Genomic DNA, 57,671 nt, shown 5'->3' with positions numbered 1-57,671 from the left:
TGTAGGAAGCTCATTACAAGCCCTCGGATATATATTACAAATCATTGCGAGCAAGTATGATGATGGGGAAGAAAAAAGAGAAAATCAAAATATAGGCTTAGAGAATCAAAGTAAATTACTTGATCAGATAGGAATTGAGTTATTAGCATTAGGCAATATATCAAATGTAATAGGAACATATTTTAATATAAATGAACAATTGAAAGAAAATGATTATCTTATCATTACAGGGAACAGTTTACAATCGATCGGTGCTTTTTTAGGAGTAGAAGCAGCTTTGGTGGATATAAATGTATTACAGAAAATTATTATACTGGGTAACTCCATGCAAAGTTTAGGGGCTGGATTACAAGCGTATCAAGGTGTTTTAAATGTATTGAAAGATGAGAAAGAAAATAAAGATAATATTTTTGATAAGAAGGATGAGAGAATCATTGCACTCATTGGTATTTGGATACAAGCGATAGGAACGTTAATTTCCGCAATTGGAATAACTGCAATAGAGGAAGAAAATAGGCTAGAAAACAATGAAAAGTCTGAAATACTTATATAAATAGAAGGAGATACATTGATTTTAGAGGCAGGTTAAGATTAAAATGGTAGTAGGTTTTTTTGCGTATATTTTGAAAAGTGATATATAAAATACAAAATAAGGAGTTTTCAAGGGATGATGTATTTATTAGCAATTTTTCTTCCACCTGTTGCTGTATTGTTTTGTGGAAAACCATTTCAGGCAATAATAAATTTCATATTAACATTAATATTTTGGGTTCCAGGAGTTATACATGCAATTCTTGTAGTGCATGATAAAAAAGCTGATCGGCGTTTGAAAAAACAAATTCAAGCATATGATGAAATTAATAAGAGGAACCGAAGATAATTCATCTGTAAAATGTTTTTAAAAGAAAGGAGGATTCACCTCCTTTCTTTTTTAGTGGGTGTTAAGTTTAAATTTTTGTGTGGCGGAAAGAATTTTTAATGTAAGTATTATGATAATAACTTTTAGATTGTGCATGTAATAGGCCAGTATAAATGCTTTCTGGTACATTAAAGAAATCATACATACCATGCTTTAATTGGATTCGCAAAATCATAGAAAAAGGATTATAACCAACAGCAACTATATTTTTTGAGGTAACCGGAGATAGCTTCATTATTATGCAACTCCTTATTTTTCATTTTTAATAATTCTTTGTAGGTAACGGTATTGTGGTGTTGAAATCTTTATAATTAAAGAGGTATTATACCTATATTCAATATATTTAATATTGGTTATACGTAATTATAAGTAAGTTCACACGAAGTTCATATTGATATGCTATTTTTATTTCACCTTTGATTTATTAATAAGAAAATATTGACCATTTGAAAAAAAGGTATATTATTTATACGAGGTAATAAAAATTCACTTCTTTCATTATTATGCTAAAAGGGGCAGCATTATTAGAAAATTAGAAGTGAAAATAGTATGTATAAGAGCCATTTTAAAATTTGTAATCTGTGAATTGGGAAAATATTGAATGCTCCAGGTCAATACACTTTCTTGCCTAAACGTATTTACGAAAGTGACCTCAATATTTTTAATTAAATCAACGGGAGAATTGAAAGGCAGGAGAAAGTAACATGTCAGAAAATTATCGTTCTCACGAGGAGCGACGACAAGTTAAAAAGAAAAAACAACCAGCTTCTAAAACACAAAAACCAAAAGGTAAAACATCATTTTTCCGCAAGTTTTTAATTACTTGTTTATTACTTGGTATTGTAGGTTTAGTGGCGGGGGTTGCTACCTTTTTCGTAATGATTAAGGACGCACCAAAACTGGAAAAAGCAAAACTTGTTAATCCGTTATCCTCAAAAATTTATGATAAAAACGGGGATTTGGTATATGAATATGGAAAAGAAAAAAGGACGAATGTTACGTATGATCAAATACCTAAATTAGTAGAAAATGCATTTTTAGCGACAGAAGATTCACGTTTTTATGAGCATAGCGGAGTAGACTTTAAAGGTACTGCCCGTGCTGTTTTAGTGAGTCTTAAAGGAGATTATGGCTCTCAAGGTGGAAGTACGATAACGCAGCAAGTTATTAAAAACTACTTCTTATCTATGGATAAAACACCAAAGCGTAAGGCGCAAGAAATATATTTAGCTTATAAGCTAGAACAACAGTATTCAAAACATGAAATATTAGAGATGTACTTAAATAAAATTAACTTAGGTAATCGTTCATATGGTATCGCAACAGCAGCACAAAACTACTATGGTAAAGAATTGAAGGACTTAACATTACCAGAAGTTGCGATGCTTGCAGGTTTACCGAAAGCACCGAATAACTATGATCCAACGAAAAAAGAAAATGTTCAAAAAGCAACAGAAAGAAGAAATGTTGTTCTAAGTTTAATGAACCGACATGGATATATAACAAAACAGGAAATGGAAGAAGCATCAAAAGTTGACGTAGAAAAGGGGCTTAAGCCTGCAGCTCAACTACAAACAATGCCATACCCTGCATTTATGGATGCAGTTGTGAAAGAAGTAGAAAAAGAATTGCCAGATGCTAATATTGGTTCTGACGGTTTAGAAATTTATACAACGTTAGATCCGAAAGCACAGAAACTTGCTGATAATATTTTAAATAATAATATCATTGATTATCCAAACGATAAATTCCAAGGTGCATTCACATTTATGGATACGAAAACAGGAGAAGTTCGTGCTATAGGTAGTGGCCGTGGAGAAAATAAAGCTGTATTTAAAGGGCATAATATGGCAATTGAATTAGATCGTGCAGCTGGTTCAACGATGAAGCCGATTTTCGACTATGCTCCTGCAATTGAATATTTAAAATGGGCTACGTATCATCAAATCGATGACTCTCCATTTAAGTATTCAACGGGTCAAGAAGTTCGAAATGCAGATAGAAGTTATATGGGTCCAATTACAATGCGTGAAGCATTAAAAATGTCGCGTAATATTCCTGCAATTAAAACTGCAAAAGAAGTAGGGATTAGTAAATCAAAAGAATTCTCTGAGAAACTAGGTATTACATTTAATACAGCACCGACAGAATCGACAGCTATTGGTACAAATGAAGTATCGCCAACTGAAATAGCGGGTGCTTATGCGGCATTTGGTAATGAAGGTAAATATACGAAACCGCATTTTGTTAAGAAAGTTGTTTATCCAGACGGTAAGTCACAAAGTTTTGGACAAAAACCAAAACAAGTTATGACAGATTCTACCGCATACATGATTACTGATATGCTTCGTTCTGTAGTTACATCGGGTACTGGTACATCGGCAAATGTAGGCTCTTTAGATGTAGCTGGTAAAACGGGTACGACAAACTATTCATCAAAGCAATTAGCTCAATATAAAATTCCAGAAAGTGCAACTCGTGATAGTTGGTTTGCTGGATATACACCGCAATATACGATGGCAGTATGGACTGGGTATATGAAAGATGGTAAAGACGAGTATATTAGTAGTAAAAACACGAAAATTGCACAGTTAATCTTTAAAGAAATGATGAGCGAAATGGCTACAGATAAATCACGCTTTAAAATGCCAAGTAGCGTTATTCAAGAAGGTAGTGAGCTACGTATAAAAGGTGAAAAACGTGATTCATCGCCAAATACTAGCGTACCGGATACAACGGAGCAACCAAAACAAGATCAACAGCAAAAAACTGAAGAAGAGAAAAAGCAAGAAGAATTAAAGAAACAAGAAGAACTGAAAAAACAAGAAGAACAAAAGAAACAAGAGGAACTTAAGAAGCAAGAAGAACAAAAGAAACTAGAAGAGCAAAAGAAACAAGATGAGCAAAATAATGGAAATGGCCAAGGAACGACACCTCCAGCAAATAATGGAGGAGGTCAAGGAAATACGACACCTCCAGCAAATAACGGAGGAGGTCAAGGAAATACGACACCTCCAGCAAATAATGGAGGAGGTCAAGGAAATACAACACCTCCAGCAAATAACGGAGGAGGTCAAGGAAATACGACACCTCCAGCAAATAACGGAGGAGGTCAAGGAAATACAACTCCACCAGCGACCACACAACCAGAGACCGGTGGTAATGCAGGAGAGGCACCTGCTAATAATGGGCAATAAGAAAAATTTATAAAAAATATTAAAAAGCACTTAAGATTTGTGAAATTTACAATCTTAAGTGCTTTTTTCGTTTAAATGTAGTAGCTATGAAAGGATCTGTTTTAAATGTTAAACGTACCATAAAAATTTTGAAAATAAATTGATGGGAAATGATAAAAGACTTGAGTCGGAGGTAGTGGAGGATAACTATGGCTATGAATGGGAGTACTACTGGGGTGTGTACCATGATGCCAAAATGATGGGGTAACTTGACCGGGAATTTGATATTGCTGCCAAGTTGCGGGAAGTTCAATTCCTACATCGGAGCTAGCTGTATGAACTGCAGGAACATGTATCCCAGGAGTCGAAGGAACTACGGCAGTTACTCTTAATAATACCCACATGAAATATTCACTCCTAAGTTGAGTTAATAAATTAGTATATTCTTTTCACACATATAAAGGTACATATTATATAGGACTTTTGTTTAAAACATGCGTACAAAGTCTTAAGACTAATGTAAGCTGATGGTGGACTATTTAATATGAAAAGATACGTCTATTTGCGGAGGGAAAAGAGATAAAAAAAATATACAATGAAGGTGTTAATCGTAATATTTTACGAGTGTATGGAGGTATTTTTATGGAACGATTATGGACGAAATCATTTATTCAAATGACTTTCGCAATGTTATTTTTATTTACAGGATTTTATTTACTTGTTCCAACGCTCCCGCTCTTTATTAAAGAGATAGGTGGCAATGAATCGCAAGTTGGACTTATGATGGGGATGTTTACAATAGCTGCTGTTGTAATACGACCGATTATTGGAGGAATGTTAGATCAATATGGTAGAAGATCCTTTATTATTTTCGGACTCATCTTTTTTGGCTTAACGATGTATTCCTATAATATAGCATCGACTATTGTCCTTTTAGCTGTTTTACGTGTTATTCACGGAGTAACATGGGCTGTTTCTACAACAGCTGTTGGAACAGCAATAACGGATATTATTCCAGATTCACGCCGCGGTGAAGGTATGGGTTGGTACGGGATGGCGATGACAATTGCAATGGCGATCGGACCTATGATTGGACTATGGGTTGTGCAAAATTATTCATTTGATGGTCTATTTTTATTAGCGACGTTGTTATCTTTTATGGCAGTCGTATTATCATTAATAACGAAGATGCCATTTACACCACAAAAAGAAAAAGGGAAGATGCAGCTATTTGAGAAATCTGTATTAACAATCACGATTGTAGTATTCTTTTTATCGTTTGCATATGGAGGAATAACAACCTTTTTACCGTTATTTGCATCATCAATTCATGTGAATCCGGGAACTTTCTTTCTTGTATATGCAATTGCATTAACAATTGTAAGACCAATTTCAGGGAAACTATTAGATAAGTATGGAGAAGTATTCATCATACTTCCAGCATTATGTATTACTATTTTAGCTATAGTTGTTTTAACTATTTCAAATGGTTTGATAGGTGTAATTATCGCAGCAACATTATACGGTATTGGATTTGGTTCAGCGCAGCCAGCTTTGCAAGCGGCAATGCTTACAATTGTCGATCCGAGTAAAAGAGGAGTTGCAAATGCTTCATTTTTTACAGCGTTTGATTTAGGAATCGGGTTAGGCGCTATTTTACTTGGAGTTGTTTCACAAATGTTTGGTTATCGTATTTTATTTTCAGGGAGTGCAATTTCAGCATTGATAGCCTTAATTATTTTCGTCTTTTTTGTAAAACAACGATTAGGAAAAAAAGAGTTTGCATAAACTGGAGGAATAAAGATGAGAATTTCAATTGATCGTAAAGCTCTGCAATGGTTCCAGGAAGAATTACGTATAAAGCACGGTGAATCTGTACGTTTTACTGTAAGGTACGGAGGGGATAGTTCAATTCAGCCCGGATATTCTTTAGGGGTTGTTGCTGAGAGACCCGATGGCGAAATAGTGTCAGTTGAGAAGGAAGGTATTATATTTTTTGTAGATTGTGATGATCTTTGGTATTTTCAAAACTATGATTTATTTGTAAGTTATCATGAGGAAATGGAAGAAATTCAATTTAATTATGTAAAATAATAACTTTATTAAAAATGAATAAGTTTTATATAAAAATTATATTTAAGAGATAGTGAAATAAATATCATATAGTAACGAGCTGTATTTATGTACAGCTCGTTTTTTCTATTTCTCAAATAAAATTAGAATAATTGTATATTTGGCGGTGTTATATGAAAAATCTTTATATTTTGTTTTTGAAAATACGCAAAGAAGTCTATCCTTTCTTTATAAAATATAAGAATTATTTTCAAAAAATTGTATTGTTACAGTAAGAAAAGTGTAGGAAACTTATCATTATAAAATAAATTGAAATCTTCTAAAAACTCTGATACATTGAAATAGAAATGTAGTTTCACAATATTGTAAAGGCTTACAGTTATGTGCACGAAGATCTATTAGGATTGGAGGAAATAATGATGAAAGCTGAAGAGAAATTTTCCCCGGGATTAGATGGTATAGTGGCAGCGGAGACGAAAATCTCGTTTCTTGACACAGTAAAAGGTGAAATTGTAATTCAAGGGTATGACTTAATCGAACTCTCAAAAACAAAAGAGTATTTAGACATTGTGCACCTTTTATTGGAGGAACATCTACCGAATGAAGATGAAAAAGCAACACTTGAAAAGAAATTAAAAGAAGAATATGCAGTACCAGAAGGTGTATTCAACGTACTAAAGGCATTGCCTAAAGAGACGCATCCCATGGATGGATTACGTACAGGTGTGTCAGCGTTAGCTGGTTACGATAATGATATCGAAAACCGCTCGTTAGAAGTGAATAAAAGCCGAGGGTACAAGCTGTTAAGTAAAGTGCCAAACATTGTAGCAAATAGCTATCATATTTTAAATAATGAGGAGCCAATTGAACCTCTTAAAGAATTATCTTATAGTGCGAATTTCTTCTATATGTTAACTGGTAAAAAACCAACTGAACTTGAGGAAAAGATCTTTGATCGTTCCCTTGTTTTATATAGTGAGCATGAAATGCCAAACTCTACATTTACAGCTCGCGTTATTGCATCAACACAATCAGATTTATACGGCGCTCTAACAGGTGCAGTTGCATCTTTAAAAGGAAGTTTACATGGCGGTGCAAATGAAGCGGTTATGTACATGCTTTTAGAAGCTGGTAATGTTGAGAAATTTGAAGAGTTATTACAGAAGAAACTATATAACAAAGAAAAAATTATGGGCTTTGGACACCGTGTTTATATGAAGAAGATGGATCCAAGAGCACTTATGATGAAGGAAGCTTTAAAACAGTTATGTGATGTAAAAGGTGATTATACACTATATGAAATGTGTGAAGCTGGAGAAAAGATTATGGAAAAAGAAAAAGGAATTTATCCAAATCTTGATTATTATGCAGCTCCAGTATATTGGATGCTAGGTATTCCAATTCAACTTTACACACCAATCTTCTTTAGCTCTAGAACAGTGGGGTTATGTGCGCACGTTATTGAGCAACATGCAAATAATCGTTTGTTCCGTCCACGTGTAAATTATATTGGCGAGCGACATGTACTTAGTAAATAAGAACAACTGGGGAGTTGTTAGCGCCGCCCGCCAGATGGGTGTTTGACCGACACCCATCATTAATAATAACGAATTTTCGACAGAAAGGAAAGAATAGCATGATTAAAACAAATGAAATTAAGCAAAAAGATGCATTATTAGAAGAGATTACCGATTATGTATTAAATAAAGAGGTTACTAGTGCAGAAGCATTCAGTACAGCTCGTTACGTATTACTTGATACACTTGGATGTGGAATTTTAGCACTGCAATATCCAGAATGTACGAAATTACTAGGACCAGTTGTGCCAGGAACAATCGTGCCAAATGGTACACGTGTACCAGGTACGTCTTATGTACTAGATCCAGTAAAAGGTGCATTTAATATCGGATGTATGATCCGTTGGTTAGACTATAACGATACTTGGCTTGCAGCAGAGTGGGGACATCCATCTGATAACCTAGGCGGAATTTTAGCAGTTGCAGATTATATTAGCCGTGTTCGTATTTCAGAAGGAAAAGAAGCTTTAAAAGTACGTGAAGTATTAGAAATGATGATTAAAGCACATGAAATTCAAGGCGTGCTTGCTTTAGAAAACAGCTTAAACAGAGTTGGTCTTGACCATGTATTATATGTAAAAGTAGCAACAACTGCAGTAGTTGCGAAAATGCTTGGCGGAACACGTGAAGAAATCTTTAATGCATTATCACATGCGTGGATTGATAATTCTAGTCTTCGTACATATCGTCATGCTCCAAATACGGGCTCACGTAAATCATGGGCTGCAGGTGACGCAACGAGCCGCGGTGTTCATCTTGCAATGACTGCTCTAAAAGGTGAAATGGGTTATCCAACAGCATTATCTGCGCCAGGATGGGGATTCCAAGATGTATTATTCAATAAACAAGAATTAAAATTAGCAAGACCACTAGAGTCATATGTAATGGAAAATGTATTATTTAAAGTGTCATATCCAGCAGAATTCCATGCACAAACGGCTGCAGAATGTGCAGTGAAGTTGCATCCGGAAATTAAAGAGAGATTAGATGAAATTGACCGTATTACAATTACAACTCATGAATCAGCAATTCGTATTATTGATAAAGAAGGTCCATTAAATAACCCAGCTGATCGTGATCATTGCTTACAATACATTACGGCAATTGGTTTATTAAAAGGAGATATCGTTGCAGACGATTATGAAGATGCAGTAGCAAACGATCCACGTGTAGATGAATTACGTAATAAGATGGTTGTTGTTGAAAACAAACAGTACAGTTTAGATTACCTTGACCCGAACAAGCGCTCAATCGCCAACGCTGTTCAAGTTCACTTTAAAGATGGCACAGTAACAGAAAATGTGGAATGTGAATATCCACTTGGTCACCGCTTCCGTAGAGACGAAGCAATTCCAAAAGTTGTTCAAAAATTCACTGCAAATATGGCAGGTCATTATTCTAGTAAGCAACAAGAACAAATTCATGAAGTTTGTTTAAATGAAGAAAAACTAGAAAATATGAATGTAAACGAATTTGTAGATCTATTCTTAATTTAATAATAGGGGGAATTTAGAATGGCTTGGGTTGTGAAAAAGCAGTCAACACAAGAGGAGCTTGCGAATCGATTCCGAGCTTTAGTAGAAGCAAATGAAATTTTGCAAATTCCAGGTGCTCATGACGCAATGGCGGCTTTAGTTGCAAAAAATACAGGTTTTTCAGCTCTTTATTTATCAGGAGCTGCTTATACTGCAAGTAAAGGCTTACCAGATTTAGGTATCGTGACGTCTACTGAAGTGGCTGAGAGAGCAAGAGATTTAGTAAGAGCTACAGACTTACCTGTTCTTGTTGACATTGATACAGGATTTGGTGGTGTACTAAATGTGGCGAGAACAGCTGTAGAAGTGGTGGAAGCGAAAGTAGCAGCTGTCCAAATTGAAGATCAGCAATTACCAAAAAAATGTGGACATTTAAATGGTAAGAAACTTGTTACTACAGAAGAATTGGTTCAAAAAATTAAAGCGATTAAAGAAGTTGCACCGAGCTTATACATTGTAGCACGTACTGATGCTCGCGGCGTTGAAGGATTAGATGAAGCAATTGAAAGAGCAAATGCATATGTAAAAGCAGGTGCAGATGCAATTTTCCCTGAAGCGCTTCAATCAGAGGAAGAATTCCGTCTATTTAATAGTAAGGTAAATGCACCTTTGCTTGCGAATATGACTGAATTTGGAAAAACTCCATATTATAGTGCAGAGGAATTTGCGAATATGGGCTTCCAAATGGTTATTTATCCTGTAACTTCACTTCGCGTTGCAGCGAAAGCGTATGAAAATGTGTTTACTTTAATTAAAGAAACAGGCTCTCAAAAAGATGCACTTTCTAATATGCAAACGAGAAGTGAATTATACGAAACAATTTCATATCATGACTTTGAAGAGTTAGATACTGGTATTGCAAAAACAGTATTATCAGAAGATCAATAGATAAAGCAGCGAAGGCGATGAAAATACATCTTTGGCAAAATAAAATGCTTGATGTGAAAAATCATCGCCTTCTATTTTCAAAAAAGATATTCCACTCATCGTAGACGAGCATAAGCAAAAAGCTATGAAAGCCGAATGATAGGGGGATACATATGGAGAAAACGAAGTTACCATGGGATGAATTTTTTTCACTTAATAAAGATATAAATCATACTTACTTTACACCAGAAGATTTTTCAGGTGATGAAGATTTAATCGCAAAAACGACAGAACAATTCGTTAAACAAGAAATTGTTCCACAAATGGAGAATATTGAACAACATAACTATAAAGTTTCTCGTCAATTATTTGAGAAAGCTGGGGAACTTGGATTATTAGGCATTGAGGTACCAGAAGATTATGGCGGGTTCGAGTTAGGAAAGGCTGTCTCAGGTCTTGTAGCAGAGAAAATGGGGTACGCTGGTGCGTTTAGCGTTTCTTTTAATATACACGCTGGTGTCGGTACATTGCCTTACATATATTATGGAACGAAAGAGCAAAAAGAAAAATATTTACCGAAAATCGCATCGGGAGAATGGATTGGGGCTTATGCTTTAACGGAGCCAAATGCTGGTTCGGATGCATTAAGTGCAAAAACAAGCGCCGTATTGAATGAAGAGGGAACAGCTTGGAAGTTAAATGGTGAGAAGCAATGGATTACAAATGCTCATATGGCAGATGTATACGTTGTTTTTGCGAAGACAAATAAAGGAATGACAGCGTTTATTGTCGAAAGAACATGTGAAGGTGTATCTATTGGATTAGAAGAAAAGAAAATGGGGATTAAAGGTTCTTCAACAGCGACTCTTATTTTAGAAGATGTTGTCATCCCTGCTGAAAATGTTTTAGGGGAAGTTGGGAAAGGGCATCACGTAGCCCTTAATATTCTTAACTTTGCTAGACTTAAACTTGCTTTTGGAAATATTGGAACAGCAAAACAAGCAATTGGTTTGTCGGTTCAATATGGAAAAGAGCGAAAACAGTTCCAAACGGAATTAGTAGACTTTACGATGATTCAAGAGAAAATTGCAAATATGATTATTGCTACATATGGAGCCGAAAGTGCAGCTTATCGTACAGCAGGTGTAATCGATGAAGCAATTCATGAGAGCGATGAAGATCTTATGAAGAAAATGTCCCAATTTGCAATTGAATGTGCACTGAATAAAGTAAATGCTTCTGAAACACTTGCTTATATCGTAGATGAAGCTGTACAAATTCATGGTGGTTACGGTTATATGCAAGAGTATGAGGTAGAACGATTATATCGTGATGCAAGAATTAGTCGTATTTTTGAAGGAACGAACGAAATTAATAGATTAACAGTTGCTAAAATGTTAATGAAGCAAATCGAACAATTAGAAGACACTGAAGTAGAAAGTAATGTAGCAAATGTAGAAAGAAACCATCGTTACATTTTATTAGCGAAAAAATTGTTGAAACAATCTTTGAAAACGCTCTCTAAAACTCCAGGTCTAAAAATTGACCAAGAACAAGAATATTCACGTGTAATATCAAATATGTTGACGGACGTGTACATCATGGAATCAGCGTTTTTACGTACGAGAAAAGCAGTACGTAAAAATGGAGAGGAAAAAGAACGTACGAAGCAACTCATAACGGATGTTATTTGTGAAGAAGGATACCGTAAAGTAGAAGAAGCGGCGATTTCTGTACTTTCAGCAGCTGTCACAAAAGAACAAGATAGACATGTGATTTTAGCTGAAATCCGTCAATTATTAGTGCCTTTATACACGAACGTATTTACGAAGAAGAGAGAAATTGCGAAAGCTATTATAAATCGCGGGAAATATATTGTGTAAATAGGAGGAAAGCGATATGAAAAAGATTGGTTTTATCGGTTTAGGTAACATGGGCCTTCCAATGTCAAAAAATCTAGTTAAATCAGGTTACACAGTATATGGCGTGGACTTAAATAAAGAGGCGGAAGCGTCCTTTGAAAAAGAAGGCGGAATTATCGGTCTATCAATCTCAAAACTAGCAGAAACATGTGATGTAGTTTTTACAAGTTTACCTTCACCTCGCGCTGTTGAAGCGGTATATTTTGGAGCAGAAGGATTATTTGAAAATGGTCACTCGAATGTAGTTTTCATTGATACAAGTACGGTATCGCCGCAGTTAAACAAACAGTTAGAGGAAGCTGCAAAGGAAAAGAAAGTAGACTTTTTAGCAGCACCTGTGAGCGGTGGTGTAATCGGAGCCGAAAACCGTACATTAACGTTTATGGTTGGTGGATCAAAAGAGGTATATGAGAAAACGGAATCTATCATGGGCGTACTAGGCGCGAACATTTTCCACGTTAGTGAGCAGATTGATAGTGGTACAACTGTTAAGTTAATTAATAACTTATTAATTGGTTTTTATACAGCTGGTGTGAGTGAAGCTTTAACATTAGCGAAAAAGAACAATATGGATTTAGATAAAATGTTTGATATTTTAAATGTAAGTTACGGTCAAAGTAGAATTTATGAACGTAATTATAAAAGTTTTATAGCGCCTGAAAACTACGAGCCAGGATTTACTGTGAACTTATTGAAAAAAGATTTAGGATTTGCAGTTGACTTAGCTAAGGAAAGCGAACTCCATTTACCGGTAAGCGAAATGTTATTAAACGTATATGACGAAGCGAGTCAAGCTGGATATGGTGAAAACGATATGGCTGCTTTATATAAGAAAGTTAGCGAGCAATTAATTTCTAATCAAAAATAAATTATACAAAGGAGAGAATACAATGATTACAACTGAAATTAAACGAGTAAAAAATCACATTAACGGTGAGTGGGTTGAATCGACAGGTACGGAAGTAGAAGCAGTTCCAAATCCAGCGACTGGAAAAATTATCGCTTACGTTCCACTATCTCCAAAAGAAGATGTTGAAAAAGCTGTTGAAGCGGCAAAAGCAGCATTCGAAACATGGTCTAAAGTACCAGTTCCAAATCGTTCAAGAAATTTATATAAATATTTACAGCTATTACAAGAAAATAAAGATGAGCTTGCAAAAATCATTACGCTAGAAAATGGTAAGACGCTAACGGATGCAACAGGTGAAGTGCAACGTGGTATTGAAGCGGTAGAACTTGCAACATCTACGCCAAATTTAATGATGGGTCAAGCACTTCCGAATATCGCTAGCGGAATTGATGGATCGATTTGGCGCTACCCAATCGGAGTTGTTGCTGGTATTACGCCATTTAACTTCCCGATGATGATTCCGTTATGGATGTTCCCACTTGCAATTGCTTGCGGTAATACATTCGTATTAAAAACATCTGAAAGAACGCCACTTTTAGCGGAGCGACTTGTAGAATTATTCTATGAAGCAGGTTTCCCAAAAGGCGTATTAAATTTAGTACAAGGCGGAAAAGATGTTGTAAATAGCATTTTAGAAAATAAAGATATTCAGGCTGTTTCGTTCGTTGGCTCTGAGCCGGTAGCTCGTTACGTATATGAAACAGGTACGAAACACGGAAAACGTGTACAAGCGTTAGCAGGTGCGAAAAACCATGCGATTGTAATGCCAGATTGCAATCTTGAGAAAACAGTACAAGGTGTAATTGGATCTGCATTTGCAAGTAGTGGAGAGCGCTGCATGGCATGCTCAGTAGTAGCAGTAGTGGATGAAATTGCTGATGAATTCATTGATGTATTAGTAGCAGAAACGAAAAAATTAAAAGTAGGCGATGGCTTTAACGAAGAGAACTATGTTGGACCATTAATCCGTGAATCTCATAAAGAGCGCGTTTTAGGCTACATTAATAGCGGTGTAGCAGATGGGGCAACTTTATTAGTAGATGGCCGTAAAATTAATGAAGAAGTTGGAGAAGGTTACTTTGTAGGTGCGACAATCTTTGATGGCGTGAATCAAGAAATGAAAATTTGGCAAGATGAGATTTTTGCTCCAGTATTAAGCATTGTACGAGTTAAAGATTTAGAAGAAGGTATTAAACTAACAAATCAATCTAAATTTGCAAATGGTGCAGTTATTTATACATCAAACGGTAAACATGCACAAACGTTCCGTGATAATATCGATGCTGGTATGATCGGTGTAAACGTAAATGTTCCAGCACCAATGGCATTCTTCGCATTTGCAGGAAATAAAGCGTCATTCTTTGGTGATTTAGGTACAAATGGCACAGATGGCGTTCAATTCTATACACGTAAAAAAGTTGTAACTGAGCGCTGGTTTTAATATAAAATAAACAGCCAAATTAGTTATTAAATGAAAACCACCACTATTAATAGTGGTGGTTTTCATCTTGTTAATTACTTTTTTTAAAAGCAAGTTTAATACCAAAACCAATTAAGAAGACTCCTGTTAGCCCTTGAATATAACGTTGCGTCTTCGGTTTTTTCATAAAAGCACTAATTTTATCAATTAAAAATATATAAAAAGCGAACCAAATGGCTGTTAAAACGAGGTAAGTAAGGCCCATTACGAGTAGTTGGATAAACGTATTATGATTTGGATTTAAAAATTGCGGTAAAAACGTTAAAAAGAATACTGCAACTTTAGGGTTTAATAAATTCGTAAGAAACCCTTGTCGAAAGCAAGAGGTGTGTTCATCTTCATTATTCAAAGATATATCGTTCGTATCAATGCCTTCTTTATTTCTTACTGCTAAAAGGGCTTTAATACCAATATAAATTAAATATAGAGCCCCAACGTACTTGAAAATAGAAAATAAAAGAGCTGACTTTACAATAAGTGCAGAAAGACCAATTACAGCAGCTAAAGTATGAATTAATAGTGCAATACATGTACCAAACACTGTTTTCACTCCACCGACTTTACCAGCAACCAATGTATTTTTCGTAGCCATTGCTGTATCTGGACCAGGTAAAATGATAAGGCAAATAGACATAATGATGAAAAGAAGATAATTTTCTATCATAGCCGCCCCTCCTTTTTATTTTTAGAATATTTGATTAAAATCAGTGTAGCACAAAAATGGATTTAATAAAATTAAATTTTGTTAAAAATAATTAAATAAAAAAGGCTATATAGTAGCTGTAATTACACTACTATATAGCTTCGATTTTATACCGCTATTTGCGGGTAGTAAGATTTTCACCGCACAAGATTTAGCTGAAGCAAAGAAGTTAGGTAGGGGATGAACAAAACATCCCCTCATGACAATTTCATTTTATGCATTAAGTAAGTTAAAGAAACGATTCACATCTTCTTCTGAAACGTCACTTAACTGTTTATATTTATAATTCGGATTTTGATCTTTATCAACGACAACGGAGCGTACTCCCTCAAAGAAATCTTCATGTCTCATGAAATTTTTAGCAAGTATAAGGTCCGTAGCGAAACATTCTTCAACGGATTTATCTTTTCCATCAATAAACTGTTTTAATGTTACTTTTAGTGAAATAGGGGATTTTGATAACAGTGTTTCTTTCGTTTTTAGAGCAAAGGAACTTTCATCTTTCTCCAATGAATGGATGATTTCTTCCATTGTATCGAAAGCAAAATGTGAATTGATTACTTCTAATGAAGGAGCAAGCTCGCTTTCTAAGTTTGGAGCAGTTGCAAATGTACGAATAACTTCTTTTAAATTAGTATGTACATCATCTTCTTTATGCCAATTTACACTTTCAAGTTCAGTAAGAAACTCTGGTAATGAATCAGATGTCATAAAGTAATCAGCAGCATTAATAAATAATACGTCAGAAGCTTTTAAAATAGATGCTGTTAAAGCAACGAATCGTCCTGTATATCCAGGCGCTTTATTTAAGAAATGTGCAGCTCCGACGTCTGGGAAGAAGCCAATATTCATCTCTGGCATTGCCCATTTCGTACGCTCAGTTACAATGCGATACTTCGCACCATTTGTAAGACCGACACCACCGCCCATTACAATTCCATCTAAACAAGCAATAATCGGTTTTGTATATTGATAAATATATGTATCAATTTCATACTCTTCTTCAAAAAAACGTTCTGCATGTTGCAATGCCACTTCATTGGAACGCGCTTCATAAAGAGTTTTAATGTCGCCGCCTGCACAAAAACCTTTTGTGCCAGCTCCTTTTAACACGATAAGTGCAATACGCTCATCGTGTTCCCACTCTTTAAGTTTTTGTCCGATAGGTTGTAACATGTCATAAGATAAAGAATTAAGTGCTTTTGGACGGTTTAAAGTAATTGTCGCAACGCCGTTTTCACTAACAGAAAATAAAACTTGTTCAGTCATAATGCATCCTCCCTTACATATCTTCTTATTCTTAATTCTTGATATGTACTGAAATGTCCTTTATAAATTTTGTCAAAAGTTGACGGTAAATATTAATTTGGTCACTGCATATTTTGACGAGTTATCTTTGCAGGATTTCAGAGACTGAGGGGGAATATTACAACATTACTGTAAGTGTAATTATTTGAAGTTATAATGATAAAAGCGCTATTATATAGGTGTGAAATGTTCATTATCAATTCTAAAAGTGTGTTTGAAGAAAAAATAAATCGTACAATTGTAATAAAAAATTTTACACTGAATTAGAAATAGAGAAAGGAGAAATCGGAATGCCAGGACCTTTACTATTGTCGGTTATTATTTTGTCTTTTTTAATGATAGGAATAACGCAGTATTTTCATCATACAGATACGACAGAAGAAGTGAAGGATAAAGTACGTCTCGTATTTCCGATTTTTATAATATCTATTTCATTCTGTATTTTATTAAATAAAGATGGCTACATTGTCGCAGTGTTCTCATTTTTCGTCGCAATCGTTTTAATTACCGTTTTATATTATGTAATGAAAGACTTTATACAAAAATAAAGGTGTCATAATAGGCATTTTTATTTTGGAGAAAATATAAAATTTCACATACCGTATTTTATATAAAATACATGAAGTATATAACAATAGAAAAGTGTGTACTTTGCTGTGTATGTACTTGTCAATCTTGCATAGCCACTATACTATTAAAATGTAGAGATTATAAAAAGGGGTTGTATCTATCATGAAATTTGAGATGCACACAAAAATTATTTCAAATGAAAAAGAAGTAAGATTACATATTGAAGAAAATATATTTCAATTAATATTGGATGGTTATCACTTATTTACAGTTCAAGAAATATTGCCTTTATATAAATCAAATGAAGAAAGAATTGGAAGTGCAACGATATTGAAGCTAGAGTGGGAGAACGGAAAAACTACAATAAACTATCAACTCGTTTCACTAAAATCAGTAAATTAAAAGGAGTAGAAAAATATGAAGTTATTTCATACAGCGGATTGGCATTTAGGTAAGCTTGTTCATGGCGTGTATATGACTGAAGACCAAAAGATTGTATTAGATCAGTTTGTACAGGCTGTTGAAGAAGAAAAACCAGATGCTGTAATTATTGCAGGGGATTTATATGACCGAGCAATTCCACCTACAGAAGCAGTAGACTTATTAAATGATGTGCTGCAAAAAATAGTTATTGATTTACAAACACCAGTTATTGCGGTAGCTGGTAATCATGATAGTCCGGATCGTATCCATTTTGGAAGTAGTTTAATGAAAAAACAAGGATTACATATTGCAGGTCAATTTCAATTCCCGTATGAACCTGTCGTACTAAATGATGAATATGGAGAGGTTCACTTCCATCTAATACCGTATGCAGACCCAAGCATAGTAAGGCACGTGTTGAAAAATGAAGACGTACGTTCTCATGATGATGCGATGCGCATTTTTATGAATGAGCTCTCTGAAACGATGGATAAAGAAGCTAGACATGTATTTGTTGGACATGCATTTGTAACTTCTTCAGGAGAAGCGGAGGAGAATACAAGTGATGCAGAAAGACCACTTTCAATTGGTGGTGCTGAATATGTAAATAGTCATTATTTTGATAAGTTTCATTACACAGCGCTTGGACATTTACATCAAGCGCATTTCGTACGTAATGAGACGATTCGATATTCAGGTTCACCACTTGCCTATTCAATTTCTGAAGAGAAACATAAAAAAGGTTATTACATTGTAGAACTGAATGAAACTGGTGAAGTAGCAATTGAAAAAAGGTTACTTTCACCACGTCGTAAAATGCGAACAGTAGAAGCAAAAATAGATGAATTATTACAGCACCCAGCAAGTGAAGATTACGTATTTGTAAAATTATTAGACGAAAACCCTGTCTTACAGCCAATGGAGAAAATACGATCTGTATATCCAAATGCAATGCACGTTGAAAGAGCGATGCAAAGACGAGAACTCACAGATACAAATGAAGTAACTGTTTCAAGACATAAAACGGATGATTTATCTCTTTTAAAGGCTTTCTATAAAGAAATGAAGGGGTTAGATTTATCAGAAGAGAAAGAACGCCTATTTATAGATGTATTACAAACAGTGCAAGAATGGGAAGGTGAACGAGGATGAGACCGATTCAGCTTATTATGACAGCATTCGGGCCATATAAACAGAAAGAAATAATCGATTTTGAAGATCTTGGAGAACATCGTATTTTCGCTATTTCTGGGAATACAGGAGCTGGAAAAACAACGATTTTTGATGCGATTTGTTATGTGTTATATGGTGAGGCTAGTGGAGAAGAACGTAGTGATACGAGCATGCTTCGAAGTCAATTTGCTGATGATAATGTTTATACAAGTGTTGAATTAACCTTTCAGTTAAAAGGGAAACGCTATGAAATAAAACGACAACTTGGACATAAAAAACAAGGGAATAAGACTATTACAGGACATGCAGTAGAATTATATGAAGTTATTGATGGAGAAAACGTTCCAGCCGTCGATCGTTTTCATGTAACAGACGTAAACAAAAAAGTGGAAGATTTAATTGGGTTAAGTAAACATCAATTTAGCCAAATTGTTATGTTACCCCAAGGGGAATTCCGAAAACTATTAACATCTGAGACGGAAAACAAAGAAGAGATTTTACGTCGTATTTTTAAAACGGATCGTTATAAATTAATGCGTGAGTTACTTGATCAAAAGAGAAAACAATGGAAAGACGTCTTACAAGAAAAACAAAAAGAGAGAGAGCTCTATTTCCGTAATGTTTTTAAATTACCAATCCGTGATGGAGCATTATTAGAGACATTAGTGGCACAAGAACATGTAAATACGCATCAAGTAGTAGAAGCGTTAGAACAAGAAACAACCGTGTATAAGGCAGAGGTTGAGCAATTACAAGTAGAACAAGATGTTCAAACGAAGCAATTAAAGGATGCAGAAACACGTTTTCATGCAGCAAAATCTGTAAATGAGAAATTTATAGATTTACAACAAAAGAATGAGAAATATAACACTTTACAAGAGAACCGTGCAGCAATTGAAAGGAAAGAAAAATTCTTTAAACGTGCGGAACAAGCAAAGCGCTTATTACCATTTGAACAATGGTATGAAGAAGCGATGGAAAATGAGCAGAAAGCTGAAAGTTTGTTAAAACAGATAATCGTCAAACAAGAACAGATAATGAATAGCTTTGAACTTGCTCAGGAGAAGTATGAAGTAGTAAAGAATAAAGAAGCTGAACGAGAAGAGGCTAAAAAACTTGTTCAAAGATTAGAAGAGTTACAAGCGATCATTGAATCATTAGCTGAGAGAAAGCTGAATTTACAAAATGCCGAAATTCAAATAGGGAAATTAAAAGAAAGTATGCAAAAGTTAGATCAACAACTAGAAGAGCATACAAACCAAAAACAGAGAATGTCTGATGAATTGCAGCAATTAGAACAAGCACTTGAGCAATATGTAGCTAAAGTGGAAGAACTAACGAATATGCGAGAAGATGCAAAAGTTTTAAAACAAGCATATGATGTTTGGCAAGAAAAACAAAAATTCGAGCAAGAAAAAGAAGCGGTAAATAATAAAATGCAAGTGGCAGTTCGTGCATATGAAAACATGGAGCGCCGCTGGTTAAGTGAACAAGCTGGTATATTAGCTCTTCATTTACATGACGGTGAATCTTGTCCGGTATGTGGTAGTACGAATCATCCACAAAAAGCTACAGAGCAAAGTAATGCGATCGATGAAAAAGAGTTAAACGATTTAAGAGATAAGAAGAACATTGCTGAAAAATTACATGTGCAAGTAGAGGAGAAATGGAATTTCTATCAACTACAATATGAACAAGTGATAGAAGAAGTTGTGAAGCGCGGCTACAACTCCGAAAAATTAGTTGAAACATATAGTGCACTTGTTCAAAAAGGAAAACAATTAGCAGCAGACGTTAATACGTTAAAAGCAAGTGAAGAAACACGTAAGCAGATTGCTGCGAACATGAAAAGCGTAGAAGAAAAAATAGAAGAACTTCAGAAACAAAAACGAGAAGTGGAAACAATGCAGCACCGTACAGAAATGGAGTGTATGCAACTTCGTACGTCATATGAACATGATAAACGAAATATTCCAGAAAGCTTACAAACAGTACAAGCTTGGGAAGCGCAGTTTAATCAAGCTATGCAGGAACTTAGGTTAATGGAGGACGAATGGAAGAAAGTGCAGGAAGCGTATCAGCATTGGCAAAATGAAAATATACGTATTCAAGCTGAACAAAAAGGTGCTTCTAATCAATTTGAAAGTGCAAAATTAAAGAAAGAAGAGACTTTTGCACGCTTTATGAAAGAGCTAGAACAAAGTGGGTTTACAGATCAATTCACGTATAAAGAAGCCAAATTAAGCGATGCCGAGATGGAGATGTTACAAAAAGAAATTCAAGGTTATTATTCATCGCTTGAAGTACTTGCAAAACAAATTGAAGAGTTAAACGCAGAATTAAAAGATAAAGAGTATATGGATATTACATCTTTAGGTGAACACATAAAAGATCTAGAAATTAATCTTGATATAATTAAAGAAAAACGTCAACGTGCGCAAAATGCGGTAACATATATTTCTGATTTACATGAAAACATTAGACGTATTGACGAACAAATTCACGAGGAAGAAAAAGCCTTCCAAGAACTTGTTGATTTATATGAAGTAATGAAAGGTGATAACGAAAGTCGTATATCATTTGAACGTTACATCTTAATTGAGTATTTAGAACAAATTGTTCAAATCGCAAACGAACGACTACGTAAATTATCAAATGGACAATTTTATTTAAAACGAAGTGAGCGAGTTGAAAAAAGAAACCGTCAAAGTGGATTAGGTTTAGATGTGTACGATGCATACACTGGCCAAACACGCGATGTAAAAACACTATCCGGTGGAGAGAAATTTAACGCATCACTTTGCCTAGCGCTAGGAATGGCAGATGTCATTCAAGCATATGAAGGTGGTATTACTATCGAAACGATGTTCATCGATGAAGGGTTCGGTTCATTAGATGAAGAATCATTAACGAAAGCAGTAGATGCCTTAATTGACTTACAAAAATCAGGCCGATTTATCGGTGTCATCTCACACGTTCAAGAGCTGAAAAACGCAATGCCAGCTGTATTAGAAGTAACGAAGCAAAAGGATGGGTGTAGTCAGACTAGGTTTGTGGTGAAGTAAGCTTAGAAAATGGAGTAGGGAATCTACCGATACTTTTAGTGTCATATGTATGAATAATAAAACGTCGTCTCTTCATATTGGAGGCGACGTTTTATTTTATAAAATATCTATGAATTATCTGTAGAAGGCGGCGTATTCTCCAAACGATTATAAGTTTTAAAGGCTGAAATTGCTGAGATAACCCCGCCTACTAAAAATAAAGCGGATCCTCCAACTAAGATGATACGACTGACATATGTTTCCCGTGCTTCTTCGACTTCTTCTTGTAACGCTGTAGGCATATGAATCCCCCCTTTATAAAAGTTGTTTTATAAATAGTATATACAAACGCCTAAAATGTGTTAAAATAACTGATGATTTTATGCAGTGGGTAATTAGATGAGTAGGATGCGAGTGGCTAAGTAAATCTTCATCATAAATTTATGTGAACTTCACATAGAGCACATATTAACATTGTATTATGTATATGTACCAAATAAATAAATAAAGTGAATGTAAGTTCTGTTTTCAAAAATTTAAAATCCTTTTATTTCTATATGAAAGTTTTAATCAAGGGTTTTAAAAAATTTGGAAATAGATCTTATGAATATGGAATTCATATAAAAGGGGAATGTCTTATGACAACATATACGAGTGAAATGAGAAAAACTTTAGTTTCAGAAGAAGATGTAGATATTTTAAAAATTATGGCGCATCCAATCCGACTGCAAATTGTAAATGAATTAAGTACGAGAAAAACTTGTAATGTAACACAATTAACAGAGTTACTGAATATTCCGCAATCTACTGTTTCACAACATTTATCAAAAATGAAGGGTAAAGTGTTACGAGCAGAGAGAAGAGGTTTAGAAATTTATTATCATATTAACAATTTAAAAGCGAGTAAGATTGTTAATGTTTTAGGGTATATAAACTAGTGAAATATTTTTATATAAAATAGCCCCTGCTGTTGAGCAGGGGCTATTTTGTGTTGTTTTATGTATTTGTATTTAAAACTTTATAGTTTTTATGATTTACAATTGTTCGATCAAATTCAAAAGTACCACCGCTTACATTTGTAATTTCAACTAAGACCGATTCAGTATAAAGTTTTAATACAGATCCTGTAATCTTTAAATTATTTCGTTGAAAAAGTATAGTATCCCCTACGTTTGCTTTCATAGTACCTCCTCATTAAAGACAGAAATATTTTTTTATTATATATATTAAACCACGGATAGATATATTAGTGAATATTTAGTTTTATTTATTGGAAAAAAATTTGTGATTTTATAAAAAATAAGGTGGATTGAAGTATAAAAAATTTTTCTATTGTATTTAATCAGTAGTTTTTTGTATTTCATCCTTCGTTTTTTGTAACTGATTCCATGTTTTTGACGCTCTATCTTGTAAGTGCTTACATAAACAAAAACATCTTATACAATGAAGGTGTCAAATCAAAAGAGGTGACCAAAATGAACATAAAAAAAGTAAATTTAGCGAATAGCATTGAAATAGAAAGAGGAGGCGGAAAGGTATGAAAAAATCAACTGTTAATCCATGGCTTGTTGTCCTTGGCACAGTTATAGTACAAATGGGGCTTGGGACGATATATACATGGAGTTTATTCAATCAGCCTTTAGTTAGTAAATATGGTTGGAGTCTTAACGCTGTTGCGATAACTTTCTCAATTACTAGTCTTTCTTTAGCATTTTCAACTTTATTTGCGAGTAAATTGCAAGAAAAATGGGGACTTCGTAAACTTATTATGATAGCTGGATTAGCATTAGGACTAGGATTAATACTTAGTTCACAAGCATCCTCACTAATATTACTTTATGTACTAGCGGGAGTTGTTGTAGGTTATGCAGATGGTACAGCATATATCACTTCACTATCAAATTTAATAAAGTGGTTTCCAGAGCGTAAAGGTTTAATTGCTGGTATTTCTGTCTCTGCATATGGTTCAGGTAGCTTAATCTTTAAATACGTTAACGCACAGTTGATTGAATCAGTTGGTGTATCCCAAGCATTTATATACTGGGGTTTAATTGTTACAGCTATGATTGTAATTGGTGCTTGTTTAATCCATCAAGCTGCAGATCAAGGAGCAGTTCATGAAACAAAAACTGAGGAATACACAACGAAAGAAATGTTAGGCACAAAACAAGTATACTTATTATTTATCATGTTATTTACATCATGTATGAGTGGCTTATACTTAATTGGTATGGTAAAAGACATTGGTGTTCAACTTGTAGGACTTAGCGCAGCAACAGCAGCTAATGCGGTGGCTATGGTTGCAATCTTCAATACGTTAGGTCGTATCATTTTAGGACCGTTATCGGATAAAATTGGGCGTTTAAAAATCGTTACTGGTACTTTTGTTGTTATGGCGAGTTCAGTCTTAGTTCTAAGTTTTGTAGATTTAAATTATGGTATTTACTTCGTATGTGTAGCAAGTGTAGCGTTTTGCTTTGGTGGAAATATCACTATTTTCCCAGCTATTGTTGGTGATTTCTTCGGTATGAAAAACCATAGTAAGAACTACGGAATTGTGTATCAAGGATTTGGATTTGGGGCGCTTGCAGGTTCCTTTATCGGTGCACTTCTAGGTGGATTCAAACCAACGTTCATGGTAATAGGTGTATTATGTGTCGTGTCATTCATTATCGCAATTTTAATTCAAGCACCTAAGCAGAAAAAAGAAAAAGAAGAAGAGTATCGCAGCGTAGCATAAGTATATAAATCTTCTATAACAATATGATTACGAAAAAGCATCCTATTCTATTAATTAGGATGCTTTTTTTATGAGTTATTTTAACAAGGTTAAATTACTTTTATGATTTTCATAGATGTAAAAGTGAGTGAAATGCCTATTTGGATTATATTGAAATACAATAAATTGATACATCGTATTCGAAATATATATTAAATCTTAAATGACAAAAAAGACATTCATTAGTATTTGTAAGATATATTTTCAGAAAAATATTGAGAAAATATATACTTGAGTTTTTCATAAAGCATTGTAAATGAACGTATCTCTAGTTTAGTTTCTTCAATTTTAAAAAGAGGACTTTGAATTTTATTTATAATATAAGTACTTTTAATGCGTTTACATATGATTTTATTAAGAAGCATTAAAATGGTTTATCTGAAAAATAAAAAAAGATTGACAAGTTTATTGAGAAACATTATCATTTCGGTGTAAGATGGTAAATGAAAAACATTATCAATAAAATGGATTTTAAAGTAATGCGCACTTGACCAATTAGTTTAGTAAGTGTATTATTTTTTACAACACAACTGATAATGAAAATCAATATCATCGGTGTTACTTAATGAAATTAATGTTTATGTGAAAGGATAGAGAAAATGAACTTAGGGGAATTTGATGGGAAAACAGTTTTAGTAACAGGTGCAGCACAAGGCATAGGCAGTGTCGTTGCCAAAATGTTTTTAGAAAGAGGAGCCACAGTTATTGCGGTTGATCAAAATGAAGAGGGGTTAAATGTACTCTTAAATCAAAATGAATTAAACAATACACGTATGAAAACGTTTCGTTTAGATGTGAGTGATAGCGCCGCTGCTGAAGACATGGTAAATCATATTGCAAATGAAATAGCGCCAATAGATATTTTAATAAATGTTGCAGGGGTTTTACGTATGGGACCAATTCATTCGTTAAGTGATGAAGATTGGAATAAAACATTCTCTGTAAATACGACAGGGGTTTTCAATATGTCCCGAGCGGTAAGTAAAAATATGATGTTAAGAAAATCGGGGGCAATTGTTACAGTCGGTTCAAATGCGGCAAATACGCCAAGAATGGAGATGGCTGCGTATGCTGCGTCAAAGGCCGCAACGACGATGTTTATGAAATGTTTAGGACTAGAGCTTGCGGCATACAATATACGCTGCAACTTAGTTTCTCCAGGTTCTACTGAAACTGAGATGCAAAGATTACTATGGGCTGATGAGAATGGAGCTAAAAATATAATTGCTGGTTCTCAAAATACATATAGACTCGGAATTCCATTACAAAAAATTGCACAACCTTCAGAAGTTGCTGAAGCAGTGTTATTTTTAGCCTCAGATAGAGCAAGTCATATTACAATGCACAATTTATGTGTTGATGGCGGTGCTACGTTAGGAGTTTAATAAAAATTCAGGAGGTTATTATATTATGAATGAACATATAGCTGTAAAGGAATTGTCAGAAAAACTTTTAGAAGATTATAAGACTGAATCTTCATTCTTTTTCGCTTCACCAACTCGAACGATATTAGCAGAAGGAGAGTTTACTACAGTAAAGCATCGTGAAATTGAAAGTTTCCCAGAGCTTGTTCAAGCGAAATTAAGTAATGCGAAACAAGCTGGAAATCCAAATCCTATCGTTGTGGGTGCTTTGCCATTTGATCGTAGAAAAGAAGTCCAACTCATCGTACCAGAATATAGCAGAATTTCTGAGCGTTTACAATTGGATACAACAAATCAGCTTGAAACAAATGAGAATGTAACATTTGAAATGACACCAGTGCCAGACCCTGAAGTATATATGAATGGTGTGAAGCAAGGAATTGAAAAAATACAGGACGGTGATTTAAAGAAAATCGTTCTATCCAGATCGTTAGATGTTAAATCTTCCGAAAAGATTGATAAGCAAAAACTTCTGCGAGAATTAGCAGAGCATAATAAGCATGGTTATACATTTTCTGTAAATTTACCGAAAGATGAAAAAGAGAACAGTAAGACGCTAATTGGAGCAAGCCCTGAATTACTTGTTTCACGTAATGGTATGCAAGTTATTTCTAACCCGTTAGCTGGTTCAAGGCCACGTAGTGAGGACCCAGTAGAAGATAAAAGAAGAGCAGAGGAATTACTTTCTTCGCCAAAAGATTTACATGAACATGCGGTAGTAGTTGAAGCGGTTGCCGCTGCACTTCGTCCGTATTGTCATACATTACATGTTCCAGAAAAGCCATCAGTTATTCATAGTGAAGCGATGTGGCATTTGTCTACAGAAGTGAAAGGTGAACTTAAGGATCCAAATACTTCTTCTTTACAATTAGCAATTGCCCTTCATCCTACGCCAGCAGTTTGCGGAACTCCGATGGAAAAAGCAAGAGAAGCTATACAGCATATTGAGCCATTTGATCGCGAGTTCTTTACAGGAATGCTAGGATGGAGCGATTTAAATGGAGATGGAGAATGGATTGTTACAATTCGTTGTGCTGAAGTACAAGAAAATACACTTCGTTTATATGCAGGAGCTGGAGTTGTTGCTGAGTCAAAACCAGAAGATGAGTTAGCAGAAACATCAGCTAAGTTCCAAACAATGCTAAAAGCTTTAGGGTTAAGAGATAGTTCACTTAATGAAAAATAGGGGGAAGAAAGAATGCTAGTAGGTTATACAGAATGGCCAAAAGAATTTGCCGATCGTTACCGAGAAGCAGGATGTTGGCTTGGTGAAACATTTGGAGGAGTGTTAAGAGAGCGGGCTGAGAAATATGGAGATCGAATCGCGGTTGTAAGTGGTAAGAAGCATATAACATATAGTGAACTTAATAAAAAGGTAGATCGTTTAGCAGCAGGTTTACTGAATTTAGGAATAAAGAAAGAGGACAGAGTTGTAATCCAGTTACCTAACATTATCGAGTTTTTCGAAATATGTTTTGCACTATTTCGAATTGGAGCGCTTCCTGTCTTTGCACTACCTTCACATCGAAGCAGTGAAATTAGTTATTTTTGTGAGTTTGGCGAGGCGAGCGCTTACGTTATTTCAGATAAGGCTCTCGGTTTTGATTATCGAAAATTAGCAAGAGAAGTGAAAGAGAAAGTGCCAACTTTACAACATGTAATTGTAGTGGGAGAAGAAGAAGAGTTTGTGAACATAAATGATCTGTATATGGATCCCGTCTCATTACCAGAAGTTCAGCCAAGTGATGTTGCATTTCTCCAATTATCAGGAGGCACAACAGGTCTTTCTAAATTAATTCCTAGAACACATGATGACTATATTTATAGTTTACGTGTTAGCGCTGAAATTTGTAATTTGAATGCAGAAAGCGTCTATATGGCAGTTCTTCCAGTAGCACACAATTACCCAATGAGTTCTCCAGGGACATTTGGAACTTTCTATGCGGGTGGAAAAGTGGTATTGGCAACTGGTGGTAGTCCAGATGAGGCCTTTGCTCTTATCGAAAAAGAAAAAGTTACAATTACAGCGCTCGTTCCGCCATTAGCAATGATTTGGCTTGATGCTGCATCTTCTCGTAATGCCGATTTATCAAGCCTAGAGATTATTCAAGTAGGTGGTGCTAAGTTTAGCGCTGAGGTTGCAAAACGTATACGTCCTACATTTGGATGTACGTTACAGCAAGTGTTCGGTATGGCGGAAGGATTAGTGAACTATACAAGATTAGATGATCCGGAAGAATTTATTATTTATACACAAGGTAGACCAATGTCTGCACTCGATGAAGTACGAGTTGTTGATGAAAATGACAACGATGTACAACCTGGCGAAGTAGGTAGTTTATTAACAAGAGGTCCATATACAATTCGTGGTTACTATAAAGCCGAAGAGCATAATGCACGATCATTTACAAAGGATGGATTTTATCGCACAGGTGATCTTGTAAAAGTAAATGAACAAGGATACATCATTGTAGAAGGAAGAGATAAAGATCAAATTAACCGCGGTGGTGAGAAAGTTGCTGCGGAAGAAGTTGAAAATCATCTATTAGCACACGATGCGGTCCATGACGTAGCAATTGTATCTATGCCTGACGATTATTTAGGTGAACGCACCTGTGCTTTTGTTATAGCTCGCGGACAAGTTCCAGCAGTAAGTGAATTAAAAATGTTTTTAAGAGAACGTGGTATAGCGGCTTATAAAATTCCAGATCGAATTGAATTTATTGAAGCATTCCCGCAAACAGGAGTCGGAAAAGTCAGCAAAAAAGAACTACGTAAAGTCATTGCTGAAAAGCTTATTACAGTAAAACAATAATAAAAACCGGAAGGAAGTGATTAGATGGCTATCCCATCTATTTCAGTATATAAAATGCCAATTGAATCAGAACTACCAAAAAATAAAGTGAATTGGACGCCAGATCCGAAACGTGCAGTACTTTTAATTCATGACATGCAAGAATATTTTCTTGATGCATATAGCGATAAAGAATCACCAAAAGTAGAACTTATTTCAAATATAAAAATGATAAGAGAAAAATGTAAGGAACTTGGTATACCAGTTGTTTATACAGCACAACCTGGTGGGCAAACGTTAGAACAACGAGGTTTATTACAAGACTTTTGGGGTGACGGTATACCTGCTGGACCAGATAAAAAGAAAATTGTTGATGAACTTACTCCTGATGAGGATGATATATTCCTCACAAAATGGAGATATAGTGCATTTAAAAAGACAAATCTATTAGAAATTTTAAATGAACAAGGAAAAGATCAACTCATTATTTGCGGTATTTATGCGCATATTGGCTGTCTTTTAACAGCTTGTGAAGCATTTATGGATGGTATAGAGCCGTTCTTTGTAGCAGATGCAGTTGCTGATTTTTCACTAGAGCATCATAAACAAGCATTGGAGTATGCATCTAATAGATGTGCAGTAACGACATCAACAAACCTACTGTTAAACGATTTACAAAGTGTAAAAGATGATGAGAGTGAAGGAATCACTATACAGGAAGTGCATGAACTAGTTGCACAACTACTTCGTGAGCCAGTAGAGAGTATTGATATTGATGAGGACTTATTAAATAGAGGGCTTGATTCGGTCAGAATTATGAGTTTAGTAGAGAAGTGGCGTCGTGAAGGGAAAGAAATCACTTTTGCACATTTAGCAGAACGTCCAACTGTTGCAGGTTGGTACAGTTTACTATCTTCACAAACAGCACAGGTGCTGTAACAAATAGACTACATAATAAAGGGGTAGTAAAGAATGCCTAACAGTCAAAAGATTCGTCATTCGTTATCATCTGCGCAGTCTGGTATGTGGTTTGCGCAACAATTAGATCCGCTTAATCCAATTTACAATACTGGGGAATATGTAGAAATAAACGGAAATATTCATCAAGAAATTTTCGAATTAGCTGTACGTAAAGTTGTAATGGAAGCAGAAGCACTTCATGTTCGCTTCGAGGAGGATGAAATTGGCGCATGGCAAGTTATTGAAGAATCACAGTTTCATATGCATTTTATTGACGTTCGTAAAGAAGAAAATCCTGAAGAAGCTGCTAAAGTATGGATGAAAAATGATTTATCTATGCCAGTCGATTTGAAAAAAGATACATTATTTACTGAAGCACTTATTCAAGTTGAAAATAATCGTTTCTTTTGGTATCAGCGCATCCATCACATTGTGATGGATGGCTATGGATTTTCACTTCTTAGCCAAAAAGTGGCGAATGAGTATACATCACTTATAGAAGAAACAAACAAGAATGAAAAGCCGTTTGGTTCTCTTACAAAAGTCGTGCAAGAAGATATTGAGTATCGTGAGTCTAAAAAATTTCAGGAAGATCGTACTTTTTGGTTAGAAAAATTTGCGGATGAACCAGAAGTTGTAAGCTTGGCAGAGCGAGCACCGAGAACATCAAATGGATTTTCACGAGAAACAGCTTATTTATCTAGTTCTAGCACGAAAACTTTATTAGAAGATATCAATATTTCGTTAACAAGTTGGCCGGAATTCATTGTCGCTGTAACAAGTATTTATATGCATAAGTTAACAGGTGCAAATGATATTGTTTTAGGTTTACCGATGATGGGACGTCTAGGTTCGGTATCTATTCATACACCAAGTATGGTAATGAATTTAGTGCCACTTCGTATTACAGTAACTCCAAATATAACTCTTGCGGAATTATTGCAGCAAGTTTCTAAAGAAATCCGAGATGTACGTCGCCATTATAAATACCGTCATGAGGAATTAAGAAGAGACTTAAAGTTACTAGGTGAAAATCAAAGGTTGTTTGGACCGTTAGTGAATGTTATACCTTTTGATTACGGGCTAAATTTTGCTGGGAATCGTGGTATTACGCATAATTTATCAGCAGGACCTGTCGATGATTTATCAATAAATGTATATAAACGTTTTGATCAAAATGAGCTAATGATTCATTTTGATGCAAATCCTGAAGTATATAATGGCGCGGAGCTAGCATTGCATAAAGAAAGATTTATGAGTCTATTTGAATTAGTAGTAAATAATTATGAGAAAAACGAGTCGATTGGAAAAATAAACATTACTCTGCCTGAAGAAAATCATAAAGTTTTATTGGAATGGAATGAAACGAAGGAAGACGATGAGTTAATCAGTCTGCCTATATCATTTGAAAAACAAGTGCAAAAAAATCCCAATAAACTAGCCATTACTTGTGACGGTGTAAACCTTACGTATAAAGAGCTAAATGAACGAGCGAATGAACTAGCACATTATTTAGTAGAAGAAGGAATACGACCAAACCAATTTGTAGCTTTAGTATTCCCTAGATCAATAGAAATGGTAGTTAGTATGCTAGCAGTCTTAAAGGCTGGTGCAGCGTATTTACCAATAGATCCAGAATACCCAGCAGAAAGAATTAATTATATAGTAAATGATGCAAAACCAGTTTGTATCATAACATATTCATCTGTTTCATCTAAGTTAGTTATAGAAAATGATATGAAAAAAATTGTATTAGATGAAGAAGAAACGAAACTAGCGTTACATACATATTCTCGTATGAATATAGCATGTAAGAATGATGTATCACTTTTAAACCCAGCCTATACAATATATACTTCAGGCTCAACAGGAAACCCAAAAGGTGTAATTGTTCCTATGAGAGGTTTAAGTAACTTTTTAATGGCTATGCAACAAAAGTTTTCATTAAATGAAAATGATCATTTATTAGCAGTTACAACGTTTGCGTTTGATATTTCTGCTCTAGAAATTTATTTACCTCTTATTAGTGGTGCAAGTTTAACAATTGCGCAAAAAGAAGACATACAAGAGCCATCAGCATTAACGACACTTTTACAAGAAGAAAGAGTGACCATTATGCAGGCTACACCGACGCTTTGGCAGGCGTTAGTAACTGATTATCCAGAGAAGCTACAAGGGCTAAATATACTAGTTGGTGGTGAAGCTCTTCCAGCGCATTTAGCAAATAAATTAAAAGAATTAGGTTGCTCAATAACTAATTTATATGGACCAACTGAAACGACGATTTGGTCTACTTTTATGAACATTGATGAAGGTGAAAAGGGTATACCTCCTATTGGAAAGCCAATTTGCAATACAGAAGTGTATGTATTGGATGCAGGGTTACAACCAGTTCCACCTGGAGTTATTGGGGAATTATATATTGCAGGGGAGGGACTTGCAAGCGGATATTTAGGAAAACCTGAGTTAACAGCTGAACGGTTTATTGCAAATCCTTATGGAGAATCAGGGAAGCGCATGTACCGTACAGGAGATCTTGTGAAATGGCGTAGTGATGGTGCGTTAGAGTACATTAGTCGCGCAGATCATCAAATTAAAATTCGTGGATTCCGAATTGAATTAGCTGAAATTGAAACGGTATTACAACGACATGAAAATATTCAACAAGCGGTAGTAATGGTACGAGAAGATCGTCCAAATGATAAACGCATCATTGCGTATATCGTTGCAGAAGAAAAGGAACCGATTAATCTTTCAGAAATTCGTTCTTATGTTTCAGAAAGTTTAGCGAATTATATGATACCATCGGCATTTGTTGTGCTAGAAGAATTACCATTAACGCCAAATGGTAAGGTTGACAGAAAGAAATTACCTGCTCCTGATTTTAATGGAATGCACAATGAGAGAGTTGCTAGAAATCCGAAAGAAGAAATATTATGTGATTTATTTGCAGAAGTACTTGGTGTTTCTCGAATTAGCATTGATGATAATTTCTTTGAAATGGGTGGACATTCACTTCTCGCATCTCGTTTAATGGCAAGGATTCGTGAAACGTTAAGTGTGGAATTAGGAATCGGGAAACTATTTGAATCACCAACTGTTGCCGAACTGGCGAAACAATTAAACGATGCAAAAAGTGCAAGACCAGCTATTCAGAAAGCAAGTAGGCCAAATGAAGTTCCACTTTCATTTGCACAGCGCAGGTTATGGTTCTTAAATTGTTTAGAAGGTCCAAGTCCTACTTATAATATTCCGCTAGTCATTCGTATGAATGGAATATTGAATCGGGAAGCATTACAAGGTGCTTTTTATGATGTAGTTGAGAAACATGAAACACTTAGAACAATTTTCCCTAACGTATTAGGTAGTTCCTATCAGAGAATTTTAGATATGGAAAACTTAAATCTAGAAATGGTTATAACTAATACATGTAAAGATGAATTAGAAAGTGTACTTTCAGAGGCGGTAAGATATAGCTTTAACCTCGATTTTGAGCCGGCAGTTCGTTTACAACTTTTTACAGTGAGTGAAAACGAACATGTATTATTAATTTTATTACATCATATTGTAGGTGATGGCTGGTCATTACAGCCGTTAACGAGAGACTTTGCAGCGTCGTATAAAGCGCGATGTCAAGGTGACAGAGTTCAGCTGGAGACACTACCAGTTCAATACGCAGATTATGCACTTTGGCAACAGCAATTGCTAGGTGATGAAACGACACCAGAGAGTCTTATTTCAACACAATTAGATTTTTGGAAAGAAGAACTTAAAGGTTTACCAGACCAAATGGAGTTACCTACAGATTTCCAGCGTCCAATTGAGACGAGTTACCGCGGGGAAACAATTCATTTTCATATAGATGAAGGTATGCATAGTAGGTTAGTAGAGCTTGCACGTAAAAATGGAGTTAGTTTGTTTATGGTATTGCAAGCAGGGCTTAGTGCACTATTTACAAGATTAGGTGCAGGCACTGATATACCAATTGGAAGTCCGATTGCTGGAAGAAATGATGATGTACTTTCAGATATTGTTGGTTTATTTGTAAATACATTAGTGTTACGTACAAATACGTCAGGAGATCCAAGTTTTAAAGAATTATTAAATAGAGTGAAGCAGGTAAATCTTGCAGCTTATGAAAATCAAGATGTTCCATTTGAAAGGCTTGTTGAAGTGTTAAATCCAGTACGTACTCGAAACAGCCACCCGTTGTTTCAAGTTATGTTAGCTTTTCAAAATACACCAGAAGCAACGTTTCATGTACCAGGTTTAGAAGCGAGCCTTGAAATTCAAAGCGTCGGTTCTGCAAAATTTGATTTAACATTTGAAATTAGTGAGAGTAACGGGGTTGATGGTACTCCGAACGGTTTACATGGATTACTAGAGTTTAGTACCGATTTATATAAACGTGAAACGGTTCAAAAACTAATAGAACGATTCATTTTGTTATTAGATGATGCAGCTACAAATCCGGATCAATCAATTGGCAGATTAGAAATATTAACTGTAGCAGAGAAAAATACAGTGTTAGAAAAGTGGAATGGTGGTTTTCAAATTGCACCAGAAATGACATTGCCACAATTGTTTGAAAAGCAGGTTCATATAAATCCAAATTCTATTGCTGTTGTCTTTGAAGATAAGAAATTAACTTATAAAGAGTTAAATAGAAAAGCAAATAAAATAGCTCGATTCCTAATAGCAAAAGGGATTGGTCCTGATCAACTCGTTGCTTTAGCGATGCCAAGATCATTAAACATGGTTGTAAGCTTATTAGCTGTTCTTAAAGCTGGTGCTGGATACCTTCCGTTAGATCCAGATTACCCAGCAGACCGCATTTCATTTATGCTACACGATGCGAAACCAACATGTGTTTTAACGAATTCAGAAGTGGAATTTGAATGTGATGAGGCACTAAAAGTTTTAGTTGATGATGTAAAAGTAATAGCAGAAGTTGAGAAATATAGTGAAGAAAATATTGATGAAGTAGAACGCATTAAGCCATTATCTCCATCACATATTGCTTACGTTATTTATACGTCAGGCTCAACGGGTAGACCGAAAGGCGTTATGATACCTCATCAAAATGTAGTAAGACTTTTAGGAGCAACTGATCATTGGTTCCAGTTTGACGGAAACGATGTTTGGACGATGTTCCATTCATACGCTTTTGATTTCTCTGTTTGGGAAATTTGGGGACCTTTATTATACGGAGGGCGTTTAGTTGTAGTGCCACATACTGTAAGTCGCTCACCGAAAGAATTTTTACAGCTTCTTGTTAAAGAAAAGGTTACGGTTTTAAACCAAACTCCATCAGCGTTCTATCAATTGATGCAAGCAGATCGTGAAAATGAAGAGATTGGCCAAAAATTATCTTTACGATATGTTGTTTTTGGAGGAGAAGCACTTGAGCTAAGTCGCTTAGAAGATTGGTATAGTCGACATCCTCATAACGCACCAAAGCTTATTAATATGTACGGTATTACGGAGACGACAGTACATGTTAGTTATATTGAATTAGATGAAACTATCGTCTCTTTACGAGCAAATAGTTTAATTGGGTGCAGTATACCTGACCTTAAAGTGTATGTGTTAGACAACTATTTACAACCAGTGCCACCTGGAGTAGTTGGAGAAATGTATGTTGCAGGTGCAGGGCTTGCGCGTGGATATTTAGGAAGAGCAGGATTAACGGCTGAACGCTTTATCGCAGATCCATTTGGCAAGCCAGGTACAAGAATGTATCGTACAGGAGACTTAGCTCGCTGGCGTAAAGATGGGACGCTAGATTATATAGGACGTGCAGATCATCAAATCAAAATTCGTGGGTTCCGAATTGAATTAGGAGAAATAGAAGCAGTCATAATGAAGCACCCTAAAGTTGAGCAAGTAGCCGTTATTGTACGGGAAGATCAACCAGGGGATAAACGGTTAGTTTCTTATATCGTTGCATCAAATAATGAAGCGATTGATACGAATGAAATGCGTCAGTTTGCTAGTGGTAGTTTACCAGATTATATGGTTCCATACGCTTTTGTAGTAGTAAATGAGTTACCTTTAACTCCAAACGGTAAATTAGATAGAAAGGTATTGCCAGCTCCAGAATTTATCGCATCATCTTCTAGTCGTGGTCCAAGAACACCGCAAGAAGAAATGTTATGTGACTTGTTTACAGAAGTGCTAAGTGTACCTCAAATTGGAATTGATGACGGATTCTTTGATCTTGGTGGCCATTCACTCCTTGCAGTGCAGCTTATGAGCCGCATGAAAGAGGCGCTTGGAGTGGAACTAAATATTGGCACTTTATTTGCAGCACCGACTGTTGCAGGGTTAGCTGAAAGACTTGAGATGGGGAATGGTCAAAGTGCACTTGATGTGTTGCTTCCATTACGAGCAAGCGGGGATCAATTACCACTATTTTGTGTACATCCAGCAGGTGGATTAAGTTGGTGCTATGCAGGACTTATGAAATCTTTAGGAACAGATTATCCAATCTATGGTGTACAAGCACGTGGTATCGCTAAAAATGAAGAACTTCCAAAAAGTTTAGAGGAGATGGCGGCGGATTACTTGAAACACGTTCGTGAAGTACAGCCTCATGGACCATATCGTTTATTAGGTTGGTCGCTTGGAGGAAATGTTGTGCATGCAATGGCAGCGCAATTACAAAATGAAGGGGAAGAAGTAGAATTACTCGTTATGCTTGATTCTTATCCTGGACACTTCTTACCGAATACGGAAGCGCCTACTGAAGAGGAAGCGTTAATCGCATTACTTGCTTTAGGCGGATATGACCCAGATAACATGGATGGTAAACCACTTACAATGGAAAGTGCAGTTGAAATCCTTCGTAAAGATGGAAGTGCATTAGCAAGTCTTGAAGAAGAGACTATATTGAACTTGAAAGAAACATATGTAAATTCAGTAGGGTTGTTAGGGAAATATGTACCGAAAGTTTATAACGGAGATATCTTATTCTTTAGATCTACTGTTATACCAGACTGGTTTGATCCTATTTCTCCAAATACGTGGTTAAATTATTTAGATGGGCAAATTGTGCAGCACGATGTTGATTGTAGACATAAAGATCTATGTCAGCCAGGTCCACTTACGGAAATTGGACAAGTATTAGCGAAATATTTGCAGAATAAGAAAGGGGTAAGTAGAGTATGACGAATCCATTTGAAAATGATAATTACACATATAAAGTATTAATAAATGAGGAGGGCCAGTATTCTCTCTGGCCTGCTTTTCTCGATGTACCTATTGGCTGGAATGTCGTATATGAAGAAGCTAGTAGGCAGAGTTGCTTAGAATATGTTGAATATAACTGGAAAGATTTGAATCCACAAGGTAATCAAGTTCGCGAAAAAACATTAGTAGGAAAACGATAATGAAAGAAAAACTAAATCCAAAAGTAGTTGTAAGTATCGTTTATATAACTGCGATGTTTATGGCTGCGATGGACGCAACGATTGTAAATGTAGCACTGCAAACGATAAGTAGAGAACTACAAGTACCTCCATCTGCAATGGGGACGGTGAATGTTGGGTATTTAGTTAGTTTAGCTGTTTTCCTTCCGATTTCTGGTTGGTTAGGAGATCGTTTTGGTACGAAAAGAGTATTTTTAATTGCTCTTTTCGTATTTACAATTGCATCTGCTTTATGCGGAATGGCTAACGATATTACTTCATTGAATATTTTCCGTATTATTCAAGGTGCTGGCGGAGGGCTTTTAACACCGGTTGGAATGGCGATGTTATTTCGAACATTTTCACCCGAGGAAAGACCGAAGATTTCCCGGTTCATTATACTTCCAATTGCTGTAGCACCAGCAATTGGTCCTATCATCGGTGGTTTCTTTGTAGATCAAATGTCTTGGCGTTGGGCATTTTATATTAATCTACCGTTTGGAATCGTTGCATTGCTATTTGGACTTCTATTTTTAGCAGAACATGTTGAAAAATCAGCTGGTCGCTTTGATTCGCTCGGCTTTATTTTATCAGCACCAGGATTTGCGATGCTCATATATGCACTCAGTCAGGGACCATCAAAAGGGTGGATTTCTCCAGAAATTATGAGTACTGGGATAGCTGGGGTTGTATTCATTACATTGTTTATAATTGTAGAACTGAAAGTAAAGCAACCGATGTTAGATTTACGCTTATTAAAAGAACCAGTCTTTAGAAAGATGAGCATTATATCATTATTTTCATCAGCTGGTTTATTAGGAATGTTATTTGTTTTTCCTCTTATGTATCAAAATGTGATAGGAGTTTCTGCACTGGAATCAGGACTTACGACATTTCCAGAGGCGATTGGATTAATGATTTCTTCACAAATTGTACCATGGTCATATAAGAAATTAGGAGCTCGAAAGGTAATTTCTATTGGATTAATATGTACGGCGGTTATATTTGTTTTATTGAGTTTTGTAAATCACGATACGAATCCGTGGCAAATCCGGGCATTATTGTTTGGTATCGGTATTTTCTTAGGTCAATCTGTCGGTGCGGTTCAATTTTCTGCCTTTAACAATATCACGCCGCCTTCTATGGGGAGAGCGACTACTATATTCAATGTGCAAAATCGACTAGGTTCAGCAATAGGAGTAGCGTTTTTAGCTAGTATACTAGCTGTTTTTGGAGGTAATAACGTTCAATCCGATTTTTTACCATATCAAGCAGCATTAATTGGGTCAGCAATATTTTTGCTCATAGCACTACTATTTTCTTTACGTATTTCCGATAAAGAGGTAATGTCAAAGAAGAAAGAAAAAACATTATCTGTATCAGAAAAAGAGAAAGTACTTGTCAATGAATAACAATATACGTATGCTTTTTTATGAAAATTGATATTCGTTGAATAAAGGAGAGTTTACATGATAGAAAGTAAAGTTGTAGATTCTATTCCAACTTTGAATGAGAATGATTGTCAAATATGGTGGGCAAGAATTTCGGATTTACAATCATGGCATTACAATTTACTAAATGATATAGAGCGAGAGAAAGCAAATTCGTATCATCATTCGGCAGATCGAGCTCGTTTTATAATAGGTTGCGTAATAAGTAGATTAGTTCTCGGCAAGATACTTTCTATGTCACCAGTCCAAGTACCAATTGATCGAATGTGCTCAGTATGTAAATTGCAGCATGGAAGACCACAATTACCAGAAGGTATGCCGCAATTATCCGTTTCGCATTCAGGTGAGTGGGTTGTCGTTGCATTTACAAAATCTGCACCTGTTGGCATAGATGTAGAACAAATGAATCCAAGTATAGATGTTATGAAAATGGCAGAAGGTGTATTAACAGACATTGAAATAGCGCAAGTTATGAAACTGCCAAATGAACAGAAAATAGAAGGTTTTTTAACATATTGGACTCGAAAAGAAGCGGTGCTGAAAGCGACAGGTGAAGGACTAATGATTCCACCAGTACATATTACAGTATCAGCTCCAAATGATCCTCCAAACTTGTTGGTTTTTAAGGATAGACAAGAGTTAGCAAGTAATACAATGATGGAAGATGTAAGGCCTAGTTTAGATTATAGGGCTTCTGTTGCAATATTCAGTAAGGAAGTGACTGAAATTACGCAATTAGACGCGGCAGCACTTTTAAATCTTAAATAAAAAAATTACAGAAGAGGTGTTCCTCATGTTAGTAGCGGAAAATAGAAAGAATGAATTCACTTATAATGTACAAGCAATTAAAAATATTTTATTTTCTGGAGATACATCATCCATTCATGCTTTAGAAAAGCTTTTAAATGATACAGTTCAGTTTGATGTTCTTGAACAAGAGGCACTTGGTAGACAGTACATTCCGAAAGAAGCAAAGAATTTTTTTGATAAAGATGGAACATTTCTTTACCGTGTATCTAATGTTAGTTATAAAGGAAAGGTGTTATCTGAAAATCTAATTTTTGCAGACACTTCGTTTTTACCGGACGCAATAAAGAGTGAATTAGAGAGTGGAAATATTCCTGTTGAAAAGCTTATAGAAAAGATGGAAGTAAGAAGAAACGTATTATATGAAGGATATCAGCCATCTGGAAATATTATTGAATTGTTTGATGGATGTTCTGTTACAGCGAATGTGTATCCAACTAGAAAGTATCAAATTGTAAGTAACTGCAAATGTGTATTTTATATTTGTGAAGTGTATCATGCAGAGAATATAAAGCAATTACTTAAATAAAAACAAGAAACCAGCCTATAAAATGGCTGGTTTCTTGTTTTTATTTAACAGCTTCTTTTAATTCTTTACCTGCTTTAAATGCAGGAACTTTACCAGCGGCGATTTGAATTTCTTCGCCAGTTTGCGGATTACGTCCTGTACGAGCAGATCTTTCGCGTACTTCAAAAGTTCCAAACCCGATTAGTTGAACTTTATCTCCAGATTGTAATGCATTAGCAATTGTGTCAAATACGGATTGTACAGCTGCAGAAGCGTCCTTTTGAGAAATATCAGCTGATTGAGCTACGTTTTTAATTAATTCTGTTTTGTTCATGTTTTCACCTCATAAAAAAATTTTTGGAATGAATGTTTTAGTATAATAGATAGTAAAGATAAAGCTATCACTATGATTAGAAAGAATACTATATAATTATGTTAATTTCGTTGCAAGAGACTGAATCCCTTCTATTATTTAGGGATTAATTAAGAATCGATGCATATAAAAAGCTTTAATATGAGGATGAGGGGGAGTATACGAATGATTTTTCGTGAAAAAAATGAGAAGGAAAGTATTTTAATTCGTCAACATGATCATGGTTTTTTAGCTGGAGAGATTGCAAAGCATATAAAAGAAGACTTTTTTGAAGATAAAACATATTTAAAAGAAACAGTTGATGCAATATATGAGCATGACAGAGGATGGATAGAGCTTGATAAAGTACCAATTTTGAATGATGCTAAAAATATTCCATATACATTTATGGATTGTCCAAGCCCATTACGTTTTGCTTTTTATACGATTGGATTGAATGAAATTGAAAATTCTAATCCATACGGGGCATTGCTTTGTAGTAAACATTTTTTATCATTTCCACTAAACGAGGAAGATGAAGAGATGATGTCATTTTATAAACATGAATTAGAACGACAAAAAAGAATTTTGAAAACGTTAACAAAGGAACAGTTTGCGATGTTCGATAAGCATTATAGATTATTAAAGTTTTGTGATGAACTTTCTTTATACGTATGTATGAATAAGCCTGGTGTCAAAAAGAAAGATGAAATTGACTTATTTAAAGATGGTTTTGAAGGAACAGAAATGTTTAATAGTAAAGAGGAGAAACTTATTCAAGCTCAATGGGTGGACGAGGAAACAATTCGGATTACACCATTTCCATTTCAAACGGAATTTTATACGTATGTAAAATATAAAACGATAAATAAGCATGAAATGAAAGAAAAAGGGATTGCAAAGGCTGATAGAGAATCAGAAATGAAGAAACAAACCATTCGTTTCATACAATAAGGAGGTAATATAAATTGAAAGAGTATATATTAAAACAGTGTGATTATCATGCTTGGGCTAATACTAGATTATTCAATCGATTAAAAGAGTTACCAAACTATGAGACAATTTTTAATGAGCAGATACAGAGTGTATTCCCATCCATTAAGGATACTTTTGTGCATATTTATATTACAGATCAAGTGTGGTTACATATATTGCATGGTAAAAGTATGAATGAAGCAATACAAGACCGAGAAGATTTACGAAAACAAATTGAAACTAAATCGTTACATGAATTAGAAAAAATGTTTGAAAACATGGCAAATCAATATAAAGAGTTTTTAATTACAATACAAGATGTGAATGCTGTATTTGTTATTGAGAATCCATACGTAGGGAAATTAGAAACTTCGATTTTAGAATTAGTGCAACATGTCGTAAATCATGGTACATATCATAGAGGAAATATAACAGCGATGATTCGTCAACTTGGTCATTCATCGACAATGATGGATTTTGTACTGTATTTACATATGGTTAAAAAGCAGGGAGAGTAATATAGTTTGTAAGAAGGAGAGGCTTTAATTATAGAAGTCTCTCCTTCTATTTTATTCTGCATTCATGGTAGATCGACTGATTAAAGTTTTCTTAAGAAGCTTTATTTTCTTGTAATTGCTTAGCGTATTGTACAGCCTTATATGCATTGACTCTACCGTTTTTCCAGTACGTACCTGTACCACTAATTTTATCAGTAGTAGACTCAATAATTTGGCGGATTTGTGTATTGCTATATCCTTGATTTGCTAAAAGAGCTGCGACTCCTGCAACATGAGGTGTTGCCATAGATGTACCACTTAATGATTGATACGTGCTTCCTTTATATGTTGAATATATATTTGAACCTGGTGCTGCAACATCTACCCAGCTACCATAAGTAGAGAATGAAGATTTTCTATCTGATTGATCTGTAGAAGCAACTGCAATTACTTCGCTGTAATAAGCAGGGTAATTAGCTTTTGTATTTCCAGCATTTCCAGCAGCTGCAACTATAACAGAGCCTTTATTCCATGCATATTGAACGGCTTGTTGTAATGCAGTACCACCATTTGGAGCTCCTAAACTTAAACTAATTACTTTTGCACCCGAATCAGCAGCTTCTCGAATACCTTGCGCTACAGCATCAAGAGTACCACTTCCTTGATTATCTAATACGCGGACAGCATAAATTGAAGTTTGTGGGGCAACACCAGCAATTCCGACGCTGTTATTCGTAAGTGCTCCAGTAATTCCAGCGCAATGTGTACCATGACCATTACCATCATCAGATGTATTGTCGTTATCAACATAATCATGCCCGTAAATTACTTTCGAAGCCAGATCAGGGTGTGAGCCTTGAACTCCTGTATCAATAATAGCTACTTTTACACCAGGATCACTTCGTTGGCTATCCCAAGCTTGTGGAGCTTGAATCTTTTGTAACCCGTATTGATTATTAAAATATGGGTCGTTTGGAGTCCAAAAGGCGTGAACGTAATAATTCGGTTCTGCATATTCCACATCTGGATTATTTTTATAGCTCTTTATTTTTTCTTTTACAGTACCTTTTGAAAATTGTACGACTTCAAAACCTAACTTATCATCTTTAGATAAGACATTAGCTCCGACAGATTTATGAAAAGATTGCACATTACTTAAAGATGCATTTTGTTTGAACTTAACGATTAATTGGTTAGGAACGTAATCAGTAGATGATGTTTCAGCGCTTGAAGTATTCGTGTTAAAGAAGAAACCACCAATAATAAATGACAAAACAGATAGGAAAACGATGATTTTGTTTTTCAAAAGATTTTTCCTCCCTTTTCTTGGATGAGTTTTTCAGTGACACCTTAATGTCGCATTCCTTTTCAACTATATAGTTAAACCATACGATTTATGACATTTATGTGAAAAACTTTTGAAGGAATAAAAAGGAGTAAATATTGATATAAATATATTTTTAATGATAGTAATTAAGTAAAAGAGGGGATGAAAAAAGGAACGCTCATCATGTATGAGTCATTCCTTTTTTCATAGATTAACTTGCCTGTTTTTTATTATTTTCTTTCAATTTCTCTGCTTGTAAAAAGCGATTCGTTTCAGCAACAACAATACTACTTAATCCAATTAGACCAATCAAGTTTGGAATTGCCATAAGTCCATTTGCAATATCAGCAAATGTCCATACGATTCCTAGCTTTAAATTAGCACCAATTGCAATCATAACAATAAAGATTGCTTTATAATATTTAACTGCACTTTCTCCGAATAAATAAGCTACACATTTTTCTCCATAATACGACCAGCCTAAAATAGTAGAGTAGGCAAATAAAATAATTGCGATACCGAGAATCATACTACCAGCAGTACCAAATACAGATTGGAATGCAAGTGTTGTAGCTTCAACGCCAGTTTTACCAGATCTCCAAGCACCTGTAGTAATTAATACTAGTCCTGTAATTGTACATACAATAAACGTATCTAGAAAAGTACCAGTCATTGAAACTAAAGCTTGCTTTGCAGGCGAATCAGTTTTTGCCGCCGCCGCGGCAATAGGGGCACTCCCTAAACCAGCTTCGTTCGCAAATACACCACGCGCCATTCCGATTTGAATAGCTGATGCAACTGTTGCCCCAATAAAACCACCAGCAGCTGCTGTACCATTAAATGCACCAAAAAAAATAAGTGAAAATGCTTCTGGAATTTGGTCGTAGTGATAGAAAATAATTATAAGACCAGCAATTATATAAAAGAAAGCTTTAATAGGAACGACATATCCCGTCACTTTCCCAATTTTTTTTACACCGCCTAAAATAACAATTGCGATTAAAAATGACATTACTATACCAGTTAAAGCAGGAGGGAAAGAGAAATTAATTCGCATTGCCTCTGCAACTGAGTTAGATTGCACCATATTACCAATACCGAAAGAAGCAGTTGAGCCGAATATAGCGAATAATACTGCCAGCCATTTCTTACCTAAACCACGCTCTAAATAATACATTGGTCCACCTGAATATTCACCATTTTCATTACTAACACGGTATTTTACTGCAAGTATTGCCTCGGCATACTTTGTTGCCATACCGAATAAAGCGGTAATCCACATCCAAAATATTGCACCAGGACCACCAATTGTAACCGCTGTTGCAACACCGGCTATATTTCCCATACCAATCGTTGCGGCCATAGCTGTCATAAGTGCTTGGAAGTGACTAATATCTCCAGAAGAAGAGGTATCTTCTGATTTTTTAAATGCTAGTTTGTGAGCGTATAATAGTTTACTAAACTGTAAACCTTTTAAACGCACTGTGAGAATGATACCTGTTCCAACGAGTAGCAACAAAGTTGGTAATCCCCACACGTATTGATTCATTTGTTCTAATACTTTACTTACTGTCTCCATCTTTATTCTCCTTTATTTAGAAAAAATAAAAACCACTTCAAGTAAATGAAATGGTCTCTGGAGAAACAAGGGATAGAAAAATAAACCGATACAAATCGGCATTTTCTTTCGCTTGTCTCTGTCCTTTTACCTGAGAGATTATCCGCTATAGTAGCGGATTTGCTCCTTCGGTGCTCGTTTTCCTCCGCGCTCTATGAAAGCGAGAGGGAGTCTCTCCAGAGATTCGTCCCCATGCAGTTCTACTTGTAACCAAGACCTGAGAGTTTCAAAGCTGGTATAACAACTTTTTGCCCCGTCGGTAGATCAATAGACCTTCTCCTGAATGGTTCATCCGAATTATAAAATTTATAAACACATTGATTGTAAATCAATAAAAATATTATAGACATACAAATTGTGAATTGCAATCATTTTTTATTTTAAAATAGTAAATAGTTTTATTTTTTTGTAAGTCCTAATTTATCTTCAACTTCATTTAAAGTAGATAAAGCGATGACAATATGTTGATCCGCAAGTCCTAAAGCTTGTTTTGTTTTTTCAATAGTTTCATCGGTTGGAGTAGAGTTATTTGCTCCGTCTATAATTAAATTTGCTGCATTTTTCATGAAATTTGATGCGGATTTAAACTGAGTTGTGAACTGAAGTAGTTGTTTTTGTATATCTATATCTGTTATGTTTTCTTCAATTTTAAGCGTGTCTATTTCGTTCATAATTGTTTCGTACTGCTTGGAAACAGCACTCATTGTAACTAATAGTTTATTTCGATCTACTGAATCTCCATTCGTGTTAATCTCTTCCCAGGCAGGTAACCAATCTTTTTCGATGATGTCATTATAATGAGTAGTCAATTCATTAATTTTAGGTTGTAATTTAGTTTTGAAAGTTTTTGTCTCCGCTGTTTCTACAGTTGCTTTTTCGTGGTTATTTTTAACATTAGTAACGTAGAAAATTGTACCAAAAATGATGAAAATAGAAATAACAACTGTCCATTTAGTAAAAAGTAATTTCTGCAATATGTAACGCCTCCAAAATTTAAAAACTTATAATTATAATATATAATAATAATGTTGTTTTAAGTAGAGAAAATAGGTTAGAAATAATTAAAATTATTTCTTCTCTATACATAAATAATTAAAGTTAGTAAAATGATGAAAGTTATATGTGAGAAAAGAGGGTTTTTAGTGAAAATGAATAGAAGAAAACTAGTTTCAAGTATTTCAATGGCTATGTTATTAGTTGGTGTAATTGCATTCATATTTATGAATAAAGAATCTAAAATTAAAGGTTTTCCAGTACCAATGTCAGCAATTCATATTAACGATGATAAGGAAGAGGACTATCAATATATAAGTGTAATGCCGATTACAAAGGCGAGTGGATGGGAGAACTTAGGGGAAAACGGGCATACTGTTAGTTTTAAAAAAGGGGAGCGGAAGGTAACAGTAGTACATTATCCAGGAGACATTACGTATTATTTATTTGAGAAAAAGATGAATAAGGGAGATTAGCTAAAGATGTAATTCATTAAGAGTTACATCTTTTTTTATTCTGAATCATTTGAAATTAAATTCGATAGATGTTTTGATAGATGTAGTGATAAATATGATTAGTTCTATATGTCTATAAAGAGTATTAGGGTGATTATAAAAATATTATGTGAACTAATTATTGTGAGAAGAAGATAAATTATATGCTAAAGGGGGAATTAAAAATGCTACTAAAAACAATCTACTGTAAGGTGGAAGAAGAGAAAAAGGAATTGTTTTCAAATGCGCAAGGAAAATGGCGTGATATACGGCACCTAGATGGGTTTCATGGACAATTTGGTGGATGGTATGAAGATGAGGCATGTGTATTTACTTTATGGGAAGATAGAAGTGCATATCAATCATTTATGAATGGTGCTCACGATACAATTTATTTAAATAGTAATCAAGAGGATACGTTTCTTTCATGTGAAATTGAATTATTTCAAACGTTGTATGATATAACTGATACGCATTTGAAAGACGTTGTTACAGAAGGATCATTCGTAAGAGTTGCTATATGTGATGTAAAGATGGAAAAGGAAAATCATTTTTTACATAAGCAAGAAACAATTTGGAATAAAGGAATGGAAAAAGCAAAAGGAATGTTAGGTGGAGTAGTTGGGAAGTCTTTAAAAAATAAAAATCGTTACATAGTGTTAACGTATTGGAAAGATGAAAAGACGCATCAACATTATGTGGAAGAGATTTTCCCAGGTTTATATAAATTAGCTAATATTCATGAAGAGATAGAAGAGATAAAAGGAAAACAAGCTGTATGTAAGGAAGAATGGCTTGTATATTAAACGCTGAAAAAGTGCATAAATGAATGTATAATAAAGATATTTTCTTATAAACAAGTAATTAATAGAAGACGTTATATACCCTTTCATGTTAATATATTTAAGTTATAATAGGAGGCTTACCCTTTTGTATTGTACGGTAGAAGCAGTGTGAGCTTGAAATTTTTTTAGAAAAGGATGTGCCTAATTTGCGTATCAATAAATTTATTAGTGAAGCTGGAAAAGCGTCTCGACGTGGAGCGGATAAACTAATTAATGAGAGAAGAGTAATTATTAACGGTAAGGTTGCAAAAATTGGTGACCAAGTGAACCCAGGTGATGATGTACGAGTAAATGGAGAGCAGCTTCGAATTGCTCGAGATCACGTATATATCGCTTTAAATAAACCAGTAGGTATTACATGTACGAGTGAAAAATCAGTAAAAGGTAATATTATTGATTTAGTGAATCATCCTTTACGAATTAGTCACATTGGACGTCTTGATAAAGACTCTGACGGTTTAATTTTGTTAACGAATGATGGCGATATTGTTAATGAGATTTTACGTGCTGAAAACAAACATGAGAAAGAATATATCGTTTCAGTAGATAAGCCAATTACACCTGATTTCTTAGAGAAAATGGCAGCGGGTGTTAAAATTTTAGGAACAAAAACGCTTCCTTGTGAGATTACACAGTTATCAAAATATGAGTTCCAAATTATTTTAACACAAGGGCTAAATCGTCAAATTCGCCGTATGTGTGAAGCTTTAGGTTATCAAGTATACACGTTAAAACGTACGAGAATTATGAATATTGAATTGAATAATTTACCAGTTGGGCAGTGGAGAGATTTAACGAAGAAAGAGAAAAGACGTCTATTTGCAGACTTAAATTACGAACCACAAGATTGGTAAAATTGTGAAGTGAAACCAAAAAAATTTGGTTTCACTTTTTTAAATTAAATAAATAATTTTTTTAAACACTTGCAAAAATAAAATGAATAAGATATATTAAATAACAATAAATGGATGTTTTATAAAAAGCAAAGAAAAGGACACGAGTTATTTTACCCGGTTATACAGAGAAGGAAGGAAAGCTGAGAACTTCCTAACGCAGAAAAATAACTTACCACCTTAGAGCTGCACTAGGGAAATTAAGTATCTAGTGCCGTGTATGCGACGTTATCGCAAAAGAAGCCATTATGTTTTTTTGTGATGGGAATCTGGGTGGAACCACGGATATAAGCATATTCGTCCCTATATTTAGGGATGAATATGCTTTTTTGCATTCAATTTCATAATAAGCGAAGAAAAGGACACGAGTTATTTTACCCGGTTATACAGAGAAGGAAGGAAAGCTGAGAACTTCCTAACGCAGAAAAATAACTTACCACCTTAGAGCTGCACTGGGGAAATTAAGTATCTAGTGCCGTATAAACGACGTTACCGTAAAAGAAGCCATTGTTTGTTTACAATGGGAATCTGGGTGGAACCACGGGTAAAAGCACGCTCGTCCCTATTTTAGGGATGAGTGTGCTTTTTATTATGAAATGGAGAGATGAAAAATGAAAGAACAAATGATTGAAATTAAATTTCCAGATGGTAGCGTTAAAGAATTTGTAAATGGAGTTACTTTAGAAGAAATTGCTGGATCCATTAGCAGTAGTTTGAAAAAGAAAGCAGTTGCGGGGAAAGTAAATGATGGATTATATGATTTACGCCGAAATATTGAAGAAAATGCGGAAGTGGAAATCATTACTATAGATTCAAATGAAGGGGTAGAAATTGCAAGACACTCCGCGGCACATATTTTAGCGCAAGCTGTAAAAAGATTGTATGGTGATATAAATCTTGGAGTAGGACCTGTTATTGAAAATGGATTTTATTATGATATGGATCTTCCAAGTAGTGTAAACATAGAAGATTTACGAAAAATCGAAAAAGAAATGAAAAAGATCATAAATGAAAATATAAAGATAGAACGAGTTGAGGTTTCTCGAGAAGAAGCAGCTAAACTGTTTCAAGAAATGAACGACCGCTTGAAATTAGAACTTTTAGAAGCAATTCCTAGTGGGGAAAGTGTAACACTATATAAACAAGGTGAATTTGTAGATTTATGTAGAGGACCACATTTACCATCTACAGGTTATTTGAAAGCATTTCAATTAACTCACGTTTCCGGTGCATATTGGCGAGGTGATAGTAATAACCAAGTGCTTCAGCGCATATATGGTGTTGCATTCTCTTCTCAAAAAGAATTAGAAGAGTATTTACATTTCGTTGAAGAAGCAGCAAAAAGAAATCATCGTAAGTTAGGCAGTGAGCTTGAGTTATTTATGTTTTCTGAAGAGGCTCCGGGAATGCCGTTTTATTTACCGAAAGGACAAATGATTCGTAACGAATTGGAAGCATTTTTAAGAGAAATTCAAAAAGAGTATAAGTATCAAGAAGTACGCACTCCGTTCATGATGAACCAAGAAGTATGGGAGAGATCAGGGCACTGGGGACATTATAAAGATAATATGTATTTCTCTGAAGTAGATAATAAAAGTTTTGCATTAAAACCGATGAACTGCCCAGGGCACATGCTTATGTTTAAAAATAAATTGCATTCTTATCGTGAATTACCGATTCGTATGTGTGAATTTGGTCAAGTACATCGTCATGAATTTAGCGGTGCGTTAAACGGATTATTAAGAGTACGTACTTTCTGCCAAGATGATGCACATTTATTTGTAACTCCAAAACAAATTGAAGATGAAATTAAATCAGTAATGGCGCAAATTGATTACGTATATAAAACTTTTGGATTCGAATATGAAGTAGAGCTTTCTACTCGTCCAGAAGATTCAATGGGTGATGATAAATTATGGGAGCAAGCAGAAGCGGCATTAGAAAATGTATTACAATCGCTAAATTATAAATATAGACTAAATGAAGGTGACGGTGCATTTTACGGGCCGAAAATTGATTTTCATATTAAAGATGCTTTAAATAGAAGCCACCAGTGCGGAACAATCCAGCTTGATTTCCAAATGCCAGAGAAATTTGATTTAAATTATATAGATGAAAATAATGAAAAGAAAAGACCAGTTGTTATTCACAGGGCAGTTTTAGGGTCATTAGATCGCTTCTTAGCAATATTAATTGAGCACTTTGGAGGTGCGTTCCCAGCATGGGTGGCACCAGTTCAAGTGAAAGTAATTCCAGTTTCAAATGCAGTACATGAACAATATGCCAATGAGATTGCACATAAATTAGCACAAGCTGGAGTTCGTGTTGAACAAGATGCACGAGATGAAAAATTAGGATATAAAATAAGAGAAGCACAAATGCAAAAAGTACCGTATGTTCTTGTTATTGGTGATAAGGAAATGGAAAACGGAGCTGTAAATGTACGTAAATATGGGGAAGAGAAGTCAGAAGTTATTGCGCTAGATGTATTTGTGGCAACTATTGAAGAGGAAATAAAGAATAGAAAATATTGATTGTAAAGAAAACACACTATTAGCAATTAGTGTGTTTTCTTTTTTATCTTACAAAAATGTAAGGTAAATGTAAGCGAAATCGAGGGAACGAGTTGTAGAAAAATGAGAATATGAAGTAGGAAAAAGGTTCATGTTACAGGTGTAACTCTTCTTGAATGAATAATTAAAAAATTCTTAAGAATTCACATGACAAAATAATAAGAAATATGTGAGAAATTAATTTTATACAAAAGGGATGGAGTGAAAGAGATGTCAACAAATGTAGTTACTGTAGAAAGTGTAGAAAAAACGTATGGGAAAAGAAATGAGAATCAGTCAAAAGCATTAAGGGGTGTATCGTTAAGTATTAAAGAAGGAGAATTTGTCGGGATCATGGGACCTTCTGGGTCTGGAAAAACGACTTTACTTAATGTGATAAGTACACTTGACCAAGCGACAGGTGGTAGTGTGACGATAGCTGGTACAAATATTACTTCTATGAAGGGCAATGCATTATCTGATTTTCGCTCTCAAAAATTAGGTTTCATTTTTCAAGATTTTAATCTTCTAGAAAACTTATCAATTTATGAAAATATAGCTTTACCACTTTCTTTGCAAGGCGTACCGTCAAGTGAGATTACTGGAAAGGTAAATGACGTTGCGAAGAAATTAGGCATCACCGAAATTTTAACAAAATATCCGACGGCTGTTTCTGGAGGACAAAAGCAAAGAACAGCGGCGGCAAGAGCTTTAGTACATAATCCAGCAATTGTATTAGCAGATGAACCGACAGGTGCGCTTGATAGTAAAAACGCAAAAAGTTTATTAGAAGCGATGCAAGATTTACATGAAAATCACAATGTAAGTATTTTGATGGTTACACACGATGCATTTAGTGCAAGTTATTGTGAGCGTATTTTATTTATTCAAGATGGTCTTCTTTATAAAGAATTAAACCGTCAAGGTACTCGAGAGAATTTCTATCAAGACATTTTAGGTGTGCTCGCTCATATGGGCTCAGCTGCTGAGTCTAAGTAGGGGGTGAAACTATGTTATTTAAATTATCACGTCATAGTATGAAAAAGATGTTAAAAGATTATATGGTTTTACTTATTGGCCTCGTTATTAGTATTAGTATTTTCTACATGTTCCAAACGATGGCGATGAATAGTGAATTTACAAAAGATAATAGTCTAATTAGTAGTATAAGGCTCGTCTTCTGGGTAGGTGCAATACTATTATCCTTCATTACTGTATTTTATATTATATATGCCAACTCTTTCTTGCTCACATTAAGAAGAAAAGAACTCGGTATGTACATGATGCTTGGTGCAAAAAAGAAAAAAGTAGCACAGTTATTATTTATTGAAACATTCGGTATGGGTATTGTCAGTATTATTATCGGTATTTTAGTAGGGATGTTACTCGCAAGTGTAGCAGGGAACTTTTTAATGAATGGAATGGAAATTTCAGCAAAAGGTAGTTACGCATCTGTATACACACCAGCAATTTTAGTTACAGCTATTTTCTTCTTAATATTATTTTTCATTACTGGCATAATGAACAGTGTCCGATTGTTACGAAAAACTGAACTAGAGTTAATTCGTGAAGATGAAACACTAGATGAAGTGAAGAAAAGTAAAACTCGCATTATTATAATGACAGTACTTGGTGTATTACTAGTAAGTACAGGGTACTATTTTATGATCAATGTAAAAATTTATGCTGAATTAGGTTTTATTATAGCAACCATCGTTACAACACTTGGAACATATTTTATCTTTAGTTCATTACTCCCATTTTTTGTGATGAAAATTAAGGGGAATAAAAAACGAAATGAAACTGGTCTAAATAGTTTTACATATGCACAGCTACGCTTTCGAGTAAATAGTTTATCGAGAGTATTAGGTACTGTAGCAATGTTAATTGCATTAGGCGCAGGTGCGATGACGGCAGGTATGGCGTTCCAAAAAAATGTAGGTATTATGACAGACTTTTCTCGTGTATATGATGTTGTAATTCATGATCCGAATGATCAAGATAAAGCTGCCTTAAAAGAAATGGAAATTGTTGAAGAAAGCAAGTACAAATATAAAGTAGATGGAGAAGCGGTTTATTATTTACGTAACGACTTAACTGCGAAACCACCACTTGTTTCAGACCATTTTGATACAAAAACTTTAAAAGAGCCTATTCGTAAACGTGTGACTGAACCTTTAACTGAACCTGTATATTCAGCTTTAGAGGCTCCTGAATTAGCAAAATTCCCTCAAATGCCAAAGGATTGGGAAGACGCAGTTGTAAGAGAGATACAAATTACGCATAATCAATTTAGCGGAAAACCAGTAAGGATTGCAGACGAAGAGCATTATAAAGGGATTCAAGGAACAGAACATACTGTAACATTAGCAAAAGTAGATGATATGAAAAAATATAAACCGTTATTGATCGAAATAGACAAGAGACAAAAAGAACAAATTGAAAAAGCAACAGGTGAAAAGGTAGACTTATTTACGAAAATGACAATTTATCAGTTTATGAACAGCTTCATGAGCGGAACAATGTTTATGGGATTTTTCCTCGGAATTGCCTTTTTAGCAATGATGGCAAGTTCCCTTATGTTCAAAATATTAACAGGTGCTTCTCGCGACGTACGCCGTTATGAAATGTTACGAAAAATTGGTGTGAGACGCAGTATGTTAACGAAAAGTATATATAAAGAAATTTCATATTTATTTATCTTCCCAGCGATCATTGGCATTTCCCACGTATTAGTAGGGCTTAACTTATTCAGCTTTATATTAGTTGACCCGTTTGTAAAAGTATGGGTGCCAATAGGAATCTTCTTTGTCATTTATTTCATTTATTACTGGATAACTGTTCAACTTTATAAAGGTATGGTAATGCCGAAAGAAGAGGTAGCTAAATAGTTTATGAAAAGAGTCCTTGTGTTGAAAGCAAGGGCTCTTTTCTATGTGTTTTTATAAAAATGTGTATGCGAGATGTTTTCAAATCTTTCTGTAATGAATATAACTTGTTAGACGTAATTCGTTATAACGTTGGATTATCACATTCTCAAACTGTCTTATTAGAAAAGGATTTAAAAAATCCATTGCCTACTAAGCTTCATTCCATGCAGCAAAAACATATTTTGATAAGATAGAAGCAGATCAAAAACAATTTATTACTTTTGAGAAATCAGCTCATTATCCACAATTTGAAGAGAAAGAAAAATTCTATAAGTGGATGTGCGATACATTCATAAAATAAAGTATATCCGAACTTTAGAGAATTGAAATAGTTAGCGAGATGTATAAAGATTTTTAGATGCATAGTATTACATAGTATTAACTGAAGCGAAATTAAATAAAAAGACTCTTGATAAAAAATAAGAGTCTTAAGTACAACCAACTATGAATGACTTTTCTTTTTATAAAGAGATACAAAAATAAAAAAAGATAGCTGAAGACAAATTGTTTTCAGCTATCTTTTTTCGTTTAAAGTGGAGGTAAATCAATCTTACCTTCTTCAAATAATTCTTTTATCATATGCTTCGTATAACCAGCGGCTTGACCAAATGTGATTTTTGCTGGCATTGGTGCTTCGTTAGCATCTACAACTACATCAATAATACACGGTTTATTTTGTTTTACTGCATTTTCGAAAGCGGGAAGGAGTTCATCTAAATTCTCAACACGGTATCCAATACCTCCACACGCCTCTGCATATTTTGCAAAATCAGGGTTCGTTAAATCTGTTTCGAATTCGATATTACCCATGACTTCTTGCTCGAATTTAATCATCGCAATTTTATTATTGTTTAATACGACGACAACGATTGGTAATTTATATTTTACAGCTGTTACGAAGTCATTCATCGTCATTCCAAATCCGCCATCACCACAAACTGCAAATACTTGTTTATCTGGGAATGCAATTTTTCCAGCAAGAGCACCAGGTAAACCGCAACCAAGTGTTGCGAGCCAGCTAGAAATGACAAATTGCTGGTTTGTCATACGGAAGTGTCTTGCGGTCCATACTGTTACATTTCCGACATCAACTGATAGAATTGCGTCATCATGTGCTACTTGCTGCAGAGCATGCATAACGCGTTGTGGTTTAATTGGAATGGAAGAGTCTTCTTCTTGCTCGTGTAATTTTTCTTCCCACTTTTTCATCATTTCTTGGTGCTGTTCTAAGAAGGAATGGTCTGTGTGTTCTTCAACATTTTCAATTAACCATCGTAATGTTTTATCAGCATCACCAGCTAAACCAATATCTGTCGCATAACGTTTCCCGATTTGGGCAGGATCTGTATCGATATGAATTGTTTTTGCTTTTTCAGGTAAGAAGCCGGTGAACGGATAAGAAGTACCGACCATAATTAAAGTATCTGCATGCTTCATTGCTTCATAAGAAGGTTTCGTTCCAATTAATCCCAATCCACCAATACAAAGAGGGTGTTCATCAGGAATAATTCCTTTAGCTGGTAATGTAAGTACGATTGGAGCACCAATTTGTTCTGCCAATGCAAGTAAAGATTCTCTCGCATGTTTTGTTCCTTTTCCAGCTAAAATCACAGGCTTTTTCGCTTCATTTATTGCGAGTTTCGCTGCATCTAAATCTTCTTTTTGTGGAAACAACTCAGGCAAAGTAAAAGAAGTATTTGTAACACGGGCACCATTTTTCACTTCAAATTTCGGAACATCATCTGGAATAGTAAGAACGGATACACCTTTTTTCGTATAAGCCATTCGAATTGCTTGATTCACTACGGCAGGTAGTTGCTCTGCTGACATAATACGCTGGTTATAAACCGCAACATCATCAAACATTCTTTCTAAATTTACTTCTTGGAAAAAGTCCGTTCCAAGTAAATCGGTTTCTACTTGACCTGAAATTGCTAGAACAGGGGCTTTATCGAGTTTCGCATCATATAAACCATTTAATAAATGAATAGCACCAGGTCCTGCAATTGCCATACAAACGCCAAGTTTTCCTGTTAATTTCGCATAGGCAGCCGCTGCTAATGCACCAGCTTCTTCATGGCGAACTTGAATAAATTTAATTTTATCTTGTTTTTTTCTTAAAGCTTCAATGATAGAATTAATGGAATCTCCAGGCATACCGTATATGTGCTCTACTCCCCAATCAATTAATAAATCAACTAATGCTTCACCTGCTGTTTTCCCAAACATAATTGTTCCTCCTTATAATAGGTAGATAACATTATGTTTTGAATAAAAAGGAAAAATATACAAGTAAGAAATTTATCTAGTTATTTGTAATCCAAGAATCAGTGTGGGAGGAACAAAAGTTTCACTTTAGCAACTTTAATGATGACCAGCGAATAAAGTGAACACTGTTATTAGTAAAAAACCACTAGTTGCCCACATTAGAAATGTAAGGAAAGAGAGCTGTTTCTTAGCTTTCCAAAGCATTTCATGAATTGTGACATATCCAAGTGAACCGATAGCACTTCCCATAATGAGGCCTTGCAGGTGAAGAGCTTTTCCTTCCATCAAAATGCCAAAAACTGTGCCAGTACCGAGAATAAGAGAAAGTAATAAAGTCGTTAATAAAAAGGAAATATATTTATGTTTTGTAAAAAGAAATGGAATAATTAAAGCTAATCCTTCTGGAATATGGTGAACGACGATTGCTATTAAAAAGGGAATGGCAGAGTCATTATGATTTATAAAAGCTGTACCTAACGCAAATCCACTCGGTATATTATGAATAAATATAGCGAAAGAGAGAAAAAGGAAGGTTTGCCATGCTTGTTGATCTTTTTTATGTATCATTGGATGGTGACAATAGTTATCTAATAAGCTCATAACTAAAATACCGATAGCTATACCAAGTATAGGCCCAACCATTTCGTAGCTTGAAAATGTTTCAGGAATAATTTCAAGGGATAAAAGCCCAAGTAAAATACCACCACATAATGCGTATAAACGATGCATCTTTTCTTCAATAAGTTGGCGTGTTGCTACTCCAACAGCACCTCCTAATAGTAATCCACCGAACGAAAAAAATGTTACAATCATTGGAATCCATAAACGTTCCATAGTATCACACTCCGATTCTATTCCCTTATTTTTAGCTTACGAAAAGGAAAGTTAGATTAGTCCAAGTAATTGTGTTTGATTATAGAGAAAAAAGTAGTGATTCGTTATAATTTATATATTAATTTTAAGTGAGAAAATGAAAAGGGGAATTGGTTATGCAACAAATTAAAAAAATAGGAAACTCATTTTGGTATATGACACCTGTTTCTGAAACAGATAGACCTATCTTAGGAATGGTCGTTGGACAAGAAAAAACGTTAATGATTGATGCAGGAAATTCAGAAGAACATGCACAATTATTTTTAGAAATGTTAAAAGAACAAAATGTATCGAATCCTGATTTTGTAGCATTAACGCATTGGCATTGGGATCATATTTTTGGATTATCTGTATTACAGAATGCATTAACTATTTCGCAGGCTGAAACGAAAAAAGAAATGCAGGCAATAGTATCTTATGAATGGACAGATGAAGCGTTGGACGCACGCGTAAAAGAGGGTACTGAAATTGCATTTTGTGCGGATTGTATTAAGAAAGAGTTTGAAGAAAAAGCGAGAAATATTAACATTATTCCTCCAACCTTAACGTTCCAGGATCAAATGGAATTAGACCTTGGTGAAGTGACATGCGTGTTAAAACATGTGGGCGGAGATCATGCGCATGATTCAGTTGTTATGTATATAAAAGAAGAAAAGATATTGTTTGTAGGAGATTGTATATATGCAGATATTTTTTCTTCAAAGTGGAACTATACGACGAAAAGAACGTTTAAATTGATAGATGAATTAGAGAAATTTGATGCTGAGACATATATTCTTTCTCATGGGGCAGCTATAAATCGAGACGAGTTTTTACAAGAAATTCATTTGCTAAAAACAGTAGGAACATATACAGAAGCTCATAAAGGCGATGAAGAGAAGATAAAGGCAGCGTATAAACAAGAGCTAGATAGAGAATTAAATGCAGATGAGTTAGAAACAATAACGTATTTTGTCAATGGTTATGAAATGAATAATCTGTAAGACACTACATTAATCAAATATAATTAAATTGCACAAAAAGAGTATTGAAATTTAATTCAATACTCTTTTAAATATTAAGTTCCAAGCAATTTCTAAATTTTTTGGCTGGTTCATCATCTGGATTTACACCACTTTCAAAACTGGTAGTGAAAGGTAACCACTGCCAATCTTCGCATCCTACAAAAGCTACCCTTGACCAATTCTCAATGAATTCAATGAAATTATTCGCAATCTTATACCCATGTCCTTCTCCATCGTC

General features: G+C 34.9%; 48 protein-coding genes, 1 pseudogene, 1 riboswitch and 2 other annotated features (2 of these 52 running past the window's edge). Of the genes and pseudogenes, 36 read left to right on the top strand and 13 right to left on the bottom strand.

Annotated elements, in window-relative coordinates; all coding sequences use genetic code 11:
• A protein-coding gene (locus QCI79_RS01350; RefSeq protein WP_001070034.1) for a DUF6944 family repetitive protein crosses the window boundary here: on the top strand, nt 1-553 show its 3' portion. It extends 122 nt beyond the left edge of the window; the window shows 553 of its 675 coding nt (coding positions 123-675); its start codon lies off the left edge, out of view; the stop codon is at nt 551-553.
• Nucleotides 554-667: 114 nt separating this feature from the next.
• Nucleotides 668-880 (top strand): YqaE/Pmp3 family membrane protein, encoded by a 213-nt coding sequence (locus QCI79_RS01345; RefSeq protein WP_000990215.1) that lies wholly within the window; start codon nt 668-670, stop codon nt 878-880.
• 67 nt (nt 881-947) lie between these two features.
• On the opposite strand, the gene QCI79_RS01340 is transcribed toward QCI79_RS01345, so the two are convergent.
• Complete coding sequence (locus QCI79_RS01340) at nt 948-1,154, bottom strand: KTSC domain-containing protein (protein ID WP_000777843.1); 207 nt, start codon at nt 1,152-1,154, stop codon at nt 948-950.
• A 469-nt stretch (nt 1,155-1,623) separates the two neighbouring features.
• On the opposite strand from QCI79_RS01340, the gene QCI79_RS01335 reads away from it, so the two are divergent.
• Nucleotides 1,624-4,116 carry a PBP1A family penicillin-binding protein gene (locus tag QCI79_RS01335; RefSeq protein ID WP_021727525.1) on the top strand — a complete coding sequence of 831 codons (2,493 nt, stop codon included), beginning with the start codon at nt 1,624-1,626 and terminating at the stop codon, nt 4,114-4,116.
• A 101-nt stretch (nt 4,117-4,217) separates the two neighbouring features.
• On the opposite strand, the gene QCI79_RS01330 is transcribed toward QCI79_RS01335, so the two are convergent.
• Nucleotides 4,218-4,499 (bottom strand): hypothetical protein, encoded by a 282-nt coding sequence (locus tag QCI79_RS01330; RefSeq protein WP_000270090.1) that lies wholly within the window; start codon nt 4,497-4,499, stop codon nt 4,218-4,220.
• Nucleotides 4,500-4,737: 238 nt separating this feature from the next.
• Here QCI79_RS01330 and QCI79_RS01325 point away from each other — a divergent pair, with 238 nt between their 5' ends.
• From QCI79_RS01325 to QCI79_RS01290, 8 genes are all read left to right on the top strand, one after another.
• On the top strand, nt 4,738-5,883 hold the full coding sequence (locus QCI79_RS01325) for an MFS transporter (protein WP_000440665.1): 1,146 nt from the start codon (nt 4,738-4,740) through the stop codon (nt 5,881-5,883).
• 15 nt (nt 5,884-5,898) lie between these two features.
• Nucleotides 5,899-6,189 (top strand): HesB/YadR/YfhF family protein, encoded by a 291-nt coding sequence (locus tag QCI79_RS01320; RefSeq protein ID WP_001222844.1) that lies wholly within the window; start codon nt 5,899-5,901, stop codon nt 6,187-6,189.
• 395 nt (nt 6,190-6,584) lie between these two features.
• The gene (gene mmgD, locus QCI79_RS01315; protein ID WP_001987369.1) at nt 6,585-7,706 is read left to right on the top strand and encodes a citrate synthase; all 1,122 of its coding nucleotides are present in this window, start codon (nt 6,585-6,587) and stop codon (nt 7,704-7,706) included.
• Nucleotides 7,707-7,804: 98 nt separating this feature from the next.
• The gene (prpD, locus tag QCI79_RS01310; protein ID WP_000598123.1) at nt 7,805-9,241 is read left to right on the top strand and encodes a 2-methylcitrate dehydratase; all 1,437 of its coding nucleotides are present in this window, start codon (nt 7,805-7,807) and stop codon (nt 9,239-9,241) included.
• 18 nt (nt 9,242-9,259) lie between these two features.
• Nucleotides 9,260-10,168 (top strand): methylisocitrate lyase, encoded by a 909-nt coding sequence (prpB, locus tag QCI79_RS01305; protein WP_021727526.1) that lies wholly within the window; start codon nt 9,260-9,262, stop codon nt 10,166-10,168.
• Nucleotides 10,169-10,320: 152 nt separating this feature from the next.
• Nucleotides 10,321-12,030: an acyl-CoA dehydrogenase family protein gene (locus tag QCI79_RS01300; protein ID WP_000415997.1), complete on the top strand. Its 1,710-nt coding sequence runs from the start codon at nt 10,321-10,323 to the stop codon at nt 12,028-12,030.
• Between the two features lie 16 nt (nt 12,031-12,046).
• On the top strand, nt 12,047-12,937 hold the full coding sequence (locus QCI79_RS01295) for an NAD(P)-dependent oxidoreductase (protein ID WP_000719411.1): 891 nt from the start codon (nt 12,047-12,049) through the stop codon (nt 12,935-12,937).
• Nucleotides 12,938-12,959: 22 nt separating this feature from the next.
• Nucleotides 12,960-14,420: a CoA-acylating methylmalonate-semialdehyde dehydrogenase gene (locus QCI79_RS01290; protein WP_000633347.1), complete on the top strand. Its 1,461-nt coding sequence runs from the start codon at nt 12,960-12,962 to the stop codon at nt 14,418-14,420.
• Between the two features lie 70 nt (nt 14,421-14,490).
• Here QCI79_RS01290 and QCI79_RS01285 read toward each other — a convergent pair whose 3' ends face one another.
• Together QCI79_RS01285 and QCI79_RS01280 are read right to left on the bottom strand one after the other, a co-directional pair.
• Entirely contained in the window at nt 14,491-15,123 is a 633-nt protein-coding gene (locus tag QCI79_RS01285) for a LysE family translocator (protein ID WP_021727527.1), read from the bottom strand.
• Between the two features lie 252 nt (nt 15,124-15,375).
• Complete coding sequence (locus QCI79_RS01280; protein WP_000139774.1) at nt 15,376-16,431, bottom strand: enoyl-CoA hydratase/isomerase family protein; 1,056 nt, start codon at nt 16,429-16,431, stop codon at nt 15,376-15,378.
• 329 nt (nt 16,432-16,760) lie between these two features.
• Between QCI79_RS01280 and QCI79_RS01275 the strand changes: the two genes are divergently transcribed.
• The 4 genes from QCI79_RS01275 (at nt 16,761) to QCI79_RS01260 (ending at nt 21,701) form a co-directional block, all read left to right on the top strand.
• Nucleotides 16,761-17,018, top strand: coding sequence for a hypothetical protein (locus QCI79_RS01275; RefSeq protein WP_001119404.1), 258 nt, complete (start codon nt 16,761-16,763; stop codon nt 17,016-17,018).
• A gap of 184 nt (nt 17,019-17,202) precedes the next feature.
• A complete protein-coding gene (locus tag QCI79_RS01270) occupies nt 17,203-17,442 on the top strand; it encodes a DUF2584 family protein (RefSeq protein ID WP_000667346.1) in 240 nt (79 codons plus the stop codon).
• A 15-nt stretch (nt 17,443-17,457) separates the two neighbouring features.
• Nucleotides 17,458-18,615: an exonuclease SbcCD subunit D gene (locus tag QCI79_RS01265; protein ID WP_000765148.1), complete on the top strand. Its 1,158-nt coding sequence runs from the start codon at nt 17,458-17,460 to the stop codon at nt 18,613-18,615.
• The gene (locus QCI79_RS01260) at nt 18,612-21,701 is read left to right on the top strand and encodes an AAA family ATPase (protein ID WP_001247418.1); all 3,090 of its coding nucleotides are present in this window, start codon (nt 18,612-18,614) and stop codon (nt 21,699-21,701) included. Before QCI79_RS01265 ends, QCI79_RS01260 begins: the two co-directional genes overlap by 4 nt.
• Before the next feature lie 107 nt (nt 21,702-21,808).
• Here QCI79_RS01260 and QCI79_RS01255 read toward each other — a convergent pair whose 3' ends face one another.
• Nucleotides 21,809-21,982 carry a hypothetical protein gene (locus QCI79_RS01255; RefSeq protein ID WP_001141667.1) on the bottom strand — a complete coding sequence of 58 codons (174 nt, stop codon included), beginning with the start codon at nt 21,980-21,982 and terminating at the stop codon, nt 21,809-21,811.
• A gap of 336 nt (nt 21,983-22,318) precedes the next feature.
• Here QCI79_RS01255 and QCI79_RS01250 point away from each other — a divergent pair, with 336 nt between their 5' ends.
• Nucleotides 22,319-22,618 carry an ArsR/SmtB family transcription factor gene (locus QCI79_RS01250; protein WP_000214801.1) on the top strand — a complete coding sequence of 100 codons (300 nt, stop codon included), beginning with the start codon at nt 22,319-22,321 and terminating at the stop codon, nt 22,616-22,618.
• A 58-nt stretch (nt 22,619-22,676) separates the two neighbouring features.
• Here the strand turns inward: QCI79_RS01250 and QCI79_RS01245 are convergent, their stop codons facing one another.
• Nucleotides 22,677-22,862, bottom strand: a complete 186-nt coding sequence (locus QCI79_RS01245; protein ID WP_000646793.1) for a YkvS family protein — start codon at nt 22,860-22,862, stop codon at nt 22,677-22,679.
• Nucleotides 22,863-23,217: 355 nt separating this feature from the next.
• On the opposite strand from QCI79_RS01245, the gene QCI79_RS01240 reads away from it, so the two are divergent.
• The 10 genes from QCI79_RS01240 to QCI79_RS01195 all read left to right on the top strand — a co-directional run bounded on the left by QCI79_RS01240 (nt 23,218) and on the right by QCI79_RS01195 (nt 39,833).
• Entirely contained in the window at nt 23,218-24,420 is a 1,203-nt protein-coding gene (locus QCI79_RS01240) for an L-lactate MFS transporter (protein ID WP_000750126.1), read from the top strand.
• 638 nt (nt 24,421-25,058) lie between these two features.
• Nucleotides 25,059-25,844, top strand: coding sequence for a 2,3-dihydro-2,3-dihydroxybenzoate dehydrogenase (gene dhbA / locus QCI79_RS01235; protein WP_001048428.1), 786 nt, complete (start codon nt 25,059-25,061; stop codon nt 25,842-25,844).
• Nucleotides 25,845-25,869: 25 nt separating this feature from the next.
• Nucleotides 25,870-27,069, top strand: coding sequence for an isochorismate synthase DhbC (dhbC, locus tag QCI79_RS01230; protein WP_001002073.1), 1,200 nt, complete (start codon nt 25,870-25,872; stop codon nt 27,067-27,069).
• A 12-nt stretch (nt 27,070-27,081) separates the two neighbouring features.
• Complete coding sequence (locus QCI79_RS01225) at nt 27,082-28,698, top strand: (2,3-dihydroxybenzoyl)adenylate synthase (protein ID WP_000960118.1); 1,617 nt, start codon at nt 27,082-27,084, stop codon at nt 28,696-28,698.
• 24 nt (nt 28,699-28,722) lie between these two features.
• Nucleotides 28,723-29,616, top strand: a complete 894-nt coding sequence (locus tag QCI79_RS01220; protein WP_001007253.1) for an isochorismatase family protein — start codon at nt 28,723-28,725, stop codon at nt 29,614-29,616.
• A 33-nt stretch (nt 29,617-29,649) separates the two neighbouring features.
• The gene (locus QCI79_RS01215) at nt 29,650-36,807 is read left to right on the top strand and encodes an amino acid adenylation domain-containing protein (RefSeq protein ID WP_001133923.1); all 7,158 of its coding nucleotides are present in this window, start codon (nt 29,650-29,652) and stop codon (nt 36,805-36,807) included.
• Complete coding sequence (locus QCI79_RS01210) at nt 36,804-37,028, top strand: MbtH family protein (protein ID WP_000184059.1); 225 nt, start codon at nt 36,804-36,806, stop codon at nt 37,026-37,028. Before QCI79_RS01215 ends, QCI79_RS01210 begins: the two co-directional genes overlap by 4 nt.
• On the top strand, nt 37,028-38,458 hold the full coding sequence (locus tag QCI79_RS01205) for an MDR family MFS transporter (RefSeq protein WP_000660199.1): 1,431 nt from the start codon (nt 37,028-37,030) through the stop codon (nt 38,456-38,458). Before QCI79_RS01210 ends, QCI79_RS01205 begins: the two co-directional genes overlap by 1 nt.
• A 57-nt stretch (nt 38,459-38,515) precedes the next feature.
• Nucleotides 38,516-39,265, top strand: coding sequence for a 4'-phosphopantetheinyl transferase Sfp (sfp, locus tag QCI79_RS01200; protein ID WP_000572999.1), 750 nt, complete (start codon nt 38,516-38,518; stop codon nt 39,263-39,265).
• Nucleotides 39,266-39,290: 25 nt separating this feature from the next.
• Nucleotides 39,291-39,833 (top strand): hypothetical protein, encoded by a 543-nt coding sequence (locus QCI79_RS01195; protein ID WP_000959126.1) that lies wholly within the window; start codon nt 39,291-39,293, stop codon nt 39,831-39,833.
• A 40-nt stretch (nt 39,834-39,873) separates the two neighbouring features.
• Here QCI79_RS01195 and QCI79_RS01190 read toward each other — a convergent pair whose 3' ends face one another.
• Entirely contained in the window at nt 39,874-40,146 is a 273-nt protein-coding gene (locus tag QCI79_RS01190; RefSeq protein WP_001043905.1) for an HU family DNA-binding protein, read from the bottom strand.
• 204 nt (nt 40,147-40,350) lie between these two features.
• On the opposite strand from QCI79_RS01190, the gene QCI79_RS01185 reads away from it, so the two are divergent.
• Nucleotides 40,351-41,118, top strand: a complete 768-nt coding sequence (locus QCI79_RS01185) for a DUF3891 family protein (protein ID WP_000577279.1) — start codon at nt 40,351-40,353, stop codon at nt 41,116-41,118.
• A 14-nt stretch (nt 41,119-41,132) separates the two neighbouring features.
• Nucleotides 41,133-41,657: a DinB family protein gene (locus QCI79_RS01180; protein ID WP_000666155.1), complete on the top strand. Its 525-nt coding sequence runs from the start codon at nt 41,133-41,135 to the stop codon at nt 41,655-41,657.
• A gap of 91 nt (nt 41,658-41,748) precedes the next feature.
• Here QCI79_RS01180 and QCI79_RS01175 read toward each other — a convergent pair whose 3' ends face one another.
• The 3 genes from QCI79_RS01175 to QCI79_RS01165 all read right to left on the bottom strand — a co-directional run bounded on the left by QCI79_RS01175 (nt 41,749) and on the right by QCI79_RS01165 (nt 45,555).
• The gene (locus QCI79_RS01175) at nt 41,749-42,942 is read right to left on the bottom strand and encodes a S8 family peptidase (RefSeq protein ID WP_000790937.1); all 1,194 of its coding nucleotides are present in this window, start codon (nt 42,940-42,942) and stop codon (nt 41,749-41,751) included.
• Nucleotides 42,943-43,174: 232 nt separating this feature from the next.
• Complete coding sequence (locus tag QCI79_RS01170) at nt 43,175-44,542, bottom strand: alanine/glycine:cation symporter family protein (protein ID WP_000451047.1); 1,368 nt, start codon at nt 44,540-44,542, stop codon at nt 43,175-43,177.
• A 108-nt stretch (nt 44,543-44,650) separates the two neighbouring features.
• A riboswitch (glycine riboswitch) is annotated at nt 44,651-44,771 on the bottom strand.
• 208 nt (nt 44,772-44,979) lie between these two features.
• Complete coding sequence (locus tag QCI79_RS01165; RefSeq protein ID WP_001170884.1) at nt 44,980-45,555, bottom strand: hypothetical protein; 576 nt, start codon at nt 45,553-45,555, stop codon at nt 44,980-44,982.
• 132 nt (nt 45,556-45,687) lie between these two features.
• Here QCI79_RS01165 and QCI79_RS01160 point away from each other — a divergent pair, with 132 nt between their 5' ends.
• The 7 genes and pseudogenes from QCI79_RS01160 to QCI79_RS01130 all read left to right on the top strand — a co-directional run.
• Nucleotides 45,688-46,050, top strand: a complete 363-nt coding sequence (locus QCI79_RS01160) for a hypothetical protein (RefSeq protein WP_002061304.1) — start codon at nt 45,688-45,690, stop codon at nt 46,048-46,050.
• Between the two features lie 203 nt (nt 46,051-46,253).
• Nucleotides 46,254-46,874, top strand: coding sequence for a YdbC family protein (locus tag QCI79_RS01155; protein WP_000925166.1), 621 nt, complete (start codon nt 46,254-46,256; stop codon nt 46,872-46,874).
• 185 nt (nt 46,875-47,059) lie between these two features.
• Nucleotides 47,060-47,767 carry a 23S rRNA pseudouridine(2604) synthase RluF gene (rluF, locus tag QCI79_RS01150; RefSeq protein WP_001222170.1) on the top strand — a complete coding sequence of 236 codons (708 nt, stop codon included), beginning with the start codon at nt 47,060-47,062 and terminating at the stop codon, nt 47,765-47,767.
• Nucleotides 47,768-47,889: 122 nt separating this feature from the next.
• Nucleotides 47,890-48,114, top strand: a binding site (T-box leader).
• 36 nt (nt 48,115-48,150) lie between these two features.
• Nucleotides 48,151-48,373, top strand: a binding site (T-box leader).
• A 44-nt stretch (nt 48,374-48,417) separates the two neighbouring features.
• Nucleotides 48,418-50,340, top strand: coding sequence for a threonine--tRNA ligase (gene thrS / locus QCI79_RS01145; RefSeq protein ID WP_000663093.1), 1,923 nt, complete (start codon nt 48,418-48,420; stop codon nt 50,338-50,340).
• A gap of 249 nt (nt 50,341-50,589) precedes the next feature.
• The gene (locus tag QCI79_RS01140; protein ID WP_000106426.1) at nt 50,590-51,357 is read left to right on the top strand and encodes an ABC transporter ATP-binding protein; all 768 of its coding nucleotides are present in this window, start codon (nt 50,590-50,592) and stop codon (nt 51,355-51,357) included.
• A gap of 11 nt (nt 51,358-51,368) precedes the next feature.
• Nucleotides 51,369-53,249 carry an FtsX-like permease family protein gene (locus QCI79_RS01135; RefSeq protein ID WP_000897847.1) on the top strand — a complete coding sequence of 627 codons (1,881 nt, stop codon included), beginning with the start codon at nt 51,369-51,371 and terminating at the stop codon, nt 53,247-53,249.
• Between the two features lie 92 nt (nt 53,250-53,341).
• Nucleotides 53,342-53,589 (top strand): annotated as a pseudogene (locus QCI79_RS01130) (hypothetical protein); the annotation flags it as partial.
• A gap of 227 nt (nt 53,590-53,816) precedes the next feature.
• On the opposite strand, the gene QCI79_RS01125 reads toward QCI79_RS01130, so the two are convergent.
• Together QCI79_RS01125 and QCI79_RS01120 are read right to left on the bottom strand one after the other, a co-directional pair.
• Nucleotides 53,817-55,517 (bottom strand): pyruvate oxidase, encoded by a 1,701-nt coding sequence (locus QCI79_RS01125; RefSeq protein ID WP_000467240.1) that lies wholly within the window; start codon nt 55,515-55,517, stop codon nt 53,817-53,819.
• 135 nt (nt 55,518-55,652) lie between these two features.
• On the bottom strand, nt 55,653-56,390 hold the full coding sequence (locus tag QCI79_RS01120; RefSeq protein WP_000440632.1) for a ZIP family metal transporter: 738 nt from the start codon (nt 56,388-56,390) through the stop codon (nt 55,653-55,655).
• Between the two features lie 155 nt (nt 56,391-56,545).
• On the opposite strand from QCI79_RS01120, the gene QCI79_RS01115 reads away from it, so the two are divergent.
• Nucleotides 56,546-57,412, top strand: a complete 867-nt coding sequence (locus QCI79_RS01115) for an MBL fold metallo-hydrolase (protein WP_001186121.1) — start codon at nt 56,546-56,548, stop codon at nt 57,410-57,412.
• A 67-nt stretch (nt 57,413-57,479) separates the two neighbouring features.
• Here the strand turns inward: QCI79_RS01115 and QCI79_RS01110 are convergent, their stop codons facing one another.
• Nucleotides 57,480-57,671 carry the 3' portion of an SMI1/KNR4 family protein gene (locus tag QCI79_RS01110; protein WP_000384350.1) on the bottom strand. The gene runs 459 nt beyond the window's last position, so 192 of the gene's 651 nt are visible here — the last part of the coding sequence; the start codon falls outside the window, past its right edge; its stop codon occupies nt 57,480-57,482.

Source organism: Bacillus cereus group sp. MG1 (genome assembly GCF_040460035.1).
Classification (GTDB): Bacteria; Bacillota; Bacilli; order Bacillales; family Bacillaceae_G; genus Bacillus_A; species Bacillus_A cereus.
Note: the sequence above shows the minus strand (reverse complement) of the source record. Positions and strands in the feature narration are given on the sequence as shown.

Bases quoted from the DNA above. Each gene is read 5' to 3' on its own strand.
- QCI79_RS01345 (WP_000990215.1), top strand. From the start codon at position 668: ATGATGTATTTATTAGCAATTTTTCTTCCACCTGTTGCTGTATTGTTT.
- QCI79_RS01340 (WP_000777843.1), bottom strand. From the start codon at position 1,154: ATGAAGCTATCTCCGGTTACCTCAAAAAATATAGTTGCTGTTGGTTAT.
- QCI79_RS01335 (WP_021727525.1), top strand. From the start codon at position 1,624: ATGTCAGAAAATTATCGTTCTCACGAGGAGCGACGACAAGTTAAAAAG.
- QCI79_RS01330 (WP_000270090.1), bottom strand. From the start codon at position 4,499: ATGTGGGTATTATTAAGAGTAACTGCCGTAGTTCCTTCGACTCCTGGG.
- QCI79_RS01325 (WP_000440665.1), top strand. From the start codon at position 4,738: ATGGAACGATTATGGACGAAATCATTTATTCAAATGACTTTCGCAATG.
- QCI79_RS01320 (WP_001222844.1), top strand. From the start codon at position 5,899: ATGAGAATTTCAATTGATCGTAAAGCTCTGCAATGGTTCCAGGAAGAA.
- mmgD (WP_001987369.1), top strand. From the start codon at position 6,585: ATGATGAAAGCTGAAGAGAAATTTTCCCCGGGATTAGATGGTATAGTG.
- prpD (WP_000598123.1), top strand. From the start codon at position 7,805: ATGATTAAAACAAATGAAATTAAGCAAAAAGATGCATTATTAGAAGAG.
- prpB (WP_021727526.1), top strand. From the start codon at position 9,260: ATGGCTTGGGTTGTGAAAAAGCAGTCAACACAAGAGGAGCTTGCGAAT.
- QCI79_RS01300 (WP_000415997.1), top strand. From the start codon at position 10,321: ATGGAGAAAACGAAGTTACCATGGGATGAATTTTTTTCACTTAATAAA.
- QCI79_RS01295 (WP_000719411.1), top strand. From the start codon at position 12,047: ATGAAAAAGATTGGTTTTATCGGTTTAGGTAACATGGGCCTTCCAATG.
- QCI79_RS01290 (WP_000633347.1), top strand. From the start codon at position 12,960: ATGATTACAACTGAAATTAAACGAGTAAAAAATCACATTAACGGTGAG.
- QCI79_RS01285 (WP_021727527.1), bottom strand. From the start codon at position 15,123: ATGATAGAAAATTATCTTCTTTTCATCATTATGTCTATTTGCCTTATC.
- QCI79_RS01280 (WP_000139774.1), bottom strand. From the start codon at position 16,431: ATGACTGAACAAGTTTTATTTTCTGTTAGTGAAAACGGCGTTGCGACA.
- QCI79_RS01275 (WP_001119404.1), top strand. From the start codon at position 16,761: ATGCCAGGACCTTTACTATTGTCGGTTATTATTTTGTCTTTTTTAATG.
- QCI79_RS01270 (WP_000667346.1), top strand. From the start codon at position 17,203: ATGAAATTTGAGATGCACACAAAAATTATTTCAAATGAAAAAGAAGTA.
- QCI79_RS01265 (WP_000765148.1), top strand. From the start codon at position 17,458: ATGAAGTTATTTCATACAGCGGATTGGCATTTAGGTAAGCTTGTTCAT.
- QCI79_RS01260 (WP_001247418.1), top strand. From the start codon at position 18,612: ATGAGACCGATTCAGCTTATTATGACAGCATTCGGGCCATATAAACAG.
- QCI79_RS01255 (WP_001141667.1), bottom strand. From the start codon at position 21,982: ATGCCTACAGCGTTACAAGAAGAAGTCGAAGAAGCACGGGAAACATAT.
- QCI79_RS01250 (WP_000214801.1), top strand. From the start codon at position 22,319: ATGACAACATATACGAGTGAAATGAGAAAAACTTTAGTTTCAGAAGAA.
- QCI79_RS01245 (WP_000646793.1), bottom strand. From the start codon at position 22,862: ATGAAAGCAAACGTAGGGGATACTATACTTTTTCAACGAAATAATTTA.
- QCI79_RS01240 (WP_000750126.1), top strand. From the start codon at position 23,218: ATGAAAAAATCAACTGTTAATCCATGGCTTGTTGTCCTTGGCACAGTT.
- dhbA (WP_001048428.1), top strand. From the start codon at position 25,059: ATGAACTTAGGGGAATTTGATGGGAAAACAGTTTTAGTAACAGGTGCA.
- dhbC (WP_001002073.1), top strand. From the start codon at position 25,870: ATGAATGAACATATAGCTGTAAAGGAATTGTCAGAAAAACTTTTAGAA.
- QCI79_RS01225 (WP_000960118.1), top strand. From the start codon at position 27,082: ATGCTAGTAGGTTATACAGAATGGCCAAAAGAATTTGCCGATCGTTAC.
- QCI79_RS01220 (WP_001007253.1), top strand. From the start codon at position 28,723: ATGGCTATCCCATCTATTTCAGTATATAAAATGCCAATTGAATCAGAA.
- QCI79_RS01215 (WP_001133923.1), top strand. From the start codon at position 29,650: ATGCCTAACAGTCAAAAGATTCGTCATTCGTTATCATCTGCGCAGTCT.
- QCI79_RS01210 (WP_000184059.1), top strand. From the start codon at position 36,804: ATGACGAATCCATTTGAAAATGATAATTACACATATAAAGTATTAATA.
- QCI79_RS01205 (WP_000660199.1), top strand. From the start codon at position 37,028: ATGAAAGAAAAACTAAATCCAAAAGTAGTTGTAAGTATCGTTTATATA.
- sfp (WP_000572999.1), top strand. From the start codon at position 38,516: ATGATAGAAAGTAAAGTTGTAGATTCTATTCCAACTTTGAATGAGAAT.
- QCI79_RS01195 (WP_000959126.1), top strand. From the start codon at position 39,291: ATGTTAGTAGCGGAAAATAGAAAGAATGAATTCACTTATAATGTACAA.
- QCI79_RS01190 (WP_001043905.1), bottom strand. From the start codon at position 40,146: ATGAACAAAACAGAATTAATTAAAAACGTAGCTCAATCAGCTGATATT.
- QCI79_RS01185 (WP_000577279.1), top strand. From the start codon at position 40,351: ATGATTTTTCGTGAAAAAAATGAGAAGGAAAGTATTTTAATTCGTCAA.
- QCI79_RS01170 (WP_000451047.1), bottom strand. From the start codon at position 44,542: ATGGAGACAGTAAGTAAAGTATTAGAACAAATGAATCAATACGTGTGG.
- QCI79_RS01160 (WP_002061304.1), top strand. From the start codon at position 45,688: ATGATGAAAGTTATATGTGAGAAAAGAGGGTTTTTAGTGAAAATGAAT.
- QCI79_RS01155 (WP_000925166.1), top strand. From the start codon at position 46,254: ATGCTACTAAAAACAATCTACTGTAAGGTGGAAGAAGAGAAAAAGGAA.
- thrS (WP_000663093.1), top strand. From the start codon at position 48,418: ATGAAAGAACAAATGATTGAAATTAAATTTCCAGATGGTAGCGTTAAA.
- QCI79_RS01140 (WP_000106426.1), top strand. From the start codon at position 50,590: ATGTCAACAAATGTAGTTACTGTAGAAAGTGTAGAAAAAACGTATGGG.
- QCI79_RS01135 (WP_000897847.1), top strand. From the start codon at position 51,369: ATGTTATTTAAATTATCACGTCATAGTATGAAAAAGATGTTAAAAGAT.
- QCI79_RS01125 (WP_000467240.1), bottom strand. From the start codon at position 55,517: ATGTTTGGGAAAACAGCAGGTGAAGCATTAGTTGATTTATTAATTGAT.
- QCI79_RS01120 (WP_000440632.1), bottom strand. From the start codon at position 56,390: ATGGAACGTTTATGGATTCCAATGATTGTAACATTTTTTTCGTTCGGT.
- QCI79_RS01115 (WP_001186121.1), top strand. From the start codon at position 56,546: ATGCAACAAATTAAAAAAATAGGAAACTCATTTTGGTATATGACACCT.